Here is a 57,671-nt window from a genome sequence, read left to right as displayed (position 1 = left end):
GTTCGTATTTATCTAAAAGCTTCCCTGTTTCAGTATAGTGGTCCTGTATGATTGTCAGTGCCGTGTTGTATATGATACCGGCGATATTTATCATATCATTAAGGTATCCGAAGTCATCGCTACCATACAGTTTTACTGTCAGTGTCCGCATGACATCATTATAGCACATTTTATGGCATTACGCATTATCGCCTTTCATCTCTCGGCAAAGGTGCGTGAGCTTTCTCGGCGGTTAATTTGTAACATCCACTACTATATTTTTTACAGCCTCTCCAGGGGATCCACATTCTAGACATCTATCTCTTCTCCCTCAGATAATCAAGTCTCATGAACAATATTGCCAGTATAGAAATTTGCATTTCCCAATGGCTTTGCTGAAAGATGGAAGACAACACACCCATCAGGACAAACTATATCCTTTTCAAAATCATCCTGTCCTCCAATATTCTTTAAGCTCCCACCACTCCTTATTGCTTCCATAATTGGATATACTATCATCATGAGCTTTGGACAAATTCCTTGGTTTTGCTTGTTAACAGGACACCCATAGGTTGAGTGATATTCATCTCCTATCTCTTCACCATTTCTGCAATAGCCCTCTGTTTTATCACCTCTAAGATAGCCCTTAACAGTAATTGCAAATTCATACTCTTCATCAAACCATTTTTTCATATACACACCTTATTTCATCACAAAATTTACAAATTCTTTCTCTTAAATATTCAGGCTCTAATATCTCTGCTTTATCACGAAAGGATAGAAGAAATGGCAAAAAGTAATCTTCATCTGCGAATTTCCCTTTAAATAATACTCTTTTATCTGGAAGTGTAGTTAAATTCTCTCTTCCAAAGCTTTCATATACTCTCCACCTTACAGAGCTATCAAAGATAACACTTACATCTAGAGAAGGATTAAAGTATTCTTGCTCAGCGAAGACTGGCTCTGCAGGCTTTCTATCTATATAGCACTCATCTAACACCTTGATATCATCTATTCTATTAAGCTTAAAAAGCCTCATAGCAGAACGCTCTATAGAATATGCCCACACATACCAATTAGACCAATGAAATACTAAATAGTATGGTTCAACTCTTCTTAATTCATCACTTGTTGGACTTATATATCTAAATGTAACAAGCCTTCGACTTTTTATTGCATCCTTAAAAGTACTAAGCTTTGAAGTTATCTCATCATGAGCCCAAGATGAGAGATCAATTAACATATACTCATTAAGTGTAAGTACATTAGAAGAGCCTTCACTAAGCTTTTCCATTAAGTGACGATTACTACTATTATTACTAATGCTATCAAGGCTTCTTAATCCAGATAATATTGCAGCCATCTCACTATCAGTTAACAGAGTTTTATCAAGCTTAAAGCCCTCTACTATTGAGATACCACCTCCTAGACCTTGCTTTGAAACAATTGGAATTCCAGCCTGAGCTAATGTATCAATATCTCTTTGTATCGTTCGCTTACTTACCTCTAATTTCTTAGAAAGCTCAGATACTGTTATACTTTCCTTTTGAAGTAATATCGATAAAATTGTTAATTGTCTTTCACTCTTCATAGCTCTATTATAGAGCAATAAATATGACAACAGTGTGTCTTATTTATTCATTCTTAAATAGGGATTTAATAAATAAATCAGAATGCCTGTAAGGTCTGCTAAGAACCACCCTATTACAATTGATACCCAAATACCAACTACACCAATAAATGATGATAATATATATGCTAGTACGACTCTAGTTCCTAAGGAAATTATTGTTAATAATAAGCTTATTCCAGGCTTAGATAGAGCTCTAAATAACCCATATAGCAAGAAAAGATAGCCAATACCAATGTAGAAGGAGCCTTCAATTCTTAGGTATCTTACTCCTTCATTTATTATAGTGCTATCACTAACAAATATACTCATTAACTCACTTGATAACAGGTTTAAAATAAGTGCCATTAATAGACAGTAGATAGTTGAAATAGAAAAAGCAACTTTAATTCCTTTCCTTATTCTATCACTTTTCTTTGCACCACTATTTTGCGCAATAAAGGTTGAGAATGCATTACCAAACTCCTGTGAAGGCATATAAGCAAAAGCATCTATCTTTACTGCAATAGCATACGATGCCATTATTACTGCTCCAAAGCTATTAATTAAACCTTGGACTAACAATATTCCTAAGTTCATTACAGACTGCTGTAAGCAGGTTAATAATGAAAAGCTAAACAGATTCTTTAAAACGCTTTTTTTAACTCTTTTAATTCTTATAGCTCCCTTTAGTAGCTTTGAATATTTAAAGGAATAGAGCATAATACCAAGCCCTGCTAAATACTGTGAAATTATAGTTGCAGTTGCTGCTCCAATTACTCCAAGCTTTAGTAGCAAAACAAATATAATATCTAAAAGAATGTTCAAAATAGTAGAAATAGCTAAAAAAATTAAAGGTGTTTTAGACTCTCCTAATGCTCTTAGGAATGAAGAAAAAAAGTTGTATAAGAAAATTGCAGGAATTCCTAAATATATAAATATTAAATAGCTTTTCATAAATGGCCATATAGTCTTAGGTACACTTAAAAAGCTCTCAAGTAAATTTATTGTTAAATAAGACAGTGATGTAATTATTATTGTTAATATAGCAATTAAGAAAAATGCTGCCGCTAAACTGTCCTTAAGGCCATCCTCGTCTCTTTGTCCGAATCTAATAGAAAAGAGCGTTCCACTTCCAATTGAAAGGCCCAAAATTATTGAAGTAATAAATGTCATTAGAGTAAATGAAGAACCAACTGCGGCAAGGGCATTAGGACCTAGTGCATAGCTAACAATTAGAGTATCAGCAATATTATAGCACTGCTGAAGTATATTCCCTAAAATCATTGGTAACGAAAAAACGATTAATGAATAAGCTACATTTCCTCTTGTTAAGTCTCTTTGCATCATAGCTCAGAAAACTCCACGCTATATGTCCCTTTATAGTTTTTGCAGCTTATAGTTACTTTATATTTACCACTTTTTTCTAATCTAACAACGAAGCATGCAGGCAAATTACTTCCCTCATAGGGAATATAAGAAGGATCCGATAAAGAAGCTACCTTTAATCCTATTTTTCCACTTTCCTTTATTGAGCTTACCTTTAATTCGCCCTCTTTACCCTCACTTATATTATACTCTCTATTTTCAATTCCATTATAAATTGTAAGCCCATCCTCAAGCCTTACTGTCATCTCTTTCTCTGTAGAACATGATAGCAATAAGATTAAAATCAAAAAAAATAAAAGAAAGCTTCTTTTTCATCATAGCTCCAATACGCTTAAATCTGATTTATCAAAAATAGGATGCAAGGAATTAGCTTTTTTAAAATTCCAACACCTTATTGCATCACTAAGAGTATATCCCTTACAGGAAGAAAAGAAAGCTTTAATATATGCATTATATTCAAATTGAGGATCAATTTTCTCTTTCACTTTTATTACATCCTTATACGCATTAACAGCATCTAGATATGTTTTACCTGCATTTGCTTTTAACCATTTTTGAAATGAGACCTTAAAGGAAAAACCATTTCCTAGCTTACTCACAAAATACTCTCTATGCTTTTGTGAGCAAACTATATTCTCTTCAATTAGTGTTTCATCTGTGATAACAGTAGGAGTATTACTCTTTACTCTAGTTTTAATAGTTGTAGGCTCACCAGTTTTTAATCTATAAATTAAATCTTCCTTACTGCCACTAACTGGTAGACCTAAAGCCCTACACTCTTTCTTTAGCTCTTCTTTAGTTTTATACATAAGCCTCTTCAATTTATCGTTAAATATTATCGATTGTTAATTATATTTTCAAAAGAGAATACTACCTTAATAAATCATTTAATATGATAATTGTAGCATCAATATAATAGATCTTCTTTGCTAGAGGAAAGTTAATAATATTAATGATTAACTTAAAAAAGCATGTAGCAAGGCTTTCTCTTGCTATCATGCTTATTAAGATAACTTAATTAAAGCTTATACCCTAAGGTTTCTGCGATAGATAAGAACTCTTCTTTAGGTAATTTTGAGTTCTCAATTGCACAGTCTAAGGTAATAGTGCCTTTTTTAACTAAGTCTAATAAAGCTTCAGCCCTGCCTGTTTTAAAGGATTTTGCAACATACTCACGCATTGCTTCACAAACTTCGTCTTCACCAATTTCACTTGTCTTATAATACATAGTACACTCCTTAATTACATCGTCTTTCATTGTCTTATAATCACTTGATATAAGGCTTTGCATTAAATTGTCTAATTCTTTTCTGCCTTTATTCTTTGCATTTATATAAATTATACGGCTCCCATCATCAAGTGACAACTTCGATTGGTCATCATATCTCTTAAATTCATATAACTGCTTACCTTTATCAAAGATATCATCCTCCATTAAGAATATAACAATTTGGTCTTTTATTTTGTTATAGTCCTTTTCTCCAGCTTCCAAAGTATATTTAACATCTATTGCTGATGATATATACCTTGCTCGCTTTCTCAAATTACCCGTGTTAGTTGCTTGTACCTCTATGTTATATAAATTACCCTCACTATCAACTGCAAGACAGTCTAGTATGACAGAGTGACTATCTTTAAAGAGGTGAATATCATCTTGAGTATTTACACTTAAGATTTTTATATCATCTCTATTTAAAGATAATCTGACGATATGCTCTACAAGAATAATATTACCCTTAGCCATTGTTCGAAATAAGGTGTCATCAATTGGCCTTAATTCCTTCACAATTTCCCTTTCTTCTTTTGTATATTTTGTTCTTATTATCAAAATATTTATCCTTTTTGAAAATGTAGTATTTGGCGAGAAAGTATAACGAGAATTTACTCTCTCTTTTTTTATTACCTCCTACTAGTAATACAAAAAAACTTTTAAATTTTCGTAAATTTGAGAATCTAACAGCTAAAAGACACCATAAGATAGTGTTTCTACTGCTATTACCTAAAAAAAATAGTTCTACTAACCTTAAAGGAAAGTAGAACTTTAGTTATTTTCTTTGATCTATATTTTAATATTCAAATTCTATTACCTGTTTTGAAATATCAACATGAGCAGTAACACCAAAAGGTATTATGCATCTTGGAGTTGAGTGCCCAACATTTATATTTGCAGCTATTGAAAGATTCTTATTACCAACCTCGCTCTTTAGAATCTCGAAATACTCATCTTCATATGTTCTATCCATTGGCTGACCAATTAATAAACCATTTATAACATCAAAAATTCCATAATTACTTAAGGCTTTAATCATATCACGATATTTTTTAGCAGAAGCCTTCTCCTCACTACTCTCTAGTAATAAAATCTTACCCTTCCATTCATCAAGAGATGGGAAAAGAGAGTATTTTTTACATAGCTCAGGTGAGTCCTTATATCTTGTACCATCAAAGATATCGTAAATAGTATCGATACAGCCTCCTAAAATCTTACCTGAGAATATAGAAGAGCCTTGAAGGAGTATGAAGCCTTCATTACTATGCTCTTTCATAGTAGTACCTATAGCATTAGCACTGAAGTCCTCTCTTGAATCATACCAAATGGAGGAAGGAACTATTTTATCTATCTTTCCAGTTGTTATTAGCTTATTAAAATAGTTTTTTGAGTAAGGTAGCATGCTACTTGATAACTCACATACATCTGATAAAAAAGCTTGTCCATAGAAGGTTCTTAAGCCAACTTTGTTGAGCATCAAATGGTTTATAGTGGAGTCAGAAAACCCTAGAAAGATTTTTTCTGAGACAGCATTTTTTAATTCATCATTTTCAAATAGATAAGGCAGTAAGCGATATGTATCATCACCTCCTATAGCACATAAGATCATATCAATAGAAGGATCCTTAAATGCCTGTAGTAAATCTTTAGCCCTCTCTTCAGGGTGGTTATCTAGATACTCAAGTCCCTTTAAAGCGTTAGGCATAAAGCAAAGATCTACACCTAATTCTTTTATTCTCTTTTTTCCAAGCTCTAATTCATGTGCTACAAAGGCTTCACCCAATATACCTTTTGAAAGGCTGACTATAGCAATTTTATTAACTCTATTCATAATTATAAATCGAGCTCCATTATGAACTCATCCCCCTTATCTTCAAATACTCTATAGCCAAGCTTCTTATATAGTCCTACTGCTCTATTAGCTTTTTGACATGAAAGAGAAAGTCTTTTATAACCCATTTTTCTATAAATGGTAGCAATTTCTTCCATTAAGCTTGTACCAATACCGAGACCTCTAAAGCCCTCCTTAATTGAGATACAAAGTGATGGAGTGAAATTATCTATGTGCCCATAGTCATTCATAATTCTTCCCCACACAGCACCAACTAATTTGCCCTCATTATCTGCTACAAGACAAACATCACTACTCTCTGAACCAAAATTCTTAAGGTACACTTGTAGCTCAGCTTTATAGATAATATCAAAAGGAAAGGGCTCTGCTCCTTCACTCACAAATAAAGCATCATAGAGGAAGCCTTCCATTTGCTTTAACTCATTTTCTTTTATTGGTCTTATTATCATTTTTTCTCTTTAGCACTTAGCTCTTTCGCAACAAATTTAATAATATGAACAGAGTCACACATACTATCTGTTATTTCAAAGTGCTTTCCACTTTGGTTTTCCATAATTAGCTCTAGCGCTATTCTTTTTTCATTTAAATCCTCAACCAAAGCTACCTCTCCCTTAGCAAAGATAGATGAAAAGGTTGATGTATATGCACATGCATTTTCACTTTCCTGGAGGACAACATTGCTCTCAAGAGTAATTGCAGCATTACTATTATTTTTTATTAAATCTATCTTATGACCTTCCTTTGCACTATGCATATAAAACACAAAGTGATCATCATTAGTAAAGCCATAGTGTAATGAAACAATATATGGGTATGCCCCATCAAAGAGCGCAAGATGCAAATATTTTGCTTCTTTAATAATTCTTAGAATATCTTCTCTATTTGTAACTTCTCTATCCTTTCTTCTCATAGCTAAAGGTTACCAACAAAAGAAGAAAATAGTAAGATACTCTCCTTTCAAAGCTTGCTAAAATAAGGAAAGTATCTACAAAGTATTATTTAATCTTTTTCTGTAAGCGCTCAAAGGAAATTAACATTACTACAAATAAAATAGTTATATATACTGGAAGCAGCGATATATCTGTGAAATCTGCAATAAAACCAAATAGAGGTGGTAAAGCAAGTACTCCGATATATGCAAATGCCATTTGAATACCAATTACTGCTTGTGATTTATCCTCTCCAAAGGAGTCTGGAGTTGCATGTATTAAGCTTGGATAAATAGGAGCACAGCCAAGACCAATTAGTATAAGACCAATTAATGTAATTATTGATGAGGCTGGGATTATCATTACAATAATACCAATAGCAATGATAGTTAAACCTATTCTAACCATCGTTCTATCTTTAAGCTTTAATGCAATAATTGCATTAAGACCTCTACCAACTGTTATACCGATAAAGAACATAGATGCATAGCGAGCAGCCTCCTCAGCAGGTACTCCCTTATACATATTTAAGTAGGAGCTTGCCCAGAGCCCTGCACTTTGCTCAACACCACAATAGCACAGAAAACAGAGTAAAACTTCCTTAACTCCCTTAATTTTAACAACCTCTCTTAGGCTTAAGGATTTAGTCTCCCTGCCATCAACTATTCTTTCTCTCTTTTTCCAAAGAGGAAGAGAGAATAAAAGTATTGCAGTTAACCCAATTTGTAGCATTGAGATATAATAATAACCTGAATTCCAGCCCTTATTATTAGTTAATGCATAAGCCATAATATTTGGTCCTGTAACTGCACCTACTCCCCACATACAATGTAAAAGGCTCATATGCCAGCCCTTATAGTGAAGTGCTACATAGTTATTCAAGCAGGCATCGACACTACCTGCACCAAGGCCATATGGAATTGCAAATAAGCAAAGCATCAAAAAGCTTGATGAAATAGAAAAGCCAAATAGCGCAAAGGCTGTTAAGACAACACTTATAGCTGTAACCTTTCCAGGTCCTAGCTTTAGGGTGAGTCTATCACTTTGAAGACTTGAAACAATAGTTCCAAAGGCGATAATAACAGCAATAATACCTGCATATGAAACAGGAACATCTAGCTCCTGATACATTGTTGGCCAAGCAGACCCCAAGATCGAGTCAGGAAGACCAAGACTAATAAAGGAAATATAAATAACAAACAATAGAATAGTTGTCATAGTGCGATAATATCATAAATAAACTATCACCAATATGATTAATCAAGTTAATTTATATGATAAAATCGTCATATGGTTAATTATAGGTGTGTTACAAAAACCGATTCAACAAAAAGAGAGCTAGAGGCTCATGGAAGTATTCTTTTTCCTATAGCCTGCTACGATGAGGATCTATCAATTGAGATGGTAGGTGTTCATTGGCATGAGGAAATTGAGTTTATTATTGTCACAGAGGGAGTATTAACTCTCCATATCGATACAGAGGAAGTTAAATTAAATATTGGAGAAGCTATATTTATTAACTCAGGTCATCTCCACTCTGCGAGTGGAAATGGAAAGCTAAACTCCTTAGTCTTCAATTACACTTTAATAGGTGATGAGAATACTATCTTCTTTCATGAAATAGTTGCACCTCTTTTAGAAAATGATAAGCTTTCATATCTTATTTTAAACAGTAAAGCTAATTGGCAGAATGTTGTAATTGAAAACATGATGAGCGCCTATACATTAATTAGAGATGAAGGCTATGACTATGAAAATGAAGCTAGATACCATATTACAAAAGCACTTCGCATAATTGCTGAAAACACTAAGGATATTCAAAAAATAAATAAGCATGATGAGGTAACCTATAAGAGGATAAAGAAGGTTTTACGTTTTATTGATGATAGCTTAAGTGATGAGCTTAATAATGAGCAGCTTTCAAAACTAATTAATGTAAGTGAAAGTATATTACTTAAAAGCTTTAAGAAAACAGTAGGAGCCTCTCCTATGCAATATGTTATAAAAAAGAGAATTGATAGGGCTCGATATTTAATTATTACTACAGATAAGAAAATATCTACTATAGCCTCTGAGTGTGGCTTTAATGATATGAGCTACTTTGCAAAGCAATTTAAAAGAATTGTTGGGACAAGCCCTAAGGAGTACAAAAAAGAGAGGTAGAAATTCTACCTCTCAAAAACAAGCTTACATTAGTTTTTTTATCTCTGTGTATGCCATTATAAATGGACCTACACCCTTAGCATCATTTTCTACTATTGGCTCAGAAATATAGTATTCGTAGGAGCCATCACGACGAGTATTATTCTCAGGTCCAAGGCCTGCAACTAAGCAGATATCCTTCAAGTTTAGATCTCCGTTTTCTGCACTCATCTTATTTTTAACAATACCATTAAAGATCTCGGCACCCTTAGCAGCAAATTCTTTATCCAGCATACCAAGTCTTGCACCCTTTAATAGAGCATATGAAACCATTGCAGAGCCAGAGGTTTCAATGTAATTTCCCTCTCTCTTTGGGAAATTTGGAACCTGATAGAACATCTTAGTCTCATCATCCTGGTAACGTAAAATACCATTAATAGCTTCAGTAAAGATTGCTTTTATAGCAGCTCTATCCTCTACATGATCTTCCTCTATATAGCCATATACATCGGCAAGTCCAACTAGGAACCAACCAATAGATCTAAGCCAGAAGTTTTTGCTTAAACCTGTAGTTTTATCGGCCCAGAAAAGTGTTCTTGAGCTATCATAGCCATGGTAATATAGACCTGCCTTCTCATCATACATTAAAGCTCTTACATTCTTAAACTGCTTAATGATATCTGAGTAATCCTTACCACCAAATGTACTCTGATATCGAGTATAGAAAGGCTGCATCATAAAGAGTCCATCAAGCCAAATCTGGTCATGATAAATAGCCTTGTGGATAAAGTTTCCTTCCTTAGTTCTTGGATGCTTTTCTACCTGTGAATAGGTAAGCTTAATTGCCTTTAAATACTTCTCTTCACCTGTAAAGCTATATAAATCAAAGAGAATTCTACTCTCACAAACATCATCTGTAGAGTACTTAGTTGGCTCATAGCCAAGGATAGAACCATCATCATGAACATAGTAGCTAATAAAGGAAATAACGAAGTCTAAATACTTCTTTTCACCGGTTGTCTTGTACATCTCTAAAAGAGAGGTAGTCATACATCCATCGATATAGTTCCAAGCAGGCTTCTTACCCTGCTTAATTGATTCAATATTCCAAAGTGGCATATCAGGAGCACTTGTCATTAGCTTATCAATGTATTTCTCAATATTCTCGTACATATTATCCTCTTTTTAAGAATACACTGTGAAATAAAGAAACTCAAAGACTAAGTTTTGAATCATTCCGATAATTACACAATATGTCATTTTTTTTAATGAAAGATTTTTGTATGGATAATATAGCTTATGAACGTTTTTATACCAATTGCCCTAAAGATTAATAAATGTCATAGTAGCTAAAAAGGAGAAGGTATGAAGACTTTTGTAATTGTAGGCTGTGGTCATCTTGGAAATATCGTTGCTAATGCATATAGAAATGGACTATTAAAGACTTATAAATTAATTGGAGCATATTCAAGAAATAGCGATGATACAATGGAGCTTTTAAAGGGTATTGATGCAGCTGTTTGTGGAGATATTCCATCATTACTTGCATTAAAGCCAGATTTTATAGTTGAAACAGCTTCAATAAAGCTATTAAAGGAATTTGCAGTAGAGGCACTATCAAATGGAAGCAGTGTAATTCCTCTTTCTATTGGAGCCTTTGCAGATGAAGAGTTTAAAGAATCGTGTAAAGAAGGTGCAAAAAAGGGAAAATCTAAGATTTATATCCCTAGTGGAGCTGTTGGTGGTTTTGATGTACTTTCAACAATATCACTAATGGCTGAAGTAAAAAAACAGGATATTAAAGCTGGTATTCATACAAGGAAGGGTCCAAATTCACTCAAAAACACACCACTTTATGAAGAAGAATTACAAGCTAGTGAGAAGGATGTATTTAATGGTACAACTAAGGATGCTATTTCTCTACTTCCAACTAAAGTAAATGTTGCAATTGCTACTGCGCTATCAACAATAGGTCCAGATAATACAAGTGCAAAGATTACAAGTATTCCAAGCTTTCCAGGAGATGATCATAAACTAACAGTTGAAACAGATGGACTTAAGGCTGTAGTTGATATCTGGTCTGAAAAGAGTGATATCGCTGCATGGTCAGTAGTTGCACTACTTAGAAATCTTTCATCAGAAATTGAGTTCTTCTAATGCTTTAATAATAGCTGCTTCATAACATTAATGAGGCAGCTTATAAAACTAAAGCAGGCCCCTCATGAGAAACTACAGTGGAAGCTAAATAATTTGCTCTATCTAACGCTTCTTCCTTAGAAAGCCCCATTGTAAGATAAGAGATATATGCACCAATATGGCAATCACCAGCGCCGGTTGTATCAACAACGTTAGTTTTATAAGACTCTTTAAATATCATCTCTTTATCTTTGTATAATAGAGCACCTTTATTTCCTAGTGTGACTATAATATCATTATTACTTTTATTAAATAATTTCCCTACTCCATCCTCTAAGCTATTGCTATCAACTAATGAAAAGAGCTCACTCTCACTTACATGGATAATAGGGTTTAATGCTAAAATTCTTTCAACTCTATCTTTAGGTATAAAGCTTACTCTTGGGCCTGGAGAAAAGAAAATCTGTAGGTTTCTATTATTTTCAAGGAATGTGATAATCTTATCACCACTTTCCTCTTCAATTTCAATTCCGCAAATATAGACACTATCAAAGGAGGTTAAATCAATGTCCTTAAGCCAGGAGTTATCAAATGTATACTCAACTCCATGGTAAGCAATAAAGCTTCTCTCTCCACTCTCCTCTACTAAGCAAATACATGCTCCATGCGGGGCACTCGAAACTCTAAATGGAGTAATCCCCTCTCTATTTAGCTCCTTTAAAGCAAACTCTCCATACATTCCACTTCCAATTGAAGTGCAATGAAGATGGTCAACCTTCAAAAGGTGAAGTACTCGTGCAACATTAAAGGCACACCCTCCTAAGCTAAAGCTATGAGGAAGAGAGTTTACAGATCCAGCAGAAGCTGGAAGCTTTGGAAGAGGTACAGTGATATCAACAGTACAGGAGCCTATAATGAGTACTTTTTTCATAAGTTGAATAATACGACCAAGGTGGGTGTGCAAACAATAGTTTTAGTATGCTATCATTTCAAATTATGAGCTTAATTACTGGAATAGTTGCACATGTAGATGCAGGAAAAACTACACTCTCTGAAGCAATTCTTTATAAAATGGGAGTAATAAGAAAGCTAGGAAGAGTTGATGATAGAAATACCTTCCTAGACACAGATGTAATAGAAAGAAAGCGTGGTATAACTGTATTTTCGAAGGAAGCAATAGCCACATCTAAAATAACACTTCTAGATACTCCAGGACATGTTGATCTCACAGCTGAAATGGAGCGTACTCTTTCTGTATTAGATGTAGCTATATTAGTGCTTAGTGCCCCTGATGGAATTCAAGCTCATACAAGAACTCTTTGGCCAATGTTAGAAAGAGCTAATATACCAACACTGATATTTGTTAACAAAATAGATATGTTTAAGGGTGAAAAGGATCAACTCTTAACATCACTTTATAAGGGCCTAAGTGATAATATTATTGATTTCTCTAACATAGAGGAACAGGGCTTTATAGAGAATATTTCAGAAAAGGATGACGCTCTTACAGAGAAATATTTAGATAATAAAGAGATTACTATTGATGATATAAAAAGAGTAATAAAGGAAAGAAAGGTCTTTCCTTTACTATTTGGTTCAGCCTTAAAGCTTAATGAAATTGATAATTTAATTAATATTCTTACAACCTATTTTGAGCCAAAGCCATATAGTGAAAGCTTTAGTGGAATAGTATATAGAGTCTCTCGTGATAAGCTAGGAGCAAGGCTTACACACTTAAAGGTCACTGGTGGAGTTTTACATGCTAAGGATATGCTTGGTGGAGAAAAGGCTAATGAGCTTAGAGTATCATCTGGTGAAAAGGCTGAAACCGTTAAGGAGGTTAAAGCGGGAGAGCTTGTACAAATTGTAGGGCTAAAGGATTCAAAGCCAGGGATGTGCTATGGAAGCTCCATGCAATATGTTCCAACTGCTATTCCTGCTCTAACATACCAAGTAATAGCAAGTGACCAAACAGATATCTCAAAGCTTTATAGAGCACTAAGTGAGCTTCAAGAGGAGCTTCCTGAGCTCTCACTTGGAATTAATAGAGATGAAATTAGAATCTCACTTATGGGTGAAATTCAAAAGGAAATAATTACAGACATCATAAAAAGACGATATGGAATTGCTATCGAATTAAAGGATGGAAAAATAAAATATAAGGAGACTATTGAAAATAGCTCACATGGAATTGGTCACTTTGAGCCCCTTAAGCACTATGCAGAGGTTCATTTAAAGCTTTCTCCTGCGCCTAGAGGAAGTGGCCTTTCCTTTAAAAGCTTAGTGCCAACAGATCTATTAGAGCTTAACTGGCAACGTTTAATACTAACTCATCTAAAAGAGAAGGAGCACCTTGGCATATTAACAGGAAGTCCTATTACAGATATTGAAATTACACTAATAGCAGGAAGAGCACATTTAAAGCATACAGAGGGCGGTGACTTTAGAGAAGCAACATATAGAGCAGTAAGAAATGGTCTTATGAAAGCAAGGTCCATATTACTTGAACCAATCTATTCCTTTATTGCGATAATCCCAGAAAGTAGTGTTGGTAGATTTTTAAGTGATATCACAATGATGAGTGGTAATGCGACTATAAAGGATTCTAGAGATAGCTTTATTACTCTTGAAGGTAAGTGCCCAGTTTCAACAATGCTTAATTACGCAATTACTTTACGCTCATATACAAAGGGCGAAGGAACAATAACTACTGTAGTATCACAATATGATAGATGTCATAATGAGGATGAAATAATTAATAGTATTTCCTACGACCCTCTTTCTGACTTAGAAAATACACCATCGAGTGTATTTTGCTCCCACGGAGCAGGATTTCCTGTTCCATGGGATAGAGTTGAAGAGTTTGCTCACATCAAGCTTTAGTTGGTTTAGTTCTAATAATTACTAAGCAAACAAATATAAGCATTATGATAGAGACAACATATCCTATACTATAAGAGGATGTAATATCATAAAGGTAATTCATAAAAAATGGTGCAATTGAGGAGCCTAAGAAATTAAAGGCAGATGCATTTCCTGAGGCTGAAGCAAATAGCTCCTCTTTACAGAGATATCTTGCTAATACAGGGTATGATACAGAGCCTAAAGCTGTTGCCATTGCAGCTCCTATAATCATAGTTGGGTGCAGAATTTGATTTACTCCAAATAGGTAGCTTAATGCACCAATAATACCGATAGAGCATGAGATTACAATAGTTTTAACAACTCCCAAGCGGTCATATAGCCAACCCATTATAAGCTTTGCTAAGCATAAGCCACCCATGAATAGTGAATTCATAGATGCCGCATACATCTGTGAGAACCCTAAATCATATAGGTGTGGTGGCATTGTTTGTGACATAATAGTAATACCAAAGCCAATTGCGGTTGCTAATGCCATTAGCTTACCAGTTCCTGGGATAAATAGTGCAGATGAGTGCTCTACATTTTTATCAACACCATAGTTTTCATGGTTAGGCTTTACTAAAAGTAAGGTAACTGGAATTGCTACAGCCGCTAGCATAATAGAAAGTACTATAAATGCAAATTGGTATCCCCTATTCTCAATTAAGCTAGCTGATATAACATTTAATATCATTCCGCCAATGCCAGAACCCATGAAAGCAATTCCTACCGCAGTTCCCTCATTTTTCTCAAACCAGTCATGAATTAAAACTGAGTAAGCTGCAAATGAAACATATGGCATCATAAGACCAAGTAGAATAAAAACTATATAAAAAACAAAAAGTGATGTTGTAAAGGCGAGAGAGCCAAATAGTATAGGCATTAGAATAGAAGCAGTAAGCATCAGCTTCTTTAAATCATATCGTCTAAATAGCTTTCCTGACATTATTGAGCCTACCATATAGGCACAATACAGTAAGGTTAGAGAGATATTAAAGCTTCCTCTACTAAATCCATTTTGAGTACAAATTGGGATAATAAATAGCGAAAAGCAATTAACTATTGCAGCATAAATTGTTCCAGTCATTACTGTCCCTGAAATAGCTATCATCCAGGCTCTTGTCTTCTTATTCATAGCTGTTGATTATCATCTTTTTCATTATTTATAACAACTAATTATCAGAATTATGTAAAAGTAAAGCTTTATATTCTTCTTAATAATTTAACTAGGCTTTTTTTGAAAGTTTTCTTCAAATTACGCCCTACTCTAGTTATAATATTTTTTATGAATTGGGGAATTATTGGAACAGGTAATATTGCATCAAAATTTGCAAAGACTATTAATCAGATGAATAATGAGGGTGAGAGAGTAATAGCTGTCGCATCAAGGTCTCAGGATACGGCTGAGAGCTTTGCAAGAGAATATTCAATTAACAAAGCATATAGCTCTTATTCTGATTTATTTAGTGATGATGATATAGAAATTGTCTATATTGCAACTCCAAATAATTTACACAAGGAAGAGATAGAGGAAGCTTTGCTAAACTCAAAGCATGTACTATGTGAAAAGCCTATTACTCTTAATCCTGAGGATGCTATTAGCCTATATTCACTTGCTAAAAGTAAAAATCTCTTTTTAATGGAAGGACTTTGGACATATTTTCTCCCAGGAGCAAAGGAGCTTAACAGGCTTATAACTCAAGGCGCTATTGGTAAGATAAAGAGTGTCAAATTAGCATATGGGTTTGCACCTCAAGGAGCAAGAAGAGAAAGAAAGCTCCTATCTAAGCTTGGCGGAGGTGCTCTTCTTGATATAGGCATCTATAACTTAGGACTTATTTCTACATTAGGCTTAAAGGACCTTAGCATTTCATCTACTAGAGTTAAGCTAAATGAATATAATACTGACAGCTATTCAGAAACAAAACTTATTGCAGCTAATGGAGCATTAATTACTTCAATAAATGCAATAGATCAAGAATATGAAAGAGTATGCACAATTATCGGTGATAAAGGGAAGATAATTATCCCTGATTTTCAACACCTAACAAGCTTTACTGTAAATGATAAGGAATATTCATTTCCAGTTGAGATTAATGGCTTTGAATATGAAATTAGAGAATGTAGAGCTTGCATTAGTGAAGGAAAAACTCATAGCGATATCTACTCTCCTGATATCAGCATATATCTTTCACAGCTGATATACAGGATAAGAATGCTTTGGAATATGAAGTTCGATTGTGAATAAGCTTTATTCACATGCTTTTCTAAATGAAAGTAAAAGTGAGATAAAGCCAATAGCAATTAATATGTGCCCTATCCCCGCAAGGCCTGAGATAGAGGCGCTAACACCCTTTGAAATATTAATTGCCAAAACTTAAGTAATTCCTCTAGCTACTAGCATTATTACAGTTAATATTAGTCCTATATCGTATACATAATTAAACTATAATTACGCATTACCGCCTTTCATCTCACGGCCAAGGCGCGTGAGCTTTCTCGGTGGTTAATTTGTAACGCTTTACATACTCTTTCATAATTTTACCTCTGCAAAAGTCATTATAGTAGAAAAAAAAATGAATTTTTAAAAGTCGATATTTACTAGAAAATTAATATTCCATATTCGTATTTCTATATTTCTTGTTACATTACAACAATATTTTAGCGTGGCTATCAGTGGAGAAAGTACATCCATGCTGATTACATCTAATAATTTAAACCAAATTGAATAAAACTATTGCAATCTGTTTTTTATTTCATACTTTCCTACAAAGGACTTTTCTTTTTCAAAATCAATTTGCTTAGTAAAGAGTGCAGCTATTAAATAAACTAATGTTCCTAAAACTAATTAATGCACCTGAACCTTTCCAAGAGCGGTTGTACCAATAAAGCTCATTATTTTTGTAAACTCTCTATAAAATACTCCACCAGCCATAGCTAGAAGAGCATAAAATATAGAACGATTTATATATTTCTTCATTTATTTCTCCTTTGAGCATTAAATGAAATTAATACGGACCAAACATATGCACAGGTCTTTGGTATCATAAGCATACCAATTATTGGAATACTATCTGCAAATAGAACTACAGGGATGTAGCATGCAAAGCTAATAATTATTGATAGATACATCCATCTAAAGGCTTTGTCTTTTCTCGAAGCTCTATAGTAGAGCACTACTATAATTACACCTAAGATAGTAAATGGGATATTTCTATAAATTCCCCAAGCTAAAGGCGCATCAGCACTTGTCCAGCCATTTTGAGGAAATAGACATAATATAATTCTTGCTATTGCTAGTGCCCAAACACTAATTGTTAAAGAGCTTTTTCCACTAACACTATAGCGTTCTCTGTAAGCATAGTACATTAGCACATAGAAAATAGTCATAGTTATAGATGTAATTAACTTACCAATTCCAAGTGGAGCTATATAATTATCTAACCCTGTAGTACATAGAGCAACTGCTCTAGGTACTAGGTGAAAGGCATCTCCAAAGCCCAACGTTACAGCCATTATACCAAATAAAAGATATTGCCTCTCACCTTTACTTCTTTTAACCATAATAAAGCCAAGAGTAACAACTGTAATAAGATATACAACATCAAATAGAGTTTCAAATATTGCTTGCATATATCCTCCTAAATAATTCTTTTGATCACTTCAATTAAAGCTTGTTCATCAAACGTATTTAGCTCAGCTAGTAAAATATTTGAAAATACAAATGAAACAAACTCATCCCTACTAAAGGAATTAGAAAAGCAAGAGCTATCAATAGTCTTATCATTTTCTAATACAGAAAGCATCATAGATTTAATGTGGATAAAGCAATTATTCATCCTATCCTTTGCTTCATCCTTCACCTTTGATTCTAAAATCATTGAGTGTGTTACAAAAAAGTTAGGATATTTTTCTTTACTATCCTTAAGGCATGAAAGTATAAAGACAACAAAGTCTAAAAATGAAATATCATCCTTACATTCCTTAATATGGAAAATATCCTTCCATATACTCTCAATTACAGCTAAAACTAATTCATCCTTATTTGAGTAGTAATTATATAGAGTTCCAAGTGCAATGTTACACTCTGCAGCAACAGAACGCATATTAATAGCACTTAAGCCCTTTTCTTGAGCTATCATGCGTCCTGCTTTTAATATTTCTTCCTTTGATGTGATAGTTAAATTCACAAAAAAAGCCTCCATAATGAACAATGTTCATCTTAGAGGCTAAGCTTCTTCAAAGTCAATAAGCTATTATATTTTATGATCACCATAAAAGGCTTTTAAATCTGCCTTAACACTATCTGGTAAGTCACTTTTCTTTACACCCTGAATAGCACCCTCTAAAGCTAATAGTCGATGAATACAGGCAGAGGAATCGATTTCCTGAATCCTTAACCATGCATTCTTAGAACCAAGCTCTTTAAGCTTTTCAAGGCTATTGATACCAACATAAATTAATTGCTCTTCAACCTTTGGACCTATATTAACAGCTTTTGATAGTTCTCCCATATTAGATATCCTTAATCCTTTCTTTTAATTCTAAAACCTTTTGCTCGATTTTATTAATTGTTTCTAAAAAGAACTCATCACTCTTTCCTGTTGGATCCTCTAACCCCCAATCCTCTCTAAGCTTACATGGAAGAAAAGGATAGCTGACATTGCAGCCCATTGTAACAACAACATCAACAGGAGGTATATCTGATAAAAGCTTACTATATTGCTCCCTTTCCATATCGATACCATATTTAGCCTTCATCAATCGAACTGCATCTTGGTTAATTCTAGGTTTAGTCTCAGTTCCAGCAGAGAAGCTTTCAAATACATCACTAGCTAAATGCTTACCTAGAGCTTCTGCAATTTGGCTTCTACAGGAATTATGAACGCAAATAAATGCGACTTTTTTCATAGTAAATTATCCTCAATTAGCTTCTTTACATCAGCTGTTCTAACAAGCTTACCCTTAGCAGCAACCTTATCATTAATTACTATTAAAGGCATACTCATCATCCCATATTCCATGATCTTCTCTAAATCTGTAATGTATTCAACCTCTATATTAAGTCCTAATTCCTTACATGCAGCTTGTGCATATTCATATTGCTTATGGCAGGTTGAACACCCAGCACCTAAGACCTTTATATTTTTTAAGCTACCCTTTACAGGTGTAATTTCTTCCTTATTTTTATTAAAACTAAACAAGCCCATAAGATACCTCCTATATTATAAAGCTCTGGATAAAATTAAAGAAATATCCAACACAAATTATACCTACTGTACATATTGCAATAAAAGTTCCTAATAGCTTTGGCTTAATTGCCTTTTTTAGCATTATCATCGATGGAAGAGATAATGTTGTAACTGCCATCATTAAGGAAAGCACTACACCTAGCTTCGCACCCTTTGCTAATAGAGCTTCTGCAATTGGGATACAGCCAAAGATATCAGCATACATTGGGATTCCACAAATTGTAGCAATAAATACGCCAAAAGGATTTCCATTTCCAAGAGTCTTAACAACTAAATCCTTTGGTATCCAATTGTGGATAATAGATCCAATTCCAACTCCAATTACGATATAAATAATGACCTTTTCTAACGTTGTTATCATCTTCGAGAAAGAGTAATCAACTCTATCTCTTATTGTTAGCTTTTCATCCTCTACCTCTATCTTTTTACCTCGATAGATAAACTCTTCAACGTAATTTTCTAGGTGTAAATGTTCAATTAAAGTACCACCAGATACAGCAATAACTAACCCTAAGAGGACATATATTATGGCAACCTTCCAGCCAAAGATACTCATTAATAGTACGAGTGACCCTAAATCAACCATTGGTGATGATATTAAAAAGGAAAAGGTAACACCTAAAGGTAAGCCCGCACTTGTAAAGCCTATAAATAATGGAATTGATGAGCAGGAACAAAATGGTGTAATTGTTCCAAGTAATGCAGCTAAAATATTAGCTCCAAGCCCATGAAAGCGTCCTATTATTCTTTTAGTCCTTTCAGGAGGGAAAAAGCTTTGTATATATGAAATAATAAATATAAGACAGCAAAGTAAGACTACTATTTTTATTAAATCATAAACAAAGAAATGAATAGTTCCACCAACCTTATTTGTGATATCAAGGCCTAAGGTATTTATTAAATTTCCTACTAATGTATATAGCCATTTCATGCCTAGTATTTGGTTTTGAATAAAATTCCACATAGTCTTACCTAATATAATTGTTAAGCATATTTTTTACTCTCTCACTACCCTCTTTTGATATTGAGTAATGCATCCACTTTCCATCTTTTCTGTAATCAACAAGAGAGCTATCACAAAGCAATTTCATATGGTGTGATAGTGTTGATTGTGTAATATTTAGTTCCTCTAATAAAACACAGGCACACCTCTCACCATCTTGTAATAGACTTAAAATTCTTAATCTATTTTCATCTGCTAAGGCTTTAAATATTTTAGCATCCTCTCTATACCCCATAGTTAACTCCTATGGGAAAAGTATAAAACATATTGACAATTGTCAATATATCGATATTTAAAACCCTTTAATTCTTTCCTCTATAGCAGCAACAGTTGCTACTATGCAAATGACAATTGAACAATATGTTATGTTAATTATTTCCATTGTTAAAGGAAGCAAGAATAATAAAAACCCCGTTACTTTATTTAATACACTATGATGATCAACAATACCTCTATTTTTAATTATTGTTGAAAGCTTAATTAAAGCTATTAAGAAAATCCAAATTATTATCCAAATTGGAATTTCTAGAAATGGTATTAGCTTTATAAAGCATACAATAAAGAAAATAGTATCGGCTATAGTATCAAGAAGAGAGCCAATACGGGTAACACTATTTGTTTTTCTAGCGATGTAACCATCCAACATATCACTAAGACCAGCTATTAGATAAAGGAAATAGAAGGCCTTAGAAAAGGTAGGAAAGAATAATATTAGTATACTGAAAACAATTCTAAATACTGTGATTATATTTGCCATCTAAGTGAGTTCAACTTCATTCTCTTCTAGCCAGCCTGAAAATACAGAATTGTAATAATCAGAGCTATGGGCTATAAAATCATCATACAAATTCAATTCTTTCAACTTAGCAAGAAATGGTTCTACGTAATAATGATATCTTAGTGCATTAAAAAGTTGCTTTCTAATCTCTTTATCATAAATGCCACCAAATTTAATAAAATCCTTCATTACTTCTTTATGGTCGATTTCATCGAATTTTAAAAATCTAACATTATTAGGATCCTTATAATCAAGAGTTAATTCCTCATGCATTCGATTATGTATGTTCTTCAGCTCTATAGAGGACAACGATTAAAGACTTTAGTATCTCTATGATAATAAATATTTTTATCCTCTTTATTAATTACAAACACTAAATCCCAAAAAGTCGCCATATCTTATTTCTCTATTATTAAATTATGCATGATTCCCTGTTTCAATGCACCACTTTGCTATCTTTATTATTAAATCTTTATCAATTTTTCCATATGGAATTCTAATAGTACCTTTATCTGTTTTATAAGCCTCAAGCTCTTTGCTAAAATGATTAACAGCTTTAGGACCTGGATAAAATCCAATATGCTTTTTTGATGCTGCAAAATGTAAGATATTATGTTCTTTCCAAAAGGTAGGCATGCTCCATGAAATCTTCTCAACAGCATCAGGTAATGCTTCATGGAGAATATCCTTTAAATACCTAAGATCCTCACGCTTATCTTCATCTTGAGCTAAGATATATTCATCGATAGTTTTAGGCTTTTCACCAAAATAGTGACTTTGATTAATATTTTTAAACTCTCTTCCACAATTATTCCAAGCATTCATTAACAACTTTCTCTATATGTCTTTTTATATACATAAATTACCTCGTTTTACGGCTATTTCAAGATGTAATCTTATTTTAGCCGAAAAATACTATTTTACTAGCTATATTTAAACAACAAATCATTGTACCAATTATAATTCAGAAAAATGGTTCCATTTGATTATCACAACATGTCTATGAATACGAGAGACATGTATAAGCCCACCTTATCATTTATTTATCTTGCTTTCTGCTTTTGCATAGAGATTTTTAAAGTCATTCTTTTAATTAAGCTTGTTGATTTTTTCTTTTTAGCTAGTTAGTGTTTTTCTATGTATTTTGGATTTTCAATTAAAGGATTAATAGTATTTATTCTTCCAATGATAATAAATATCATCTATGTAATATTTCCTCCTAGTGATAATAAGGAAGAAAAGGTAGTTAAGCATAAATTTGCTGAAATGCTTGAGAGTGCAACTAGGATGCTATATATGGTTTTAATTTGTTTTATAACAAATGATTACAAAAGTAGCTTTAGCAATATTATGCTTTATTTAGCTATTATTTTCTTAGTACTATATTACATCGTTTGGATTCGATATTTTATAAAAGATAGAAAGGTTGAATACTTAACAAAGAGCTTTTTATTTGTTCCAATTCCACTTGCAATATTCCCAGTACTCTACTTCCTCTTAGCTGCCCTATGGTTAGATAATTACATAGCAGCAATTGTTATGATAGTTTTTGGAATATCACACTTTATTGTTTCTAAAAACTAATAGTAGCTATTGATTTATAGCTTTCGTCTCTTTTTTTAGAGATATGCTTTTTCCTTTCAAAAGAAACCATTACCCGTTCTCCTTCTTGGATATCATCAAAGTTACCTATGTATTAAGTCTTATAAAAAGGAAAAGGGAACCTATTTCTAGATTCCCCTAAAGTATTAAAGTAACATATTTTACTTAATATCGTTTCCTGTAAGCTCCTGACGGAAGGAGGTTGCACTTTCTTTCTTATCACCTGGCTTATAGAGCATTGGAACTGCTGCATATAAAGCTGCACATACAACGAGATCCTGCTTCCATGTGATTTCATTAGGAGCGTGTGCCTGGCTTTCAGCACCTGGGCCAAAACCTACACAAGGAATACCATATCTACCCTGGATTGATACACCGTTAGTTGAGAAGGTCCACTTATCTGTAAGAGGTCTGCCTACTCTCTTTGCCTTAGCTGTATCGTCAGCCCAAAGTCTTTCATCACCCCAAAGTGCCTTATGAGCATCAATTAAAGCCTGTACGTGTGGAGCTGTTTCCTTATTAATCCAAGTTGGGAAGAAGCACTCTGTCTTATAGACTTCACCTGTCCAAGCTGGGCTATCATACCAGTACATAGAAACCTTAACATCATCACCATATTTCTTTACTGATGGTAAATCCTCAATTTCCTTTAAGCAGCTCTTATATGTCTCACCTGCTGTCATTCTTCTATCGATTGAGATAGCACAGCTATCAGCTACAGCACAGCGTGAAGGAGATGTATAGAAGATTTGGCTTGTTGTACAGGTTCCTCTACCAAGGAATCTTGCATCCTCATAGTGCTCTGGGTTGTATTTAGGATCGAGCATCTTAACAAGGCCCTTGATCTCAACACTGTCATCAGCAGGATTTTCATTAAGAGCTCTAACATCCTGGAGGATATCTGCCATCTTATAGATTGCGTTATCACCTCTTTCTGGAGCTGAACCATGGCAGCTAACACCCTTAACATCAACTCTGATTTCCATTCTACCTCTATGACCACGATAGATACCACCATCTGTTGGTTCTGTTGAGATAACGAACTCAGGAACGATCTTATCTACATTGTAGATGTACTGCCAACACATACCGTCGCAGTCCTCTTCCTGTACAGAGCCTACAACCATGATCTTGTAGCCTTCTGGAATTAAACCAAGGTCCTTCATGATCTTAGCACCATATGTTGCTGATGCCATACCACCTTCCTGGTCACTACCACCACGACCGTAGATTACTTTATCTGTTTCATATCCCTTATAAGGATCTGCTTCCCAGTTATTGATGTTTCCAATACCTACTGTATCAATATGGCTATCAATTGCAATAATCTTGTCTCCATCGCCCATCCAGCCAATTACATTACCAAGTCCATCGATTTCAACCTTATCATAGCCAAGGCTTTCCATCTCTTGCTTAATTCTGTAAACAACATCCTTTTCTTTACAGCTTTCAGAAGGAATAGCTATCATATCCCTTAAAAATTTAGTCATTGCAGGTCCATATGCTTCTGCAGCCTTCTTAATTGCAGCGTAATCCATAGATATCCTCCGTATTGTCTCTCTATTTCAGAGTTATTTTTTTTATTATATTTATATGCTAAACGAGAAAATGATATTTGTAAACAGAAAATGTTGCGTTTTGTTGCAACAATTTTTAATGTGTTTTATTGACTTATACGAACGTTCGTTCGTAAAATACAACACATGAAGAAAGAAGAAATCCTAAGTAAGCTCCTAGTACTTGCATCCCAAAAGCCCGTATTTCAAAGTTTAACACTAGAATAATTTAAACCACTAAGAAATTATTTATTTACATATTTTTAATAACCTCTTTTGTTCTAAGGAATAAATTAGGTTATTTTTGTTTATTTGTTTATTTACAAAATTATTTTAATTTGTTATTATTTCTAGTGTTAAAGGTGCTATTGATTTGGGAGGCTTTTATGCGTTATTTTCTTAAGAAAACTAATATCAAAAAAGGAGAGTATTTACAGATTTATATCAGTGAATACAAGAGAGATATTGGCTCAAGAAATAGATGTTTTAAATCCATTGGTTATATATCTGAAATTAAAGACAAAGGTATAAAAGATCCTGTTGCTTATTATCAAGCACAAGTAAAAAAGATGAATGAAGAGCTTGAGGAAAAGGAAACTAGTGAAAAAGCAAAAAAGATAGGAAACCAATCACCTAAAAGATATGCAGGATACATTGTACTTAAAGGGATAGCTAATTCATTAACCTTTTTTGAAAAAGCTGTTAGAGCATTGAGTAATGAAAGACAATTCCAATATGATGTATATAACCTAATGATGGCATTAGTATATGCGAGGGCAACATTTCCAGCCTCAAAGAAGAAGACGCATGAAGATATCATTCCTTTACTTTTTGAAAAAGTAGATGAATCATCATATAGCCAAATTTTATCATGCTGCGAGTATATAGGTTCTGAATACGATAAGTTTATTAGCTACCTTACTACCTCTATTAAGAAAACATATGGAATAAATAGTAGTGAAACATATTTTGACTGCACTAACTTTTATTTTGAAATTGATAAAGAAGATGAGTTTAAAAAGAAAGGACCAAGTAAAGAAAACCGAAATGATCCTATTGTTGGAATGGGCTTATTATTAGATAAAAATCAAATACCTATTGGCATGAAACTATATCCTGGCAATGAATCTGAAAAGCCAAAGATAAGAGAAGTAATTTCAAGCTTAAAGAAAGAAAACAATATTACAGGCAGAACCATACAAGTTGCAGATAAAGGATTAAACTGTGCAAGAAATATTTATGAAGCAATAAATAAAGGCGATGGCTATATTTTTTCTAAGTCCTTAAAGAAAATGTCTGATAGGGATATAGAATGGTTTAAAGGGTTAGATATAAGCAATTGGGATATTGTTTATGAAAAAGATAGCAATGGTAAGAATATAGAAAAGTATCGTTATTACACATTCACTGAAGGTTTTAATTATTCTTTTAAAAATGATTTAGGTTTAAATGTTACCTTTACAGCTAATGAAAAAAGAATTATTACTTACAATCCTAAGTTAAGGATGAAGAAGATTCTTGAGATTAACAAAATGGTTGATAAAGCAAGGAATCTTTGTCTTTACCAAGCTAAGAAAGATGAATTTGGTGAATCTTCTAAATTTGTTAATTTCGTTACAGATTCAGGTAAGAAAGCAAGAGTTGAAATTGATGAAGAGGCTATTGCTGAAGCAAGAATGTTTGCTGGATATAATATGCTTGTTACATCAGAAACTCAACTTTCTGATAGAACTGTTTATAATATATACCACAACCTTTGGAGAATTGAACAAACCTTTAAGATGATGAAGTCTTACCTAGATGCAAGACCTGTTTTTGTATCATCCTTAAATACAATTAAAGGGCACTTCTTGATTTGCTATATTGGTGTTGTTTTAGAACGTTTACTTGAATTTAATGTTCTAGGTTGTAGTTTTAGTTTTGAAAAAATTATGAATTTTATTCATGATTTTTCATTAGTTAGAATGGACTCAAAAAACTATATAAACCTACTTACTTCTAATGATGAAGTTGGTGAATTTCTAGAAAAACATTTATCTCCAGAAATCACTAATTACATCATTACTCCTGCTAATATTTCTAATTTCTTAAAGCTGAAATTGAATAAGAGACTTGATGGATTTGAGAGTATTTAACACTAGATTTTCCTAGAAACTTTAAAAGTCAGGTTATATGCTAAACGAGAAAATGATATTTGTAAACAGAAAATGTTGCGTTTTGTTGCAACAATTTTTAATGTGTTTTATTGACTTATACGAACGTTCGTTCGTAAAATACAACACATGAAGAAAGAAGAAATCCTAAGTAAGCTCCTAGTACTTGCATCCCAAAAGGGTTTAAGAAGTCTCTCAATGTCAGAAATAGCTTCTGCTGCAGGTCTTAAGAAATCATCTCTATATTCACACTTTGAATCAAAGCAGGATTTAATTAATGAGCTCTATCTATTTTTAAGAAAGAGATCAAACACTAAAGCCTTTGTTGATTATTCATCATATGTAAAGGGAAAAGATTTAAGAGAGATATTTCTTTCTGTAGCAATTTCCTATGATGAAATGAATAGAAAGCCTGAGATGAAAACCTTTTACAAGGTAATAATCTCTGAAAAGGTACTATCGAAGGATGCTGCAAGTGTAATTATTAAAGAAACAGAAACTATGCTTAATGCGACTAGGGCTCTATTTAAAGCAATAGAAGATAATAAAATAGCTTTCTTTAAGGATTTTGATATAGCCGCTCTTACCTTTGCTCTTCTTATACACTCAGCTCTTGATTTAAGGCTTGATGCAGAGATGGCAGAAAGTAATATCGCAGATGGCATCCTTGAGAAGGTAATCGATGGCTTTATTAATTCCTATGTAAAGGAGAAAAATTGTGGAAAAAACATTTAGATTATTTGGACTTACTGGAGTATTAGCACTTATATCCTACTCAGCTATGGTAGTTCTTTCTCCACTAGCCTACCCTGGTTATAATTGGTTAACTATGGCAGTAAGCGAGCTATCTGCAGCTGGAGCTCCTTCTGAGGTTGTTGCAAACCAGCTAAACGCTCTATTTGGTCCATGCTCAGTAGTGTGCTCAACACTTGTTTTTATAGCATCTAGAAATTCAAGCGTAAAAACCTTTAGAGCTGGAATTACTCTCTTTACCTTGATGGAGTGGATATGCACTGCTGGATATGAGATGTTTCCTTGGGTAAGTGGTGTTGATATATGCTTTCAAAATATCATGCATTTAGTAGTTACTGCTGCAGTTGTAATTTTATCACTTTTGTCACTTATTCTATTAGCAATATCAGCAGAGAAAATACTAAGAGCATGGGCAATAGCTGCGCTTATTGCGATGGTATTAGGGCCTATTGGAACAGCTCTATTACCACCTTCTGTATTTGGTCTCTTTGAAAGATTTAGTACATTCTCTGCAGTAGTCTTTAATGCTGTACTAGGGATATATCTTTATAAAGGAAAGCTAGATAAAGTAGTACTCAAATAGATAAAAATCTGTCCAACCTGTATTACCAGCATACCAGTTTTTGACATCGCACTTCTTAAAGCCCATTCCTTCATATAAGCGATGAGCTCTAGTATTGCTATAAAGCGCATCGAGTCTAATGCCCTTTTTACTATCCCTTTTTGCAATATCAATAAGACTTTCGATTAAAATCTTTGAAATACCACGTCCCTGGTATTTTGGGTTAACACATAAAAGATGTATAACACTTACTTCATCAGATTTTAATTTAATACTCCAATTTACAGAGGAGTAATCCTCATCCTGAAATGGAGTTAATACAGAAGCTGCAACAATTTGTGAATTATCCTCTAAGAAATACATATACCCACTATCGATATAGTTTTTTATCATTTCATCTGTTGGGTGCTTTCCATAAATCCAAGGACAATAGGTCTTCATACCTAATGTATTATCGATCACAAACTTATAATACTCTGTAATTCTATCAAAATCTGCTGAAGTACACTTATTAAGCTTCATAGCTCTTATTAAAGAGGAGTCATAGCTTTGTGTCAATTATTGTTAAGCATAGCTGCTATTTCACATATTAAATCCTCTGCTTGTGGAAATACTCCTACTTGGTCTGCAAAGCCATGTCCTAAACCTCTATAAATAATAGTTTTAAGCTTTACACCAGCTTGTGTTAGGTGACGAGCATAAGCAAAATCCTCAAAGGCTAAGAAATCATGCTCACCAAAAGCAAGAAGTGTTTGTAGAAGGCTATGAAAATCATCCAATATTGGAGAAGCATATATATGCTCAGCGATTATGATCGCTTTAATGGATTTAATGACAGGAAAGCTCTATATGGACATTAGTGTAACAGATATTGTTACTCGAGCAGGAGTCGCAATAGCCTCCTTTTATCGTAATTTCAACTCCATTGATGATGTAATAAATGCTATATCAGATGAAATTCTAGAGGAGCTAATTGAGGACTTATCACCTATACTATTGCATCATGATGAAAGAAGGTGCAGAAAATTCCTTTTTAACCATTTTTACAGAATTGAAAGTAGACATGAACAAATAAAGAAAATTCGCTTTGAAAATATGTCGATAATCTTTAACAAAAATGAAGATAAAATTCAAAAAAATGAAGCCCTTGTTAAGAGCGATACAATAAATGATAAATATATCGCTGTTGGTATTATAGGCCTTATAAATAGCATTACTAAAAAGTGGGTTGATACTGGAATGAAGGAAACTCTAGAGGAGATGATTAACTTCCTTATGAGCTTTTTTAACTAAAATAGTTTAAGACCATGTAATGTTTCCTTAAGTGCTATAAGCTTATCAGCTAAGCAAACAATCCAAGCCTCACGAGTATGAGGCACTTTAGTAAGTGTCAAAGGCCACATATGGCTTTTAATTATACCTTGGACATTGTTATCAACATTAAAGTAATTAACAGCATTTTTACATGCGATTTCAGGATGATTAAAGCCATGGTAATGCCCTCTATTTTTGTGCCAATCATAGAGATAAAAATCATGAAGGACCGCTCCTGCGATTAATACTCTATCTCTAGCACCAAGATGAAAGCGATGATTTAAAAAGTAGCTTAAGAGTGCAACACTCTTAACATGGTCATATGTAGAAATAGACCCATGCTGGATATAGTTTCTCATCTCCTTTACTTTTTTATTTCTTTTATATTTTCTAATTAAGGCTTCAAATCTTCTATGTTCCTTCAAAGTAAGCTTCATAGTTTACTAATATAATATCATATTGCGTTTTTGGGACAATTCTTTACACATTCAAAGCATAAAATACACTCAGTCCCATTCTTCCTACTTCGTGAGTTATCTGTGACATCAACATCCATAGGGCATACCTTTTTACACCTACCACACGATATACATTTGCTTTTATCACATTTAATTCTAAATAGAGCAAAATAGCTCATAGGCTTTAAAAACACAGTAATTGGACAAATATATTTACAAAATGCACGGTTATCCTTAAAGAGAAAAGCTAATATAATACCGGCAGTGTAATAAAGAATGTTTCCTATTATAAAGGACCAAAGCATTATTTTCTCAATTCTATCAACCTTAAATAAAAATAGTGATAAAACAAAAATTAATGAGGCTATAAACATTACATATCTTATCCAACCGATATTCTTCCTTTCATGTGTTACAACCCTCTTAAATGGAAGGAAATCAAGTACCATTGCAGTCCAGCATGCATATCCACACCACCCTCTTCCAAATATTAGTGGCCCAAATATCTTTGCAACTACAAAGTGTATCGTTGCAGCCTCGAATACACCTGTAAATAGATAGTACCAGAAGCCCTCTAGCTGCATATTTTCATTTGAAATCACACCCAAATAAATTAACATATATAGCCCAACTAGGAGCTGAGTAATTCGACGAGCATAGCTATAGCCCTTTATAAAAAGAAATACTCCAAGAGCTATAGAGATGCCAATGTAGCTAAAATTAAACAGATAAAAAATATTATCTAAAGCTAGCCACAAAGTAACTGCTATAGTCTCAAATATTAATAGAAGAGTAATTGGTAATATATATTTTTTCATAGCTTAATTTTTTTGCTTTTTTAAATACAATGCATATGAGCCTGCTACTACTATTATAAAAATAGCACTTATATAGCTCCACATTTGATCTTCATTATGAATAGAAATCTTAGATGTCATGTTTATAATACTATGTGTTACAATACATGGAATTAACGAACCACCTTTATAAAAGCACATTACAAATGAAAATCCTATTGCAATTGCATAAAGAACTTGAAGTATCGTAGAAATAGTACCCTGTCCAGTTAGTAGATTAACGATGTGTCCAATACCAAAAGTTACAGCTGAGATCACTATTGCTTGCTTTATGCTATCCTTTTCTATTGCTTTAAATAATAGCCCTCTAAATATTACCTCTTCTGTATATCCAATAAGGAGCATAGTAATCATTGCAATTATTTGATGAGGTAAATCATAGTGCATTTCAGCTCCAAACCATAAATTAACACTACATAGTAGTACAAATGGAATAAAATATAGAAACCTTTTAGCATTCTTACAAAGGACTAACCCATATTTTTCTTTTAAATTATTCTTTACAATAAAAATAGTTAATATAGCAGCAATAATTAAAACACCTAATAGAGAAAATATACTTTCATCACCAAAATTATTTCTAAGGTTACCCATTATAGCTACATAGATAATAATCCAAGTAATTGAAAACCATAGCTCACTTTTCTCATAGAATTTCTTCATTTCCCTTCCCCTTAAAATACTTACTAATGTAGAAATATATTTTACCTTTCACTGTGTTGTCAAAGGTAATAAAGCATTGACTTTTATATAGGGAGAAATATAAATTAATAACCACCAATTAGGTAGGTTAATCTAGGAGGCATAATTGATGAAGAAAATATTATTCATAGTTGGTTCAAGAAGAAAGGATTCCTTTAACAGACAGCTTGCGAAGCTTACTGAAAAGCTAATTCAAGATCAAGCTGAGGTTTCCTATCTTGATTACTCAAGCATTCCTCTAATGGACCAAGATATAGAATATCCAGCACCTGAGGAAATTGAAAGGGTTAGAAAGCAGTGCTTATCAGCTGACGCAATTTGGATTTTCACTCCAGAGTATAATCATAGTTATCCAGGAGCACTTAAGAATCTTATTGACTGGCTATCACGTCCACTATATAAGGGTGCAGCTAGAAGTGAGAATGCACTAAATGGGAAGCCATTTACAATTTCAACTGCAGCAGGTGCATCAGGTGGTAGCTTTGTAAGAGAAAAGCTTATAGAGCTTCTTAGTTTTTTAAATGCAAAGGAAGCAACTACTACCTATACAGCTATTACATTAGATAGAGAAGCATTTACTACAGGAGTATTAAAGGCTAATACTGAAATTATAAATATCCAAGCAAAGGAGCTTATAGAGTCACTTTAATTACATTTGCTCCTTAGAGTGGTAAGGTATAGCTCTCTTAAAGCTATTTAAGCTTAAAATTTTTATTATATTGTGAGTAATTAAGATGAACAGGATAACGACAAATTGCCATTTTATTCTCTCTTATTAAATATTTACTATATGTTTCCTTTTCTACAGTTCCTGTCATGAGTGCATAAACACCCTCAGACAGGACCTTTTTAGCAATTTTCTGTGCACCCAGGCTTCTAAGCTGTGGATCACTTACAAAAACAACACCTTCATTTTGACCGCTATAAAGCGTTACATTTGGTATTTTCTTATCAGTCTTAAACCAATAATTATCACTTTTTAAAGCCTCTACATTATCTAAGAATAATTCATCTGCATAATAGCTTTTGCTTACATTATTATCACTTAATAGCTTAAGGAGTTCTATCGCTATTTGCTTTCACAAGCTTAAGAAATCTTTTATCGTTCATCTGCTCATTTGTGATATATCTACCATCATAAAATAGAGCATAATTAGTAACAGGAGTTGGAGCATTCTGTGCTTTTTCTCTGCTATCAATATGAATAGCATTAAATAATATACCATTATCTTTAGCTGTCTGCTGCAAAACTGGGACGTACTTTGCATTAAAAGGACACTGACTCGTGTAGTAAAGTACATATCCTTTTTCTTCTATATGAGGGTGTTTTGCACATTCTCTAAGCTGTGGCTTAGCTATATTAGAAGAGAAAGGTAAATACCAAAGCTGAATGCCATTATCAGCTTCATCGCACACAGTAAAGCCCTTATATTTAAGAAACTTTGGATCTGCTAGAAATGGCTTCTTCTTTGCTGCAGCTAAGATACATAGACCAACCTTACCCTTTTGTTTACTATCTTCGATACAAGCATTTAATAGATCTGTAGAGTATCCATGTCCCTTGAAGGAACCAGATACCCATAGACAATCTATGTACATATATCCGTCCCCAATAATAGGAACCCAAGCATATTCTGCTGGAATATATTCAATGAAGCATTTGCCACGCTCTACACTCTTTAGAAACACAAGTCCTTCATCAAATCTATCAGCAAGCCAAGCCTTCTTTGAAGAGACCTGTACATCCTTATTGTTAGAAATAGCACAGCAGATATGCTCCTTTTCCAGATTATCCTTTGTAACCTTGATATACTCCATTTACTATTGCTCCTTCACCTTTATAGGATGTCTAATCACAGTTTTTAACCTATCTGGAGAAATCTTTCGTGCATCACTTAGATAAATTTCATGATGAAGACGCTTATCTGTAATATCAAGCTTATAACCATTCTTTTCAATAAAATCATGCATCATTTGAACTGTTTTAGGCTCATCATCAAATGGTCCTATGTGCATACACTGAACACAAAGGCCTTCATCATATGTAAAGAACTCAACCTTTGAAAAATCCAGTTTCTTCTTTAAGGTAGCTTCCTTAATTGCCCATTCAAAATCTTTTTTTGTAACAAAATCTGGTAAACGAATAACTGATATCCAATGAAAAGAAGCTTTATTAGTATAATCAATACCAACTACTCCATCCTGCCACCAAAAGCCCTCAAGAGGAGGAACTACATAATCGAAGAAGCCATCAATTTGGTGATCTAATTTTTTACTCATCTTAATTGTAAAAGCAATTGAATATAGAAGGCCTATAGCTCTTTTATACTCTCCGCCTTCATCATTTGGGTCACCAATTCCACGCACTGCTATATAATTCATTGTAGGAACAGTTACTATATTGGGTTTTCCCTTTGGCATATAGAACTCTTTATATTCCTTCTTGAAATCAAATGACATATTCATTTCTCCTTTTGAATAATGGACATAATAACATAATAAACATGACAGCAGTGTGTCATGTTTATTTACGCAGAATTTAATATAACTTAAAAGTGTAAGCCTCTAGTCTTAGACTATCATTTTTTGCAAGTGAAGCAGACAATTGATTCAACAGCTTCCAGTTCTACCTGTTTATGTAAGCTTTCTAACCTTTTTCTCAAGCTATCTAAGGTCTCAAAGGGTGGTGTAAAAAATCCTTTAGGAGTATAGAGCTAATCGATAAACCAGTCGGTACGGCGGTTTTCACTTTGAATATAGAAGCATCCACAGAAAATTCCACCAAATTTAAGGACACGAAAAGTTTCACTATAAGTAGATTCCTTATCCGGGAAGGCATGAAAGCCATTGAGTGATAATACTAAATCAAAGTTTTCATCCGTAAATGGAAGCTTTCTGACATCACCATGCATAAATTTAACATTATTAAGTTCAAGGCCTTTAGCCCTGTGTTGTGCCTTTTCCATCATATCAATTGAATAGTCTAAGCAAGTGATATCTGCATTATGTAAAGTCTTATAGACTGGCATAGTAAGAACACCTGTACCAACAGGGACCTCTAACAATCTACCGGAGAAATCTTCTGAAATACCAGAAATAGCCCTGTACAAATATCGAGTATTCTTCTCTTGATCCATATTCCACACTAGCTTACAGATAGCTTTGCCGAGTAGCGTGAACATGTAATCATTCCATCATAAAAGGTTGCCTCTTTTCCACGATGATGATAGGCATTTAGAATTTCATCGTGTCTATTCATAGCTTTTTCTTAAATTAAATCCACTCTCTTAAAGTTCGAGTTACTTTGGCATCAATATCAAGACGAGTAGCTCTGCACTCTTTAGGGTATTCTCTTCCTGCGCGAAATACAAAACGTAGTTGTTGGCCTTGTGATATTGTTACTCTCTTTAAATTATTTTCTCCTTCCCAGATATCGAAACACCTTATGTCTGTATTCCTGATATTCTTTTCCAAATACAGATGATAGATAACGCTCCTCCTGCAGAATTTGTAAGTGTAGCATGATAATTGCATAAATAGTGAACATTGCTGTTAAAAGGTTGCAATACATCAGTAGTACACCTATATATTGAAAATCAAAGCCTAAGAATGCTGGATTACGGCTATATGAATAAATACCATCTGTTACTAGCTCTGTTTTATCTCTATCTGGGATACCTGCACGCCAGCTATCCTTCATGCAAAGTACAGAGATTAAAAATATAAGATCACCAATAGCCCCAACTAAAAAGCCTGTAAAGCGAGCGTTTGAGCTTAAATGACTCCAACCAAAGAAAATAGAAAGCATCTGAGCTGGGATAATCCCTACAGTAGCGATACTCATTAGCGTTTCAACTGTATGAATATTACTATCCTTTCTACGCCCAATTTGTATAGTCTTAATACCTCTACGCTTCTGCATCCATTGTTTACTAAGATAAATACTGTAGAAAATAACAAGAATAGCTAAAGCTAGGATGTGGTATGGCATTTGTTCTTCTAATGGAAGCTTCATATTTTTTCCTTTTGTGCTTTTCAGTTTACTTTAGTTCTACAAATTGGAACCCAAATTCCACATTCATAATCAGGACTTTGCATATTTCCAGCAGAATATACCTCAAGCATAGCGTTACCATTACCCATATGTTTCTGTCCCTCGTTTGGATACCACTCCTGCCAAACCTTTGTATTCAGCTCCTGCAGCGAATTAGGTAATGGTCCTTTTGTACTAAACATTGCCCATTCACTTTCTGGAAAGGTATAGAGTTTAAACCCCTCAGGAACCTCAGCACCCTTATAAAGGCCAGCGATCCAATATTCAAAAAATCCATCCTTCTCATCGCAGATAGCAAACATACCAATACCATTTTCAAGTATAGCCTTTTCATCCTGTGTTTCTGGTTTCATAGTTTGCCATAGTCTTGAGTACTTTTGTGAGTATTCTTTATCCCAAAATTCAGGACACTTTATATATCCCTCCTTAGGGCTAATAGATGTAGAAAAGCCTATAAAGGTCATAGCTGATTTATATTCATATTTAACATTCATTTATATCTCTTCCTTATAAAATGTTACATACCCAGTTATCAAGGAATTTCATTTGCTCATCTGTATGAAACCAATGTTCCCCATTTTCCATTATAGTGAGCTCTGCACCAGCTTTGTCTGCAAACTCCGTTATAGTTACTCGATCTGTTAAGTTATCCTTTCCACCATACAAAATGTATGTTGGAATGTGCCAATTAATTGGGTTATTACGTATGTAGCAGAGATAATCCCAAGATAGAGTCTCTCCAAACTCTGTAGGGATTAGCTTTTTGCTTTGTAGCTCCTTCTCATTTACATTAGACCACATCATCATATCTATAATGAGCTTTTCCATATCAACAATTGGTGAAATGAACAGTGCCTTAGAAATATCCTTTTCACTCAAGGAATTCATAGCAAAAAAAGCTCCAATACTGTTTGCAATTAGAGTAATGGAAGAATATCCATTACTGTGATAATCAAAAAGCTTAGGGAATTCTATTTTTGCATCCCATGGTGTTTGCGAGTGATAATCAAAACCTATTACATCACTATTAGGAAATAGCTTTTGATAATGCTTCGCTTCCTCAGCAGCTCCACCCTTACCATGTACATATATAATTAAATTTCTCTGCATAATTATTCCGCTTTATCTTTATCTGCATATGGTTTATTCCACGACCCGATTTCAATTATGTTTCCTTCAGGATCTGTGATAAAGCATGTTCTTTGGCCCCAAGGCTCTGTAGTTGGTTCCAATAAAGACACAGCACCATTTTTAATCGCATTTTGATACTGCTCATCAACTTCCTCAAAGGTATCGACATATAGAGCCATCTCGGAATGAGCATTAACGCCCTTTAGATACTCATATCGTTTATTAGTTAGTTTTTCAAAGTCCTTTCTTCCATAAAGCAAAAATAGAGTTCCATCCTTAACAAGATAAACATTATCTGTGTCTTCTGCTTCCTTAATCTCAAATCCCAGTACATCGCGATAGAACCTAATCATCACAGCCATATCCTTAACAAATAAACCATATCCATCTAATCTCATTGTATTTCCCTCCAGACTCTAAAATATATTAGTTAGCAACCTATCGCTCGGTAGCTTATTTATATTAACAGTATTTATAGATGACATGTCAACTATAAAGCTAAGAGAACCTATTATTACATACTAGAAATCAAAGCTGAATCACTTAATAGAAGTTACTTTGCCAATTTGGTATTACATTTTGCATAATTGGTAAACATAAATCACTATAACATTAAAGCTATAAAATTATTAATTTATACTATAAACAATTAAGCTTTGAATTGAAGCTTTACTTAAGATATTTTCTTCTCTGCATAAGCACACAGCTTTCTTCACTAGATTCTTGCAATTGTACTTAAGTCTAAGAGTATCAAGGGTAATAATGTATAGATAAATCTTTTTATTATCAAACCTTAGCATCCTATTAAGAGACTAAAATTAATGGAAGTATCATGTTCTTATAAAATGCTTTATATACTGGTATCTTATTAACTGGTTATTATTTATATAGCTTTTTTTAGTAAAATAGATGATAATTACCACTACTAAAATAATTAAGAGAGCTATATATGGAAATAAAGAAAGTACAAGATGGAAGCAAGCTTGAAATTAGCATTGAAGGACGTTTAGATACTATTACAGCTCCAACTCTTGAAGCTGCAATTAAAGAAAGTATCACAGGAGTTGAGAAGCTCATATTTGACTTTGCAAAACTAGAGTATCTTTCTTCTGCAGGCTTAAGAGTTCTTCTTGCAACACAGAAAGTAATGAATAAGCAGGGAGAAATGGTCATCCGTAATGTTAACGAGACTATTGCTGAAATTTTCGATATCACAGGCTTTTGTGATATTTTGACTATTGAGTAAGTTTATTCGGAGACGTTGTGAATACTGACTTCGCAAGTAGCGCATATCGGCATTTTCTAATATGGGGTGTATGCTCTTCTCTTGCCCTAACAGTATGCACTATAGTTGATGCAACCCTGGTAGGAAACCTTGTTGGCCCCCAGGGACTTGCTGTAGCAAATATCTCCACACCGGTATTCCTTCTTTACGCTCTACTTGGTATTACTATCGCAGTAGGAGCAAATGTTCATATCGGAAGATTACTAGGAGCCTCTGATATAGAGGGTGCTAATAAAACCTTCCATTCAGCCCTAGGACTTGGTCTGACAGTAGGCATCCTAGCTTTATCACCTCTTTTATTCAAAGATATTTATTTCTCCTTCTTGGGTGTAACTGAGGAGCTATATCCAATAGCAGAACAGTACCTAACTGTTGTGATGTGGGCTTCTCCTATATTTGTCATATACCACATCCTCTCCTTTTCTGTTAGATCTGATAGCGATCCAAGACTTTCTGCCATTGCCTCCGGCGTTGTAATTATTACAAACATTGTCTTAGACATTCTCTTTATGAAAATTCTAGGATGGGGAATAGCAGGAGCTTCCTCCTCTCTCTGCATTGCAGAAGCACTGGGGACAGTAGTACTTCTAACACACTTTGCAAAGAAACACACTCTCCTGAAGCTCCGTTTGGCTCTGCCATCAAAGAAGGATGCAGTAGACTTTGTAGCTAATGGATTTGGCATGGGCTCTGCAAATATCTTTGGAGCAGTAGTAATGCTTGTATTTAATACACTGCTACTAAAAAAAGGAAGCTATGGTGCACTTTATGTAGCAATCTATGGTGTTATATATACAATAAGTACAATTCCTACAGGATTATTTGATGGCTCAGCTAGTGCACTATCGACTGTAACAGCATTCCTTACAGGAGAATCTGACAAAGACGGCATATCTGCTGTATTGAAAAAGGCTTTAACAGTAGCTATAGCATCAGCTGTAACACTATCTATTCTTGCTTTCGCATTCGCACCTGCTTTAGCACGCTTTTTCGGTATAAAAGAGGATTTAGAAATAGCTCTTGCAGCAAAGGCTATAGGGATATTTTCTCTCGGTATAGTATTTTCAGCAATTAATACAATAGTAACAGCATTCTGGCAGTCTATTGGAAGAGCAAAGGAAGCAGCTACTATGTCACTACTTCGAAATTGTCTTCTACTTCTTATCCTTGGCTCATTCTTAATTCCACATTCAAATATAATTGGACTATCCTACTCATACGTTTTAACAGAAGTAATCTGCTCATTAGGAGTTCTCATAATACGTGTTGCTAAGCCATCAAAAAAATATATTTGCGAAAAATATAAAGATGATGGAAGAAGCATAGAGATGATATATCCTATGGCTCCGGAAAGTATGGCTAGAATCTCTAGTGACCTTGAAAGTATTTCCGAGGAATGGGAAATAAACATCAAGAAGACATTCGTCATAAACTTCATCTGCGAAGAGATTTTACTGAATATAATCAAGTTTGGTCTCGGAGAAACAGAGAAGATAAAAAATGAATACTATATTTCTATTAAGCTCATGGAAAAGGGAGATGACCATGTACTCCGTATCCGTGATAACGTTAATACATACAATCCATTTGAATCAAATGGAGATGAGATAGACAGAGGAGTACTAGAACTCATAGAGAAGAAAACAAAATATTGTGACTATCAGCGCAAGATGATATTCAATTATTTATACCTAATACTTTAGGAGGAATTAGTGGACAGCCAGCTTATTTTCCAAGATGAAACTGAGATGAAAAGACTTATTGTACAAAATAGTCTGCTGTCTTATTATGAGAAGCCAATATTGAAAGCTCTGTTTGATTCCAGAAAGGATATCACAGTTCTTGATGTAGGATGTAATGACGGCGCAAAGACTGTAGAGCGTTTTTCATCGCCATCAGTTTCTAAAGTAATAGGCCTTGAATTCAACCAAAAGCTTGTCCAAAAGGCCCAAGAGCAATATGGAGATAAAAGATTCTACTTCTTCCGTCTTGATGCAGAGGACGATAGCTTTACTCTCTCCTTAAGAAAAATCATGAAAGAAGAAAATATTGAGTGCTTTGATGTAATATATCTCTCCTTTCTTCTGATGCACTTGAAGGATGTAGAAAAATATCTTACTTCGCTTCGTCCATTTCTAAAGAAAGATGGAAAAATACTAATTATTGAAGCAGATGATAGTAATTCAAAGCTAAATGGAGATGGAGGAGGACTACTAGGAGATTTCCTCTCGATCCTAAAAAAAGATAAATATGCAGGAAATAGAGAAGTTGGAAAGAATATCATCCAAACACTCAAAAAATGTGGCTACCATGATATTACAGTACATTACGATGCAATTAGTGCATCAAAAGATGAAAAAGAAAAGAAAGAAGCAATATTTACTACCTTCTTCTCATATTTAAGAGAGGATGTATCAATTCTTCTCTCACAGGAGCCTACAAATCTTGAATATAAATCATGGAAAAAATGGCTTGAAAGCAACTACACTGCTCTTAAGAATTTAGTTATGGATGAAGAATCTGATATTTCAATGGGCATGAAGATACTTACCTGCAGTAAGGAGGATAGCGATGCATAATATTTATATTAATAGTCTATCCTTCTCATTGAAGAAAATAGAAAAGAAAGATGTTGAACAGGTCCGAAGACTCGCAGACAGCTGTGTGGGAGAAAATCTCTACTCTAGTGAGGAAATCGCTTCAGCAATAGATAGTAGTGACCGTTTTTTCTATCTCCTTCAAGATCAAAGGGGAGAGACTGTAGGCTACATATACTACTACATCACTACAGAGGAAAGGATCGCAGAATATTCAAAATTAGACGAAGGTATTTTTCAAGCCCTTCCATTCCACCATGGAGGAAGGGTTGGTAAAATCCAATCCGTCGGAGTTAATCATGAGTACCGAGGAATGGGTATTTCCACAAAAATGATGGAGTTTGTCCTTGATGAGCTTAAGAAGCTATCAATAGAAGCTGTTTTTATCGTATGCTGGAAACCAAAGGGTACTATTCAGCTTCAGAAAGCTATTACTGAGTGTGCTTTCAGCTTTTTATCTATAGCTAAAAATGTCTGGTACAACGATACACGCCTAATATGTCCGTATTGCAAGGGCAGGTGTACATGCGATGCGGAAGTCTACTATAAATTACTCTTAGGAGATGAATCATGAAGATTAAGCTCTTACCTAAATTCATCATTTCACTTGGCATCCTTGGAATAGTAATTACTGTTGCAGTATCAATATTCAGTTATGCCACTACAAAGTCTTATCTTAATCAACTATATGCAGAGCGCATCATGACTAATAGCAATGCTATTGCAGCTATGCTAGATGTAAATGATGTAAAAAAAATCATCAGTGATGGTGGAGAAAAGACTCCAGAATACAAAGAGATGTATGACCTCTTTAACAAGCTCAAGGCAGATGGAGAGATTACATTTTTATCACTAGTTGTGCCAGATGAAGATAGTGTTACCTTCTACATCGATGCTATGGTTGAGGAAATGGGAGATGATCCTGCTCTTCAAATACCATATGGTAGCAACATTCTATATACCGATGCAGCAAATCCAAATGACCCTAAGGATATGGAAAAATACATAACAATCTGGGAAAACTATGCTAAAAACAAAGGAATTGATAAACCTCTTGTAACAGATAACGACTATGGCTTTAATTACACTGGAATCTCAGTAATTCTAGATGAAAATGGAAAAGCTATTGCTGAAATCCAATATATTTTAGATATGAGTGAGGTAAGAGCATATCTAAACTCATTCTTAGTTAACATGTTCATCATATCCTTTGCAATAATAGGAATAACAATTCTAGCTTATATCGTATTTGTAAGAAAAATAGTTATCAATCCTGTAGGAAGGCTCACAGACTTTACGCAGGAGATTACAAGAACAAATGACTTTGGAAACCAGCGCATCAAAATAAAGACTGGAGATGAAATTGAATCATTAAGCCATGCTTTCAACTTCATGCTCTCTGAGCTTGAGGAATACATCGATAACCTTTCTAGAGTCACAGCAGAAAAGGAACGCATAGGCGCTGAGCTTGATGTTGCGAGACATATCCAGGCTTCCATGCTTCCTTCAATATTCCCTCCATTTCCTAATAGAGATGAGTTTGATATTTTTGCTTCAATGACTCCTGCAAAGGAGGTAGGAGGAGACTTCTACGACTTCTTCCTTGTGGATGAGGACCACCTAGCAATGGTCATTGCGGATGTATCGGGAAAGGGCATTCCTGCTGCAATGTTCATGATGATTTCAAAGACACTCTTAAAGTCAGCAGCACAAAGTGGTCTTTCTCCTAAGGCTATTTTGGAAAAGGTTAACAACCAGCTCTGTGAAAACAACGATGCAGAGATGTTTGTAACTGTTTGGATCGGTATTCTTGAAATTTCTACAGGAAAGCTGGTCTGCGCAAATGCAGGACATGAGTACCCAGCAATAATGAGAAAAGGAGGAAGCTTTGAGCTCTATAAAGACAAACACGGCTTTGTCCTAGCTGGAATGGAAGGCTCTAAATATCGTGAGTATGAGTTAGTCTTATCTGCAGGTGACCGTCTCTTTGTATATACAGATGGAGTCGCAGAAGCAACAGATAGCAATAACAACCTATATGGAACCGACAGAATGATTGATGCACTTAATAAAGCAAAGGACCTATCCTCTCGTGAGCTTTTGGGATCACTACACAAAGACATTGACTCATTTGTAGGCATAGCAGATCAGTTTGACGATATCACTATGCTCTCAATACAAATCAAGCAAGTTAGTAGTTCCTTTGAAGAAATCTCTCTAAAGCCTAGTCTCGATAATTTAGACCAGGTCACTGATTTTATCGATAATCTTCTTTCAGAGGGAGGAGTATCCAATAAGCTCATCTTTAAAGTAAACATGGCAATAGATGAAATCTACTCCAATATAGCCCGCTATAGTGGAGCAACAGAGGCAAGAGTTGGATGCAATGTAGCAGAAAATAAAGTAAGTCTTAGATTCGTCGATAACGGCAGTCCATATGACCCTACAGTAAAGGAGGATCCTGATACTACTCTATCTGCAGATGAGAGAGAGATTGGAGGCTTGGGAATATATATGGTAAAAAAGATAATGGATGATATTTCCTATGAGTATAAGGATGGAAGAAATATTCTAATACTAGAAAAGAATATTTAATCCAAATTGCCGATATATTCTGCAAAAAAATAGCTTAAAAAAGGAAAGACAAATGGAAAACAACACGATTTTTAGAAAGAAAAGTATAGAAAGAGTTTCTTCACCAGAACAGCTTAATGACTATATTCGTGTCTGTAGTCCGAGCATTTGGTTGGTAATTGTAGCTGTAATCATATTACTTGTAGGTGTTTGTATATGGGGAGTTCTAGGACACTTAGATACAACTATTACTACTGCAGCAATTGTTGAAAATAAAGCACTTACTATTTATATTCCAGAGGAAGACATATCCTCTGTTTTAAACAAAACCTTTACAATAGAGGGGACAGAATATGAAATTAATGCATCTTCTATCCCACTTGAGCCAATCGCAGTTCGTGGTGAGGATTTTTCTGAATATGTACTTCATATTAGCGGCTTAAAGCTTGGTGAATGGGTTTATGCTGTACAGTGCAATACTGGACTTGCAGACGGTATCTATAAAGCTCAAATCGTGCTTGATAGTACCTCACCAATGTCATTTATCTTTAATTGAGGTGAAGCATGGGTAATGAAAATAAAATAAAACAGCCTGTGCGAAATAGTGTAGCTAAGGTTCCAGTTGTAATGCAAATGGAAGCATTAGAGTGTGGTGCTGCCTGCTTGACAATGGTACTTGCATATTACGAAAAGTGGATACCTTTAGAGCAGGTACGCTATGATTGCGGTGTCTCCCGTGATGGTTCAAATGCTAAGAATATATTGAAAGCTGCTAGGAGCTATGGACTAAATGCAAAGGGCTACCGTTTTGAGCTTGAATCACTAAAAAAGAATGGGACATTCCCGTGTATCATCCACTGGGACTTCAATCATTTTGTAGTACTTAATGGCTTTAAGAAAAACAAAGCTATATTAAATGACCCAGAAAAGGGTACATATAGCGTATCTATGGAGACCTTTGATAAGTCATTTACCGGCATCTGCCTGTTATTTGAACCAAGTGAGTCTTTTCAGCCAGGTGGAAAGCCAAAAAGCATCATCCAATTTGCTAAAAGCCGCTTAAAGGGAACAGGAAGTGTGGTAGCCTTCGTAATACTAACAACGATAATATCCTCACTACTTGGAATTATCCGTCCCGCATTTTCTAGAATTTTTCTAGATAGATTACTTACAGGTCAAAATCCAGAATGGCTATATCCATTTATAATTGCATTATCAGCTATTACTGCAATTGAGCTATTAGTTTCTTTTATTAGCATTGGAGTAAATCATCGTATAGACGGTAAGATGTCTTCCTACGGTAGCACCTCCTTTATGTGGAAGGTGCTTCAGCTACCTATGGAGTTTTTCTCTCAGCGTATGGCAGGAGATATTCAGCAGAGACAAAGCACAAATGCTTCGATCTCAGGTACGCTAGTAAATACCATAGCACCACTGGCTCTCAACGCTGTAATGATGATTTTTTACTTAGTTGTTATGCTAAGATACAGTGTACTTTTAACTGCTGTGGGTCTATGTTCTATTTTATTAAATCTTGTGATGGGACAGATTATCTCTAGAAAGCGTATTAATATCACTAGGGTTCAGATGCGTGATAGTGGCAAGCTAGCAGGAGCTACAGTTGCTGGTATCGAAATGATAGAAACAATTAAAGCAAGTGGTGCTGAAAACGGTTATTTCGAGAAATGGTCAGGGTATCAAGCAAGCGTTAACACACAGAAAATGAAATTCACTAACCTAAACCAATATCTTGGATTAATCCCATCACTAGTATCTTCGTTAACGAGTACTGCTGTTTTGGCAATTGGTGTATTTCTTACAATACAGGGGAAATTCACTATTGGTATGATTATGGCATTTCAGGGCTATATGAGCTCCTTTACTTCCCCTGCTCTATCGTTAATCTCTGCAGGACAAGGCATTCAAGAAATGCGTACAGAAATGGAACGTATTGAGGATGTTATGCAGTATCCTACCGATGTTAACTATGAAAATGAAAGCTGGGATGAGAATAAAGAATATGATAAGCTATCGGGCTTAGTTGAGATGCGTAATGTAACTTTCGGCTACTCCCGTTTAGCAGAGCCTTTAATTGAGAATTTTAGCTTAACACTAAAGCCTGGTAGTCGTGTTGCCTTTGTTGGCTCCTCTGGGTGTGGAAAGTCCACTCTATCAAAGTTAATTTCAGGACTTTACCAGCCTTGGAGTGGAGAAATATTGTTTGATGGAAAGAGCATAAATCAAATTGACCACAGTGTATTTACCGGTTCTTTAGCTGTAGTAGACCAGGATATCATCCTCTTTGAGGATACTATTGCAAACAATATAAAAATGTGGGATAGCTCTATCGAAGATTTTGAAATGATTATGGCAGCAAGAGATGCCCATCTTCATGAGGATATTATGCAGCGAGAAGGTGGCTATCAATACAAAATTACAGAGGGCGGTAAGGACTTCTCTGGTGGTCAAAGGCAAAGAATGGAAATTGCACGTGTACTCGCACAGGACCCAACTATTATTATTCTAGATGAAGCAACCTCTGCTCTCGATGCAAAAACAGAATATGAAGTAATTAACTCTATTAAGGATAGAGGAATAACATGTATTGTTGTAGCACATAGACTATCTACAATTCGAGACTGCGATGAAATTATTGTGCTTGACAACGGCAAGGTTATAGATCGTGGAACTCATGAAGAGCTTTATGCTAGAGGTGGTTTATACACCGAGCTGGTATCTAATGAGTAAGGAGGCAGTAATATGGGATGGTTCGATGAACAAATCAAAGAGCGAAAGCAAAATGATGATGCTGTATTTGCTGCCGCTTTTGCAGGTATTGCAGATGCTGTTTTAGGGAAAAAGCTATCTTCTGCCTTTGAATCTGATGCACAAAAGGCAAAAAATGCAATTGATAGCATCCTAAGCTTTTATCATGTCAAAACACAGGAGGTTCCTGACAGTATAAAAAACTTAAACGAACAGCTTGAGTATTTAATGCGTCCTTACGGCATTATGAGACGCAGAGTAAAGCTTGAAAAGGGGTGGTATAAGAATGCTATCGGTGCAATGCTTGGCGTAAAAAAAGCTGATAGCTCTGTTGTTGCTTTTATCCCAACAGGATTATCTGGATATAGCTATCTTGATCAAAGTAGTGGGAAATATGTAAAGATAAACAAAAAAAATGAGGATCTCTTTGAGGATGAGGCACTAGCCTTCTATAAGCCCTTTCCTATCGAGAAATTGAATATCCCTATTCTCTTACGATATATAATGGAAATTCTTTCCGTCTCAGATTTTGTGCTAATTGGGCTTGGCACATTAGCAGTTACACTAGTAGGCCTACTTACTCCAAAGCTAAATAATCTATTGATGGGAACAGTAGTTGATACTGGAAGTATGAGACTTCTAACTGCAATTATTCTTTTTATGGTTTGTGTAAACATCGCTTCTCTGCTACTAAGCACAGTGAAGTCACTGCTTACCACACGAATTAACACAAAGCTGGATATAACTGTACAAGCAGCAACTATGGCAAGAGTAATGTCCTTGCCTGCAGATTTTTTCAAAAGCTACAGCTCTGGTGATCTATCTAGTCGTTGCGGACAAATGAATTCTCTTTGCAATATGCTAGTCTCAGCAATATTATCAACGGGACTGACCTCTGTGTTTTCTCTTATCTACATTACACAGATTTTCAAATACGCTCCTGCATTAGTTATTCCAGCCTTAAGCATCATTATAGCAACTATTCTTTTTACTACTTTAACAGCCATAGCACAGATGAAGCTTGCTAAAAAGCAGATGGAGGCAGGCGCAAAGGAATATGGTATGAGCTATGCTCTTATCTCTGGAATTCAGAAAATCAAGCTTTCAGGTGCAGAAAAAAGAGCCTTTGCTCGTTGGGCAAATGTATATACTCAAAGAGCTAAGTTAACCTATAATCCACCAACATTCTTGAAATATAGTTCTGTATTCTCTATGGCTATATCACTTATTGGTACAATCTTAATGTATTATTTTGCAGCTAATAGTCATGTAAGTGTTGCAGATTATTATGCCTTTAACACAGCATATGGCATGGTATCTGGTGCATTTATGTCACTAGCCTCTATTGCACTTACTGCAGCTAATATCAAGCCTATTTTAGATATGGCAAAACCAATTATGGATACAGTTCCAGAAATCTCAGCAGATAAGCAAGTAGTAACTCGTATTTCTGGTGGTATTGAGCTTAACAACATCTCTTTCCGCTATAACGAAAGCATGCCTAATGTTTTAGATAATCTTTCTTTAAAAATAAAGCCAGGGCAATATGTTGCTATTGTTGGTACAACAGGTTGTGGGAAATCAACACTCATGAGAATTATGCTTGGCTTTGAAACACCACAGAAGGGTGCTGTGTACTATGATGGAAAGGATCTTTCTCGCATGGACCTAAAATCCTTAAGGCGAAAAATCGGTGTTGTAATGCAGAATGGTAAGCTATTTCAAGGTGATATTTTCTCCAATATCACTATTTCTGCTCCATGGCTAACTATAGATGATGCTTGGAGAGCAGCAGAGCTTGCTGGTATTGCAGATGATATTAAAAGAATGCCTATGGGAATGCACACGATTATTTCTGAAGGCTCCGGAGGTGTATCAGGTGGGCAGCGACAAAGACTAATGATAGCTCGTGCAATTGCTCCTAAGCCTAGAATTCTGATGTTTGATGAAGCAACCTCAGCGCTCGATAATCTTACACAGAAAAAAGTATCAGAGTCACTCGATGGATTAAAGTGTACTCGTATAGTCATCGCTCATAGACTTTCAACCATCAAGCAGTGTGACCGTATAATATACCTTGACAATGGTAAAATTGTGGAAGATGGCACCTATGAAGAGTTAATTAATATGGGTGGCAAATTTGCAGAGCTTGTTGCAAGACAACAGCTTGATTCAAAAGGATGATAAAAAAAAGTAAAGAAATTATATACCTTTTCACTAGTTTAACGTATAAACAATAAAGGAGAGACAATCGATAGAAAACTGAAAGCTCTTTTTGATTATCAAAAGTTCAATGAAAACAAAAAGATTATCTTACACTGTTTATTCAAAACCTTTTGAGCAGCTAGAAGAACACGTAGCTCAGCAGAGGATAAATACTCTATATTTTAAAATCGAAATTTAGCTATGTAATACCATTTAAAGAAGTTTTTAGCTCTGCCTCTAGTTGTGGAGCAGTTGTTGTATCTAATCTTCAAGATAGCATTACATTCAGTGTACTTCCCATTTAAAGGCTTTTGGATTGTCATTATAAATATATCCTCATTTGATTAGCTTTAAGCTCATCTACCTTTCTTTGCGTCTTTATTATAAATATCCATATTAAGCAGGTTTTCGCTTTTTGCAACTATTGTACTGACAACGACATCGCCTAGACAGTTGCTCATAGTTCGTAGCATACCAAGTAGCGGGTCAATACCCATGATGAGTCCTACAGCCTCAACAGGTACATTTAATTGTGTTAGCAGTACAGAAAGGCAAACTAACCCTGCTCCTGAGACACCTGGTGCACCAATAGATAAAATAATAATTGAGGCTACAATAGGTAGTAAGCTTGTGCTCATAATATCTACACCATAAAGCTTGGCAAGACCGAGAGCAAATACACCTAGATATACACAGGTTCCATCCATATTCATAGTTGCACCTAATGGAAGAGACAGAGAATATACCCTCGGTGATATCCCTAGTCTTTTCTCACATGTACTCATATTCAGCGGAAGAGATGCATTGCTGGAAGCCATGCTAGCAACCTGTGCCATAACTGGAGAGTATTTTTTAACAAAAGGAATAGGGTTGAGCTTTGCCATTAAAAGGAGTATTAGACAATATACACTCATCATCAACACTAGCCCAGCAAGGAAACATACACATATTCCCAATACTGGCAAAAGTGTCTGCATTCCTGTTGTAAGAATTAGAGACATTATGGAGCAAAATACAGCAATCGGCATAAACTTAATTAACAGTGTAGTTATTTTCAGAAATAGCTCGTTACAGGCACTGAAGAAATCATTAATTGTTTTTCCATGTGAGCCAATCATTCCTGATGCAATTCCACAAATTACAGCAAGAAAAATCAGCTGAAGCATATTCGCTTCCAAAAATGGCTTAGTAAAATTACTCGGTACGATATTCACAAGCATATCCTTGATAGATATGTGCACTTCCTGTGATGCGACAGATGAAATATCTAAAGCGGTTATGCCCATAGTAGTGTCCCCGCTCAACTGGAATAGGTAGCCTATTCCAATTCCAATCGCTGTTGCAAACAAAGTAGTTAAAAGATAAAGCCCTAAAACCTTCCCACCTATTTTTCCCATATCTGACAAGTTACCAAACTGTCCTACTGCAGAGATTATGGAGAAAAATACAACAGGAGCAACTACCATCTTTAACCCATTCATAAACATAGTCTTAATAGGTGAAAATAGATTATCACTCAGTAGCTGGTTAACAGACTCTGGAGAGAAAAGCTTAAATACCAGACCCACAATAATTGCTAAAAGCATGGAGCCCAATGTGTAATACAGCTGTCTATTATTTGAACGGACAACTGTTAAGCGAACAGAATTAACACCCCCTTGATTTCTATATTTTAAATCTGATGCAAAGCTTTTAAGAATCATGTTACGAATTGTTACTTCAGCATCCTTGCCGATGTCATCCGTATCTAGAGGAACACCCATTTCCATGCTCTGAGAAAAGTCATAGGCAGTACCTGGAACTGAAATCTCAACAACAATCTCTCCCATCCATTTACGTACACTAAGCAACATGTATTCTGCACTAGTATCTGCATGACCGATGAGACTAGTCATCAATTCCTCAGAAATTAATCTAGCTTTTGTAATCTCCTTCTTTGTTAGTCCATACTTGCCAAGCTTCTGTTCAATCGTATCTAAGCCTGCAGCTATTCCAGAAATATCGGGTGTCTGTCTTACATGCATACATTATCTCCTCATTTATTAATAAATGCTTCTGATACTTCAAATTCGAGCTACAGTTATTTTCTAAAAAGAGTTATCACTAGCACTCATTAATATTTTCTATAAATATGATGTTATAAATCATAAAACCTAATGATTATATCAACTATCTATACACAAAATGTCACACATTGCTAATTTGGTATCTTTTTTTTCCAAATTAGTCTGAAAACACTAAAAATAGTGCCACTCCACTGCCCTTTGGGTCAACCAGGAATAGATGCAATATCCTTTTTTTGAGGAAGAAGCATGACTGAGCTCTAGGAATTGGTAATAGCCTACATATTTTTCCAATAACTAGATTAGAACATGCCTCAGCATATACCTATGCTTAGTAGAGTCTCAGCTAGCTCTCTGATCAGTTATAATATGCTCAATTCCCTTATGCTCTCTACTTAAATAATCTTTCATAAAGGAAGGAAATGCTTTGTATTTATCCAATTCAGAAATTGGAAGCCAATACATATTTTCTTTCACACCAGAGGTTGTACTATTGCTATTTAGATTCTGTGTGCCTCTTGGCTTCATCAAATAATAGAAGCATATCTCATGGCAATCCAGTCCTGCTAAGGTCCCCTTGCTCTCATGGAAAAAGTTTTCATGTATTACAGCTAAATAATCAACCTCGTATTGAATTCCTGTTTCTTCAAGAACCTCTCTTTTTACTGCATCCTCAGCAGCTTCACCCATATGAACTCCACCACCTATCGAATAGTAATAATCTTCTAGCTCATTACCTGCAAACAAAACACAGCCATTTTCAACAATAATAGCAGCAGCTCTATATCTGAACCATTTATTATCTATCTTAAAGCCGCAATCATATTCCTTCATAAATTTCTCCTCCCTCAAAAAGATACTATAACTACCCTAAGTGCTTTAACACATTGTCTTGCTGTAATAGGCTTTTCATCTGTAATGAGCTTCAAAAAGGGCTTCATAATTCCATCAAAACGACCGTCACTATCCCATATAGGATATAATGGGCTCTATTTCTCACTAGTGATTATGGACAACTTAAAAGTAGAGCAAAATCATCGAATCATATTCACTGCTTTCAGAGATAATCCTATCAGAAAGAGCAAATGCCGCAACATCGTCCTTTATCATAAGATTATTAATAATTTCTTCTCCCATATTTGTCTATACTCTTTATATTCATTCACCATTATAGGATGTTTTTTATCACTCTTAATCCTATCCTTTTTTTCATTTGAAAATAGCCATATAGAAATATAGAATATCCTCATGCAGAAGAGAAAGAATAATCTTGAGTTCATTATCACAAAAGAGGGATTTAGACCTGACTTTACTAAGGAGAGAAGACCAGAGTTCTTCCCTGACCAATATAGAGGAATGTATGAAGCTGTACTATCAGGCTCAATAAAGGACTCATCGCCTTCCCTAGACTTTTTGAAACGTATTACAGAGAACTTCTTCTTCCAGCTTGAGAGGACACCTTCCCTTTCTCTAGAGAGGGAAAATGTAGTCGTTTCCTATGACATGATAGAGCTAGAGGAGATATTATCCAATGCTCCCTTCATTTTGGGAAGCCAAAACCTCAATTCAGATTGGGTCCTTACTCTCTTTGACAGATATCTCTCACTCTTCAAAAGCGAAATTTCAACCTACACTTCTTCTGTAGAAGCCTATTTCTCTTCCTTCTCTACTCGGTTCAAGCTTCCATCTAGAATCTTTTTTCATCTTCTAGAGAGCAAAAAGCCTGAAGCTCCCTTTGCCTTTATGGCTACATATTCCACAGTAGGTGAAGATGGTAAAGTGCACCACTATCCACTAAAATATGCTCTAAAGGAGTATTCCTCCTCAATCGAGAAGCTTGCTATCCTCATCTCTTCCATCAAGAAGGCGGCTAAAAGTAGTAGGATTATTTCCTCTTGGCTTAACTCTGGAGAGATATTCTCTCCTATCTATGTATCTAAGGAGGAGGCATACGCCTTTTTAATGGATGTCCCACTCTTTGAAGAGGCTGGAATTGTTACAAGAATCCCAGGATGGTGGAAAAAGAGAAAGAGAAGCTCAAGCATCTCTATCGAAAGTGACAAGAAAGGATCGAAGTGCTCAATATCCTCCTTTAGGCCCAAGATGGTCTGGCAGGGAGTCGAAATAACTGAGGAAGAAATAAGAGATATCTTATCTAGAACAGAGGGGCTCTACTTATTAAAGGGTAACTGGATTGAAGTAGACAAAAATGGCCTAGAAAAGCTTCTAAAGGAATATGAAGAACTAGAAGAAAGAGAGCTGTCTCTCCTTTCTGCTCTGAAAATGGCATCAGGTGTAGAAGAGAGAGCCTACCCTGTACACATCGATATCGACGATATGATAAAAACCTCAATGGCCTCAGACATCCCATCATCTCCACCTTCCTCATTTACAGGTACTCTTAGGCCATACCAAATTGATGGCTTTAGATGGCTCCAAGGAATATCAAGGCTTTCATTGGGTCCTCTCCTTGCAGATGATATGGGACTGGGTAAGACAGTAGAGATATTGGCATACCTAGAAGAGTTCAGAGAGAAAAATAGAGATGCAAAGGTACTCTTAATTGTTCCAGCATCCCTCTTAGGAAACTGGGGAAGAGAATGCATAAAGTTCACTCCAGACTTAGATTTCACCATTAGGCACGGAAAGGAAGCAAAGAAGAAGGACTTTCCTTTCCTAACTATAGTCACATATCAGGGAGCCTCCACAAGTGCCGCTATCCAGGAAGAGAAATGGGATCTAGTAATACTTGATGAAGCTCAAAATATAAAGAACAGGAATACAAAGCAGACCAAAGTCATAAAGGCGCTAGACAGAAAGCAGTCTATTGCAATGACAGGAACCCCTATAGAGAACTCATTGATGAACCTCTGGTCCATATTCGACTTCCTCTCTCCAGGCCTTCTTGGAGATGATAAGAGCTTCGCTTCCTTCACAGCCTCCATGGCAGAAGATAAGATGGACAACCTGAAGAGAGTCATAACGCCATTTATACTTAGGCGCCTCAAGAGTGATAAAACTATCATCAATGACCTTCCAGATAAGGTGGAGAATACTCTTATGGTATCTCTCACTCCTGAGCAGCGTGTGCTATATAATAAGGTGGTAGATGAATATGAGGAGGCTCTAGAAAAAATGGAGGAATCAGGAGCTAATGCCCTAGCCATTACTGGAGCAACCATAATGAAGCTAAAGATGGTAGCAAACCACCCTTCCCAGTACTTAGGAAACGGAGAGTATGAGGAGAAGAAAAGTGGCAAGTTCCTTCTTCTTAAGGAATTATGCACTACTATCCATGAAAACAGGGAGAAGGTTTTAGTCTTTACTCAGTTTGCGTCTATAATCCCAGAGCTTCTTAAGCTTCTCTCTACAGTCTTCGAAGAGAATGGCGAATATATTGACGGTAGTACTCCTCCTAAAAAACGAACAGAGATAGTAGAAAGCTTCCAAAGCGGAGAGCTACCTTTCCTAGTAATTTCACTTAAGGCCGGAGGAACAGGTCTCACTCTCACAGAAGCTAACAACGTAATCCACTTTGATAGATGGTGGAACCCTGCCGTAGAGGACCAGGCCACAGACAGAGCCTACAGAATCGGGCAGAAGAACGTTGTCACTGTTTATAAGTTTGTAGCAGAGGATACTATTGAAGAGAGGATAAGCCAGATTCTCAAGGAGAAAGCTGAGCTTGCAGAGTCTATGCTGGGCGATATCGGAGGAGAAGTTACAAGTAAGCTTTCTCCAAGAGAGCTATTGTCTGCTATGCGTTATCAAAGGAAACTATAATGGCAAAGAAGAAGAATAATGAAATCAGAGAGCCAATAATCATTGAAGGAAGAACTATCTCTTCATCCTGGTGGGGAAAGGCTTGGTGTGACAATATTGATATCTACGCAGATTTTGACAACCGTCTTCCTAGAGGAAGAAGCTATGTCAGAAGCGGCTGTGTAATAGACTTAAAGATTGAATATGGAGTAATTAGAGCCCTAGTAGTAGGCTCTAGGCCGAGACCCTATAAGATTCAGATAGATATCAAGCCCTTCAATGATAAGGAAATTAAAGCCTTTGAAGATAAGTGCAGGAACAACTTTGAATCTGTGGAGGATTTCATCAACGGAAGGTTTCCAGACTCCTTTAAGGAGTATTTCACATCCTCCTCTCTAAATCTTTTTCCAAAGGTCAGAGAAATGACATTCTCCTGTTCCTGTCCAGATTGGGCTGAACTATGTAAGCATGTAGCTGCAGTATTATATGGAATAGGAAGAAAGCTTGATGATGACCCTATGCTACTCTTAAGACTACGAGGAATAGACACTGCTTCCTTCAGCGAAAAAATAGTCAACAGGGAAGCTGAGAAGCTCGCCCTCTCCTCTTCTCTTTCCCTTCCTCCAGGACGTGCTATGGATATGGAAGAAGCCTCTCTTCTATTTTCTGTAGATAGATACCAGGAATAGGAATTATAGGAAGAAAACGATGCTTGCTGTTCTGTAAATTGCCAAAGCTGAATATGAACCGAGTTATACAACAGATGATATATCTGTCTATTCGCTTAGAGCACCACTAAAACTTTGCATTATCTGGGGCACAATTCAGTAACAATTCTAGCTACTTTAGAAGCTTTACCTAATCTTTCCAATTAATAGCCTAGTGGATATAATTTCATTTTTCAATTATTTCAAAGGAACAAGGGCCATCTCGGCCTTCTCCTGCCCCATCAACATATTGTCTTACTACTCTTCTATAGGATATCGATTAATGCGTTAGCTTCTGCTTCTGTTGTTCCCCAGTCTGTTGCAAACCGAATCACAGTGTGATTATCATCGTATTTTTCCCAAAAGCTGTATTCAACCTTTTCTCCCAGTTTTTTTAGTGCATCGTTTTCAATAATAACAAAAATCTGATTAGTCGGTGATTCAAAATATAGGCGGTACCCTTTTTCCTGTAAAGCTCTCGTTATGCGTTCTGCAGCTTCAATCGCGCTCTTTCCAATCTTCATATAAAGATCATCCCTAAATAGCTCGTCAAACTGAATTCCCAGCAATCTTCCTTTCGCTAGAAGAGCTCCATGCTGCTTGATGATTGTGAAAAGATGAGGCATCTCTTCTGGCTTTGGAACCACTACTGCTTCTCCAAATAGTGCGCCGCACTTGGTACCACCAATATAAAAAGCATCGCATAGCTCTGCTAAGCACTTAAGTGTTACATCATTTTCTAGGCATGAAAGTGCATATGCAAGTCTTGCTCCATCAACATACAAGTAGATTTTATACTTATCACACACGTTTCTGAAAGCCTGAAGCTCTGCCTTTGAATAAAGCGTTCCGTACTCTGTAGGATGGGACAGATAAACCATTCCAGGCATTACCATATGCTCATGATTCGCATCATTGTAATAATCATCTAGATATTTCTCTACTGCACAAGCAGATATCTTTCCATATTGATGAGGAATTGTAAGAACCTTATGCCCGTTTGCTTCGATAGCACCCGCCTCATGTACACTAATATGCCCAGTCTCGGCAGCAATGACTCCCTGATATGATCGTAGCAGCGCATCGATTATAACAGCATTAGTCTGCGTTCCTCCGACTAGAAACTCCACAGTAGCTCTTTCACATTCACAGGCTTTTCTAATTTTATCTCTAGCAGATTCAGAGATCTCATCAAATCCATATCCTGCTGTTTTTATTAAATTTGTTTCCATCATCCTTCGCAGAATGTTAGGATGAGCCCCTTTTGCATAATCACAGGCGAAGCTAAGTTTTTCATTCATATTCGTAGCAAACTCCTCACTAGCGTATTGTGTAATATTATATATTCACAGCATCCATAGGTTAATCACTTTTCTTGAGTGATGAACGGACAGCTTGAGAATATCACAGATGGATTCAGTCTGTAAAAGTTGACTAATTTCTATAAAGATTAAACTATAGCTACCCTTAACTATTTCAAATTTAAGAAATATATGTGTTTACAAAACCAGTATAGGTTGGGGAAGAATTGCTCATCAGCTTGGTTTATCATGCTTCTAAAACTTCGATTTAAGGGAGTGTTCATCTTTCTATTATTGCCTTTTGTGATAATAATTTACAGACACAATTCATCTTATAAGCGTAATTCTTTACACTTCGGTTATAATGGTCTTGAGTTCTTCTCGAAGATTAATGCTTTCATCGCCGATTTCCTCGATAACTTAATCTACTACAAACATTCCTTTTGCGACCTCACCTATCAATTCATAGGTCCATGTCGGCATATAGCTAATCTGCTCTAATCTCGAGTTGCTCACGTTCTGACACTCGACAAAGTCCAGATATTATGAAACAACAGTTGTTATATACTGAATATCCTCAAACAAGACATCTAGAAGGATTGTAATAGCCCTGCTACTTTTTTCGTTGAATTATATTGAACCGTAAGGATCGTGTAATCCTCCTACAGGTTTCTCAAATAATGTTTTGAAGGCCAACTATTTCAACAGACCACTAATTTTATCCTAGTTCTTATTTACAATTCTAAACTATGCTCATTTACGAGGAAGTCATATATGCTCATCGTTAGGATTCCATCATTATCATATAATGGTTTTACAACATCTTTTACGATAATAATCTTTTTAAACGAGTCATTTACATTTATAAGAGATGCTTTTTCTTGTGCTCTCTTCTCAGCATCTGGTAAACTAAAAGCAGACTGGATGTAATATCTCTTGCTACCCATATTGGCAACAAAATCAATTTCAAGCTGTTTCTTTTCCTGCACTCCTTCTTTAGTTCTATCTCGCTTTACCACCACACCGACATCAACCTGGTAACCTCTCACACGCAGTTCATTATAAATGATGTTTTCCATCAGATGAGTCTCTTCTACTTGCCGAAATCCCAGTCTAGCATTTCGTAGCCCCACATCCTCAAAATAATATTTGAGTGGGGTTCCAATGTATTTTCTGCCTTTCACATCATATCTATTAACTTCATTGACTATGAATGCATCCTTCAAATGGTCAATATATGCTCTTATGGTATTAAGGCTAATATCCGAATGGATAACACTCTTAAAAGTTGCTTCTATTTTTGATGTATTAGTAAGAGAGCCAATGCTTGATGCCAAAATATTTATTAGGTCATTTATTTCCTGAATTTTTTCAATGTGGTTGCGCTCAATAATATCCTTTATATATGTCTCTTCAAACAACCTAGTAAGATATTCCATTCTCTGCTCATCGGTAGCCATCGTAATAGTTAATGGTAATCCGCCGAAACTAACATAGGAACTCCAGCCTTCATATTTATCTCCATCAAATACTTCCATGTATTCTCTAAAACTAACAGGAAACAAATGAACCTCATCTCCACGCCCTCTAAACTCTGTAATAACATCCTTTGACAGAAATTTCGAGCTACTACCAGTTACATAAACATCCACATTTTGCATATGAAGAAATGAATTCAGCACTGATACAAAGTCCGGTAGTAACTGTACTTCATCTAGAAAGATATAGTAGTCCTTATCATCTTTAATACGGCTTTTAGTATACTCCAGTAGCGTGCGTGGATCCCTATACTTCTCATTTTCAAATATATCTAACTCAATTGCGATAACATGATCATCCGCAACACCCTGTGTCTTAAGGTAATTTCTAAAAATTTGAAATAAAAGATATGATTTCCCTGAACGTCTAATTCCTGTAATAACCTTTATCATCCCGTTATGCATACGGTTTATTAGCTTCTGTAGGTATATATCTCTCTTTATTTCCATAATACCTCCAAATTGATAATTCAGGGACATTGTGCCCC

63 protein-coding genes (1 of these 63 running past the window's edge) are annotated in these 57,671 nt (G+C 35.1%); 20 read left to right on the top strand and 43 right to left on the bottom strand.

The genetic code is table 11. The annotated features are described in order from the left end of the window. The 11 genes from FYJ80_RS08345 to FYJ80_RS08295 all read right to left on the bottom strand — a co-directional run. Positions 1–151 carry the beginning of an RNA-guided endonuclease InsQ/TnpB family protein gene (locus FYJ80_RS08345; RefSeq protein ID WP_206361036.1) on the bottom strand. 983 nt of this gene lie to the left of the window's left edge, so the window shows 151 of its 1,134 coding nt (coding positions 1–151); the start codon lies at positions 149–151; its stop codon lies beyond the left edge, outside the window. A 167-nt stretch (positions 152–318) separates the two neighbouring features. Continuing rightward, positions 319–672: a TIGR04076 family protein gene (locus FYJ80_RS08340; protein WP_154425898.1), complete on the bottom strand. Its 354-nt coding sequence runs from the start codon at positions 670–672 to the stop codon at positions 319–321. Beyond that, positions 656–1,570 carry a helix-turn-helix transcriptional regulator gene (locus FYJ80_RS08335; protein ID WP_154425896.1) on the bottom strand — a complete coding sequence of 305 codons (915 nt, stop codon included), beginning with the start codon at positions 1,568–1,570 and terminating at the stop codon, positions 656–658. Before FYJ80_RS08335 ends, FYJ80_RS08340 begins: the two co-directional genes overlap by 17 nt. A gap of 39 nt (positions 1,571–1,609) precedes the next feature. Then, positions 1,610–2,938 carry an MATE family efflux transporter gene (locus tag FYJ80_RS08330; RefSeq protein WP_206361035.1) on the bottom strand — a complete coding sequence of 443 codons (1,329 nt, stop codon included), beginning with the start codon at positions 2,936–2,938 and terminating at the stop codon, positions 1,610–1,612. Then, a complete protein-coding gene (locus FYJ80_RS08325) occupies positions 2,935–3,222 on the bottom strand; it encodes a hypothetical protein (protein WP_154425894.1) in 288 nt (95 codons plus the stop codon). Before FYJ80_RS08325 ends, FYJ80_RS08330 begins: the two co-directional genes overlap by 4 nt. A gap of 69 nt (positions 3,223–3,291) precedes the next feature. Next, positions 3,292–3,786, bottom strand: a complete 495-nt coding sequence (locus FYJ80_RS08320; protein ID WP_154425892.1) for a DUF6434 domain-containing protein — start codon at positions 3,784–3,786, stop codon at positions 3,292–3,294. A gap of 209 nt (positions 3,787–3,995) precedes the next feature. Then, complete coding sequence (locus FYJ80_RS08315) at positions 3,996–4,763, bottom strand: Rpn family recombination-promoting nuclease/putative transposase (protein WP_154425890.1); 768 nt, start codon at positions 4,761–4,763, stop codon at positions 3,996–3,998. A gap of 280 nt (positions 4,764–5,043) precedes the next feature. Next, positions 5,044–6,078: a S66 family peptidase gene (locus FYJ80_RS08310; RefSeq protein WP_154425888.1), complete on the bottom strand. Its 1,035-nt coding sequence runs from the start codon at positions 6,076–6,078 to the stop codon at positions 5,044–5,046. Positions 6,079–6,080: 2 nt separating this feature from the next. Then, a complete protein-coding gene (locus FYJ80_RS08305; RefSeq protein WP_154425886.1) occupies positions 6,081–6,548 on the bottom strand; it encodes a GNAT family N-acetyltransferase in 468 nt (155 codons plus the stop codon). Continuing rightward, positions 6,545–7,009, bottom strand: coding sequence for a pyridoxamine 5'-phosphate oxidase family protein (locus tag FYJ80_RS08300; RefSeq protein WP_154425884.1), 465 nt, complete (start codon positions 7,007–7,009; stop codon positions 6,545–6,547). The genes FYJ80_RS08305 and FYJ80_RS08300 overlap by 4 nt, the downstream gene beginning before the upstream one ends. 85 nt (positions 7,010–7,094) lie before the next feature. Next, the gene (locus FYJ80_RS08295) at positions 7,095–8,246 is read right to left on the bottom strand and encodes an MFS transporter (protein ID WP_154425882.1); all 1,152 of its coding nucleotides are present in this window, start codon (positions 8,244–8,246) and stop codon (positions 7,095–7,097) included. Between the two features lie 72 nt (positions 8,247–8,318). Between FYJ80_RS08295 and FYJ80_RS08290 the strand changes: the two genes are divergently transcribed. Continuing rightward, a complete protein-coding gene (locus FYJ80_RS08290) occupies positions 8,319–9,191 on the top strand; it encodes an AraC family transcriptional regulator (RefSeq protein WP_154425880.1) in 873 nt (290 codons plus the stop codon). 24 nt (positions 9,192–9,215) lie between these two features. Here the strand turns inward: FYJ80_RS08290 and FYJ80_RS08285 are convergent, their stop codons facing one another. Continuing rightward, positions 9,216–10,343: a glycoside hydrolase family 88/105 protein gene (locus FYJ80_RS08285; protein WP_154425878.1), complete on the bottom strand. Its 1,128-nt coding sequence runs from the start codon at positions 10,341–10,343 to the stop codon at positions 9,216–9,218. Between the two features lie 192 nt (positions 10,344–10,535). On the opposite strand from FYJ80_RS08285, the gene FYJ80_RS08280 reads away from it, so the two are divergent. Further along, positions 10,536–11,327, top strand: coding sequence for an aspartate dehydrogenase domain-containing protein (locus tag FYJ80_RS08280; RefSeq protein ID WP_154425876.1), 792 nt, complete (start codon positions 10,536–10,538; stop codon positions 11,325–11,327). Between the two features lie 40 nt (positions 11,328–11,367). On the opposite strand, the gene FYJ80_RS08275 is transcribed toward FYJ80_RS08280, so the two are convergent. Further along, positions 11,368–12,237, bottom strand: a complete 870-nt coding sequence (locus FYJ80_RS08275; RefSeq protein WP_154425874.1) for a carbohydrate kinase family protein — start codon at positions 12,235–12,237, stop codon at positions 11,368–11,370. 65 nt (positions 12,238–12,302) lie between these two features. On the opposite strand from FYJ80_RS08275, the gene FYJ80_RS08270 reads away from it, so the two are divergent. Next, positions 12,303–14,189: a GTP-binding protein gene (locus tag FYJ80_RS08270; RefSeq protein ID WP_206361034.1), complete on the top strand. Its 1,887-nt coding sequence runs from the start codon at positions 12,303–12,305 to the stop codon at positions 14,187–14,189. Here the strand turns inward: FYJ80_RS08270 and FYJ80_RS08265 are convergent. After that, a complete protein-coding gene (locus tag FYJ80_RS08265; RefSeq protein WP_154425870.1) occupies positions 14,179–15,345 on the bottom strand; it encodes an MFS transporter in 1,167 nt (388 codons plus the stop codon). The two genes, FYJ80_RS08270 and FYJ80_RS08265, sit on opposite strands and share 11 nt — an antisense overlap. Positions 15,346–15,495: 150 nt before the next feature. Between FYJ80_RS08265 and FYJ80_RS08260 the strand changes: the two genes are divergently transcribed. Continuing rightward, entirely contained in the window at positions 15,496–16,458 is a 963-nt protein-coding gene (locus FYJ80_RS08260) for a Gfo/Idh/MocA family protein (RefSeq protein WP_154425868.1), read from the top strand. Between the two features lie 3 nt (positions 16,459–16,461). Here FYJ80_RS08260 and FYJ80_RS08255 read toward each other — a convergent pair whose 3' ends face one another. The 12 genes from FYJ80_RS08255 to FYJ80_RS08200 all read right to left on the bottom strand — a co-directional run bounded on the left by FYJ80_RS08255 (position 16,462) and on the right by FYJ80_RS08200 (position 22,068). After that, complete coding sequence (locus tag FYJ80_RS08255) at positions 16,462–16,584, bottom strand: DUF2871 family protein (protein WP_154425866.1); 123 nt, start codon at positions 16,582–16,584, stop codon at positions 16,462–16,464. Positions 16,585–17,058: 474 nt separating this feature from the next. Then, entirely contained in the window at positions 17,059–17,190 is a 132-nt protein-coding gene (locus tag FYJ80_RS08250) for a DUF2871 family protein (protein ID WP_154425864.1), read from the bottom strand. After that, on the bottom strand, positions 17,187–17,843 hold the full coding sequence (locus tag FYJ80_RS08245) for a hypothetical protein (RefSeq protein ID WP_154425862.1): 657 nt from the start codon (positions 17,841–17,843) through the stop codon (positions 17,187–17,189). The genes FYJ80_RS08250 and FYJ80_RS08245 overlap by 4 nt, the downstream gene beginning before the upstream one ends. 8 nt (positions 17,844–17,851) lie before the next feature. Then, entirely contained in the window at positions 17,852–18,400 is a 549-nt protein-coding gene (locus FYJ80_RS08240) for a TetR/AcrR family transcriptional regulator (protein WP_206361033.1), read from the bottom strand. Positions 18,401–18,466: 66 nt separating this feature from the next. After that, positions 18,467–18,724: a TfoX/Sxy family protein gene (locus FYJ80_RS08235; RefSeq protein ID WP_154425858.1), complete on the bottom strand. Its 258-nt coding sequence runs from the start codon at positions 18,722–18,724 to the stop codon at positions 18,467–18,469. A 1-nt stretch (position 18,725) separates the two neighbouring features. Further along, positions 18,726–19,121 (bottom strand): arsenate reductase ArsC, encoded by a 396-nt coding sequence (locus FYJ80_RS08230; protein WP_154425856.1) that lies wholly within the window; start codon positions 19,119–19,121, stop codon positions 18,726–18,728. Continuing rightward, the gene (locus FYJ80_RS08225) at positions 19,118–19,420 is read right to left on the bottom strand and encodes a thioredoxin family protein (RefSeq protein ID WP_154425854.1); all 303 of its coding nucleotides are present in this window, start codon (positions 19,418–19,420) and stop codon (positions 19,118–19,120) included. Before FYJ80_RS08225 ends, FYJ80_RS08230 begins: the two co-directional genes overlap by 4 nt. A 10-nt stretch (positions 19,421–19,430) precedes the next feature. Continuing rightward, positions 19,431–20,426 (bottom strand): permease, encoded by a 996-nt coding sequence (locus FYJ80_RS08220; protein WP_154425852.1) that lies wholly within the window; start codon positions 20,424–20,426, stop codon positions 19,431–19,433. A gap of 4 nt (positions 20,427–20,430) precedes the next feature. Continuing rightward, positions 20,431–20,700: an ArsR/SmtB family transcription factor gene (locus FYJ80_RS08215; protein ID WP_154425850.1), complete on the bottom strand. Its 270-nt coding sequence runs from the start codon at positions 20,698–20,700 to the stop codon at positions 20,431–20,433. Positions 20,701–20,757: 57 nt separating this feature from the next. Then, complete coding sequence (locus tag FYJ80_RS08210) at positions 20,758–21,222, bottom strand: CDP-alcohol phosphatidyltransferase family protein (RefSeq protein WP_154425848.1); 465 nt, start codon at positions 21,220–21,222, stop codon at positions 20,758–20,760. Further along, positions 21,223–21,552, bottom strand: coding sequence for a hypothetical protein (locus tag FYJ80_RS08205; RefSeq protein WP_154425846.1), 330 nt, complete (start codon positions 21,550–21,552; stop codon positions 21,223–21,225). A gap of 108 nt (positions 21,553–21,660) precedes the next feature. Then, entirely contained in the window at positions 21,661–22,068 is a 408-nt protein-coding gene (locus FYJ80_RS08200) for an iron chaperone (protein WP_154425844.1), read from the bottom strand. 312 nt (positions 22,069–22,380) lie between these two features. On the opposite strand from FYJ80_RS08200, the gene FYJ80_RS08195 reads away from it, so the two are divergent. Beyond that, on the top strand, positions 22,381–22,827 hold the full coding sequence (locus FYJ80_RS08195; RefSeq protein ID WP_154425842.1) for a hypothetical protein: 447 nt from the start codon (positions 22,381–22,383) through the stop codon (positions 22,825–22,827). 179 nt (positions 22,828–23,006) lie between these two features. Here the strand turns inward: FYJ80_RS08195 and FYJ80_RS08190 are convergent, their stop codons facing one another. Next, positions 23,007–24,383 (bottom strand): YgeY family selenium metabolism-linked hydrolase, encoded by a 1,377-nt coding sequence (locus FYJ80_RS08190; RefSeq protein ID WP_154425840.1) that lies wholly within the window; start codon positions 24,381–24,383, stop codon positions 23,007–23,009. A gap of 404 nt (positions 24,384–24,787) precedes the next feature. On the opposite strand from FYJ80_RS08190, the gene FYJ80_RS08185 reads away from it, so the two are divergent. From FYJ80_RS08185 to FYJ80_RS08175, 3 genes are all read left to right on the top strand, one after another. Next, a complete protein-coding gene (locus tag FYJ80_RS08185; protein WP_154425838.1) occupies positions 24,788–26,536 on the top strand; it encodes an IS1634 family transposase in 1,749 nt (582 codons plus the stop codon). Positions 26,537–26,683: 147 nt separating this feature from the next. Beyond that, positions 26,684–27,289 (top strand): TetR/AcrR family transcriptional regulator, encoded by a 606-nt coding sequence (locus FYJ80_RS08180; protein WP_154425836.1) that lies wholly within the window; start codon positions 26,684–26,686, stop codon positions 27,287–27,289. Next, positions 27,273–27,890, top strand: a complete 618-nt coding sequence (locus tag FYJ80_RS08175) for a DUF998 domain-containing protein (RefSeq protein ID WP_206361032.1) — start codon at positions 27,273–27,275, stop codon at positions 27,888–27,890. The genes FYJ80_RS08180 and FYJ80_RS08175 overlap by 17 nt, the downstream gene beginning before the upstream one ends. Here FYJ80_RS08175 and FYJ80_RS08170 read toward each other — a convergent pair. Both FYJ80_RS08170 and FYJ80_RS08165 read right to left on the bottom strand, forming a co-directional pair. After that, positions 27,867–28,391, bottom strand: coding sequence for a GNAT family N-acetyltransferase (locus FYJ80_RS08170; RefSeq protein ID WP_154425834.1), 525 nt, complete (start codon positions 28,389–28,391; stop codon positions 27,867–27,869). The genes FYJ80_RS08175 and FYJ80_RS08170 overlap by 24 nt on opposite strands. A gap of 32 nt (positions 28,392–28,423) precedes the next feature. Further along, complete coding sequence (locus tag FYJ80_RS08165; RefSeq protein ID WP_328596767.1) at positions 28,424–28,666, bottom strand: alpha/beta hydrolase; 243 nt, start codon at positions 28,664–28,666, stop codon at positions 28,424–28,426. A 25-nt stretch (positions 28,667–28,691) separates the two neighbouring features. On the opposite strand from FYJ80_RS08165, the gene FYJ80_RS08160 reads away from it, so the two are divergent. Then, entirely contained in the window at positions 28,692–29,162 is a 471-nt protein-coding gene (locus tag FYJ80_RS08160; RefSeq protein WP_206361031.1) for a TetR/AcrR family transcriptional regulator, read from the top strand. Here the strand turns inward: FYJ80_RS08160 and FYJ80_RS08155 are convergent. Genes FYJ80_RS08155 through FYJ80_RS08145 form a run of 3 tightly spaced genes read right to left on the bottom strand, consistent with a single transcriptional unit; the run spans position 29,159 to position 31,161 of the window. Next, on the bottom strand, positions 29,159–29,620 hold the full coding sequence (locus FYJ80_RS08155) for an HD domain-containing protein (RefSeq protein ID WP_154425828.1): 462 nt from the start codon (positions 29,618–29,620) through the stop codon (positions 29,159–29,161). The two genes, FYJ80_RS08160 and FYJ80_RS08155, sit on opposite strands and share 4 nt — an antisense overlap. Before the next feature lie 17 nt (positions 29,621–29,637). Then, the gene (locus tag FYJ80_RS08150; protein WP_154425826.1) at positions 29,638–30,459 is read right to left on the bottom strand and encodes a 4Fe-4S binding protein; all 822 of its coding nucleotides are present in this window, start codon (positions 30,457–30,459) and stop codon (positions 29,638–29,640) included. Between the two features lie 3 nt (positions 30,460–30,462). After that, complete coding sequence (locus tag FYJ80_RS08145) at positions 30,463–31,161, bottom strand: CPBP family intramembrane glutamic endopeptidase (RefSeq protein WP_154425824.1); 699 nt, start codon at positions 31,159–31,161, stop codon at positions 30,463–30,465. A 148-nt stretch (positions 31,162–31,309) separates the two neighbouring features. Between FYJ80_RS08145 and FYJ80_RS08140 the strand changes: the two genes are divergently transcribed. Then, the gene (locus FYJ80_RS08140; RefSeq protein WP_206361030.1) at positions 31,310–31,849 is read left to right on the top strand and encodes an NADPH-dependent FMN reductase; all 540 of its coding nucleotides are present in this window, start codon (positions 31,310–31,312) and stop codon (positions 31,847–31,849) included. A gap of 404 nt (positions 31,850–32,253) precedes the next feature. On the opposite strand, the gene FYJ80_RS08135 is transcribed toward FYJ80_RS08140, so the two are convergent. The 7 genes from FYJ80_RS08135 to FYJ80_RS08105 form a co-directional block, all read right to left on the bottom strand. Next, complete coding sequence (locus tag FYJ80_RS08135) at positions 32,254–33,018, bottom strand: N-acetyltransferase (protein ID WP_154425820.1); 765 nt, start codon at positions 33,016–33,018, stop codon at positions 32,254–32,256. Between the two features lie 3 nt (positions 33,019–33,021). Next, positions 33,022–33,660 (bottom strand): GyrI-like domain-containing protein, encoded by a 639-nt coding sequence (locus FYJ80_RS08130; RefSeq protein WP_154425818.1) that lies wholly within the window; start codon positions 33,658–33,660, stop codon positions 33,022–33,024. Between the two features lie 254 nt (positions 33,661–33,914). Next, entirely contained in the window at positions 33,915–34,337 is a 423-nt protein-coding gene (locus tag FYJ80_RS11760; protein WP_206361029.1) for a class I SAM-dependent methyltransferase, read from the bottom strand. Positions 34,338–34,612: 275 nt separating this feature from the next. Continuing rightward, positions 34,613–35,215, bottom strand: a complete 603-nt coding sequence (locus FYJ80_RS08120) for a methyltransferase family protein (protein WP_154425817.1) — start codon at positions 35,213–35,215, stop codon at positions 34,613–34,615. A 20-nt stretch (positions 35,216–35,235) separates the two neighbouring features. Continuing rightward, positions 35,236–35,748: a GyrI-like domain-containing protein gene (locus tag FYJ80_RS08115; protein ID WP_154425815.1), complete on the bottom strand. Its 513-nt coding sequence runs from the start codon at positions 35,746–35,748 to the stop codon at positions 35,236–35,238. A 13-nt stretch (positions 35,749–35,761) separates the two neighbouring features. Then, positions 35,762–36,364 (bottom strand): alpha/beta fold hydrolase, encoded by a 603-nt coding sequence (locus FYJ80_RS08110; protein WP_154425813.1) that lies wholly within the window; start codon positions 36,362–36,364, stop codon positions 35,762–35,764. 2 nt (positions 36,365–36,366) lie between these two features. Beyond that, positions 36,367–36,783 (bottom strand): VOC family protein, encoded by a 417-nt coding sequence (locus FYJ80_RS08105; protein WP_154425811.1) that lies wholly within the window; start codon positions 36,781–36,783, stop codon positions 36,367–36,369. 551 nt (positions 36,784–37,334) lie between these two features. Here FYJ80_RS08105 and FYJ80_RS08100 point away from each other — a divergent pair. Genes FYJ80_RS08100 through FYJ80_RS08065 form a run of 8 tightly spaced genes read left to right on the top strand, consistent with a single transcriptional unit; the run spans position 37,335 to position 47,791 of the window. After that, the gene (locus tag FYJ80_RS08100; protein WP_154425809.1) at positions 37,335–37,631 is read left to right on the top strand and encodes an STAS domain-containing protein; all 297 of its coding nucleotides are present in this window, start codon (positions 37,335–37,337) and stop codon (positions 37,629–37,631) included. A gap of 17 nt (positions 37,632–37,648) precedes the next feature. After that, positions 37,649–39,373 (top strand): MATE family efflux transporter, encoded by a 1,725-nt coding sequence (locus FYJ80_RS12160; RefSeq protein ID WP_154425807.1) that lies wholly within the window; start codon positions 37,649–37,651, stop codon positions 39,371–39,373. 9 nt (positions 39,374–39,382) lie between these two features. Beyond that, a complete protein-coding gene (locus FYJ80_RS08090) occupies positions 39,383–40,249 on the top strand; it encodes a class I SAM-dependent methyltransferase (protein ID WP_154425805.1) in 867 nt (288 codons plus the stop codon). Then, positions 40,242–40,841, top strand: coding sequence for a GNAT family N-acetyltransferase (locus tag FYJ80_RS08085; protein ID WP_154425803.1), 600 nt, complete (start codon positions 40,242–40,244; stop codon positions 40,839–40,841). The genes FYJ80_RS08090 and FYJ80_RS08085 overlap by 8 nt, the downstream gene beginning before the upstream one ends. Beyond that, positions 40,838–42,862 (top strand): SpoIIE family protein phosphatase, encoded by a 2,025-nt coding sequence (locus FYJ80_RS08080; RefSeq protein ID WP_154425801.1) that lies wholly within the window; start codon positions 40,838–40,840, stop codon positions 42,860–42,862. Before FYJ80_RS08085 ends, FYJ80_RS08080 begins: the two co-directional genes overlap by 4 nt. A gap of 52 nt (positions 42,863–42,914) precedes the next feature. Further along, entirely contained in the window at positions 42,915–43,397 is a 483-nt protein-coding gene (locus FYJ80_RS08075; protein ID WP_154425799.1) for a hypothetical protein, read from the top strand. A gap of 8 nt (positions 43,398–43,405) precedes the next feature. Then, positions 43,406–45,589, top strand: coding sequence for an NHLP family bacteriocin export ABC transporter peptidase/permease/ATPase subunit (locus tag FYJ80_RS08070; protein ID WP_154425797.1), 2,184 nt, complete (start codon positions 43,406–43,408; stop codon positions 45,587–45,589). A gap of 12 nt (positions 45,590–45,601) precedes the next feature. Continuing rightward, positions 45,602–47,791: an NHLP bacteriocin export ABC transporter permease/ATPase subunit gene (locus FYJ80_RS08065; protein ID WP_154425795.1), complete on the top strand. Its 2,190-nt coding sequence runs from the start codon at positions 45,602–45,604 to the stop codon at positions 47,789–47,791. Positions 47,792–48,168: 377 nt separating this feature from the next. Here FYJ80_RS08065 and FYJ80_RS08060 read toward each other — a convergent pair whose 3' ends face one another. Continuing rightward, on the bottom strand, positions 48,169–49,836 hold the full coding sequence (locus tag FYJ80_RS08060; protein WP_154425793.1) for a dicarboxylate/amino acid:cation symporter: 1,668 nt from the start codon (positions 49,834–49,836) through the stop codon (positions 48,169–48,171). A 381-nt stretch (positions 49,837–50,217) separates the two neighbouring features. Beyond that, positions 50,218–50,709, bottom strand: a complete 492-nt coding sequence (locus FYJ80_RS08055) for an NUDIX hydrolase (RefSeq protein WP_154425791.1) — start codon at positions 50,707–50,709, stop codon at positions 50,218–50,220. Between the two features lie 414 nt (positions 50,710–51,123). On the opposite strand from FYJ80_RS08055, the gene FYJ80_RS08050 reads away from it, so the two are divergent. Beyond that, on the top strand, positions 51,124–53,658 hold the full coding sequence (locus FYJ80_RS08050) for a DEAD/DEAH box helicase (protein WP_154425789.1): 2,535 nt from the start codon (positions 51,124–51,126) through the stop codon (positions 53,656–53,658). After that, positions 53,658–54,326: an SWIM zinc finger family protein gene (locus FYJ80_RS08045; protein WP_154425787.1), complete on the top strand. Its 669-nt coding sequence runs from the start codon at positions 53,658–53,660 to the stop codon at positions 54,324–54,326. The genes FYJ80_RS08050 and FYJ80_RS08045 overlap by 1 nt, the downstream gene beginning before the upstream one ends. Positions 54,327–54,610: 284 nt before the next feature. Here FYJ80_RS08045 and FYJ80_RS08040 read toward each other — a convergent pair whose 3' ends face one another. Continuing rightward, on the bottom strand, positions 54,611–55,645 hold the full coding sequence (locus tag FYJ80_RS08040) for a threonine aldolase family protein (protein WP_154425785.1): 1,035 nt from the start codon (positions 55,643–55,645) through the stop codon (positions 54,611–54,613). A 734-nt stretch (positions 55,646–56,379) separates the two neighbouring features. Then, a partial coding sequence (locus tag FYJ80_RS08035) for an ATP-binding protein (RefSeq protein WP_235899613.1) occupies positions 56,380–57,671 on the bottom strand: 1,292 nt, incomplete at its 5' end.

Source organism: Bullifex porci, assembly GCF_009695635.1.
Classification (GTDB): Bacteria; Spirochaetota; Spirochaetia; order Sphaerochaetales; family Sphaerochaetaceae; genus Bullifex; species Bullifex porci.
Note: the sequence above shows the minus strand (reverse complement) of the source record. Positions and strands in the feature narration are given on the sequence as shown.

Coding starts and splice junctions, on each gene's coding strand:
- FYJ80_RS08110 (WP_154425813.1), bottom strand. CDS start 36,364: ATGCAGAGAAATTTAATTATATATGTACATGGTAAGGGTGGAGCTGCT.
- FYJ80_RS08100 (WP_154425809.1), top strand. CDS start 37,335: ATGGAAATAAAGAAAGTACAAGATGGAAGCAAGCTTGAAATTAGCATT.
- FYJ80_RS08170 (WP_154425834.1), bottom strand. CDS start 28,391: ATGAAGCTTAATAAGTGTACTTCAGCAGATTTTGATAGAATTACAGAG.
- FYJ80_RS08280 (WP_154425876.1), top strand. CDS start 10,536: ATGAAGACTTTTGTAATTGTAGGCTGTGGTCATCTTGGAAATATCGTT.
- FYJ80_RS08195 (WP_154425842.1), top strand. CDS start 22,381: ATGTATTTTGGATTTTCAATTAAAGGATTAATAGTATTTATTCTTCCA.
- FYJ80_RS08190 (WP_154425840.1), bottom strand. CDS start 24,383: ATGGATTACGCTGCAATTAAGAAGGCTGCAGAAGCATATGGACCTGCA.
- FYJ80_RS08120 (WP_154425817.1), bottom strand. CDS start 35,215: ATGAAGCTTCCATTAGAAGAACAAATGCCATACCACATCCTAGCTTTA.
- FYJ80_RS08325 (WP_154425894.1), bottom strand. CDS start 3,222: ATGACAGTAAGGCTTGAGGATGGGCTTACAATTTATAATGGAATTGAA.
- FYJ80_RS08200 (WP_154425844.1), bottom strand. CDS start 22,068: ATGAATGCTTGGAATAATTGTGGAAGAGAGTTTAAAAATATTAATCAA.
- FYJ80_RS08270 (WP_206361034.1), top strand. CDS start 12,303: ATGAGCTTAATTACTGGAATAGTTGCACATGTAGATGCAGGAAAAACT.
- FYJ80_RS08320 (WP_154425892.1), bottom strand. CDS start 3,786: ATGTATAAAACTAAAGAAGAGCTAAAGAAAGAGTGTAGGGCTTTAGGT.
- FYJ80_RS08135 (WP_154425820.1), bottom strand. CDS start 33,018: ATGGAGTATATCAAGGTTACAAAGGATAATCTGGAAAAGGAGCATATC.
- FYJ80_RS08260 (WP_154425868.1), top strand. CDS start 15,496: ATGAATTGGGGAATTATTGGAACAGGTAATATTGCATCAAAATTTGCA.
- FYJ80_RS08140 (WP_206361030.1), top strand. CDS start 31,310: ATGAAGAAAATATTATTCATAGTTGGTTCAAGAAGAAAGGATTCCTTT.
- FYJ80_RS08070 (WP_154425797.1), top strand. CDS start 43,406: ATGGGTAATGAAAATAAAATAAAACAGCCTGTGCGAAATAGTGTAGCT.
- FYJ80_RS08040 (WP_154425785.1), bottom strand. CDS start 55,645: ATGAATGAAAAACTTAGCTTCGCCTGTGATTATGCAAAAGGGGCTCAT.
- FYJ80_RS11760 (WP_206361029.1), bottom strand. CDS start 34,337: ATGGATCAAGAGAAGAATACTCGATATTTGTACAGGGCTATTTCTGGT.
- FYJ80_RS08150 (WP_154425826.1), bottom strand. CDS start 30,459: ATGAAAAAATATATATTACCAATTACTCTTCTATTAATATTTGAGACT.
- FYJ80_RS08230 (WP_154425856.1), bottom strand. CDS start 19,121: ATGAAAAAAGTCGCATTTATTTGCGTTCATAATTCCTGTAGAAGCCAA.
- FYJ80_RS08130 (WP_154425818.1), bottom strand. CDS start 33,660: ATGTCATTTGATTTCAAGAAGGAATATAAAGAGTTCTATATGCCAAAG.
- FYJ80_RS08160 (WP_206361031.1), top strand. CDS start 28,692: ATGGATTTAATGACAGGAAAGCTCTATATGGACATTAGTGTAACAGAT.
- FYJ80_RS08330 (WP_206361035.1), bottom strand. CDS start 2,938: ATGATGCAAAGAGACTTAACAAGAGGAAATGTAGCTTATTCATTAATC.
- FYJ80_RS08275 (WP_154425874.1), bottom strand. CDS start 12,237: ATGAAAAAAGTACTCATTATAGGCTCCTGTACTGTTGATATCACTGTA.
- FYJ80_RS08295 (WP_154425882.1), bottom strand. CDS start 8,246: ATGACAACTATTCTATTGTTTGTTATTTATATTTCCTTTATTAGTCTT.
- FYJ80_RS08065 (WP_154425795.1), top strand. CDS start 45,602: ATGGGATGGTTCGATGAACAAATCAAAGAGCGAAAGCAAAATGATGAT.
- FYJ80_RS08335 (WP_154425896.1), bottom strand. CDS start 1,570: ATGAAGAGTGAAAGACAATTAACAATTTTATCGATATTACTTCAAAAG.
- FYJ80_RS08105 (WP_154425811.1), bottom strand. CDS start 36,783: ATGAGATTAGATGGATATGGTTTATTTGTTAAGGATATGGCTGTGATG.
- FYJ80_RS08300 (WP_154425884.1), bottom strand. CDS start 7,009: ATGAGAAGAAAGGATAGAGAAGTTACAAATAGAGAAGATATTCTAAGA.
- FYJ80_RS08045 (WP_154425787.1), top strand. CDS start 53,658: ATGGCAAAGAAGAAGAATAATGAAATCAGAGAGCCAATAATCATTGAA.
- FYJ80_RS08080 (WP_154425801.1), top strand. CDS start 40,838: ATGAAGATTAAGCTCTTACCTAAATTCATCATTTCACTTGGCATCCTT.
- FYJ80_RS08050 (WP_154425789.1), top strand. CDS start 51,124: ATGCAGAAGAGAAAGAATAATCTTGAGTTCATTATCACAAAAGAGGGA.
- FYJ80_RS08155 (WP_154425828.1), bottom strand. CDS start 29,620: ATGAAGCTTACTTTGAAGGAACATAGAAGATTTGAAGCCTTAATTAGA.
- FYJ80_RS08265 (WP_154425870.1), bottom strand. CDS start 15,345: ATGAATAAGAAGACAAGAGCCTGGATGATAGCTATTTCAGGGACAGTA.
- FYJ80_RS08220 (WP_154425852.1), bottom strand. CDS start 20,426: ATGTGGAATTTTATTCAAAACCAAATACTAGGCATGAAATGGCTATAT.
- FYJ80_RS08245 (WP_154425862.1), bottom strand. CDS start 17,843: ATGCAAGCAATATTTGAAACTCTATTTGATGTTGTATATCTTATTACA.
- FYJ80_RS08085 (WP_154425803.1), top strand. CDS start 40,242: ATGCATAATATTTATATTAATAGTCTATCCTTCTCATTGAAGAAAATA.
- FYJ80_RS08305 (WP_154425886.1), bottom strand. CDS start 6,548: ATGATAATAAGACCAATAAAAGAAAATGAGTTAAAGCAAATGGAAGGC.
- FYJ80_RS08115 (WP_154425815.1), bottom strand. CDS start 35,748: ATGAATGTTAAATATGAATATAAATCAGCTATGACCTTTATAGGCTTT.
- FYJ80_RS08210 (WP_154425848.1), bottom strand. CDS start 21,222: ATGGCAAATATAATCACAGTATTTAGAATTGTTTTCAGTATACTAATA.
- FYJ80_RS08075 (WP_154425799.1), top strand. CDS start 42,915: ATGGAAAACAACACGATTTTTAGAAAGAAAAGTATAGAAAGAGTTTCT.
- FYJ80_RS08180 (WP_154425836.1), top strand. CDS start 26,684: ATGAAGAAAGAAGAAATCCTAAGTAAGCTCCTAGTACTTGCATCCCAA.
- FYJ80_RS08285 (WP_154425878.1), bottom strand. CDS start 10,343: ATGTACGAGAATATTGAGAAATACATTGATAAGCTAATGACAAGTGCT.
- FYJ80_RS08250 (WP_154425864.1), bottom strand. CDS start 17,190: ATGAAGAAATATATAAATCGTTCTATATTTTATGCTCTTCTAGCTATG.
- FYJ80_RS08145 (WP_154425824.1), bottom strand. CDS start 31,161: ATGAAGAAATTCTATGAGAAAAGTGAGCTATGGTTTTCAATTACTTGG.
- FYJ80_RS08310 (WP_154425888.1), bottom strand. CDS start 6,078: ATGAATAGAGTTAATAAAATTGCTATAGTCAGCCTTTCAAAAGGTATA.
- FYJ80_RS08340 (WP_154425898.1), bottom strand. CDS start 672: ATGAAAAAATGGTTTGATGAAGAGTATGAATTTGCAATTACTGTTAAG.
- FYJ80_RS08290 (WP_154425880.1), top strand. CDS start 8,319: ATGGTTAATTATAGGTGTGTTACAAAAACCGATTCAACAAAAAGAGAG.
- FYJ80_RS08215 (WP_154425850.1), bottom strand. CDS start 20,700: ATGGGGTATAGAGAGGATGCTAAAATATTTAAAGCCTTAGCAGATGAA.
- FYJ80_RS08185 (WP_154425838.1), top strand. CDS start 24,788: ATGCGTTATTTTCTTAAGAAAACTAATATCAAAAAAGGAGAGTATTTA.
- FYJ80_RS08055 (WP_154425791.1), bottom strand. CDS start 50,709: ATGAAGGAATATGATTGCGGCTTTAAGATAGATAATAAATGGTTCAGA.
- FYJ80_RS08060 (WP_154425793.1), bottom strand. CDS start 49,836: ATGCATGTAAGACAGACACCCGATATTTCTGGAATAGCTGCAGGCTTA.
- FYJ80_RS08225 (WP_154425854.1), bottom strand. CDS start 19,420: ATGGGCTTGTTTAGTTTTAATAAAAATAAGGAAGAAATTACACCTGTA.
- FYJ80_RS08235 (WP_154425858.1), bottom strand. CDS start 18,724: ATGGGAGAACTATCAAAAGCTGTTAATATAGGTCCAAAGGTTGAAGAG.